Origin of the sequence: Halomonas sp. A3H3 (assembly GCF_000982975.1) — a bacterium.
Lineage (GTDB): Bacteria > Pseudomonadota > Gammaproteobacteria > Pseudomonadales > Halomonadaceae > Vreelandella > Vreelandella titanicae.
On the sequence record NZ_HG423343.1, the window covers coordinates 816135 to 873553 of the forward strand.

Below are 57419 nucleotides of genomic sequence, written 5' to 3' on the forward strand. Positions count from 1 at the left end.
GCGTTCCGTGCAAGTATCGGGCTTTGGTGAGTGTAGCCACCTTACCCCGCCATGACGCCTCGTATCCGCTTCCTGTTCGTCAGGCCAGCGTTTTGCCTCGGGCTGCCTTCAGATTCCCCCTCGCGAGGGACACCCTTGCCGTCGGCTAGCACTTCCCCTTGCAGGGCGTGCAGGGGACTTTCACCCCCAAGTCATCCTGAAGCACCACCCCCAGGAACAGCGCCGGTCAAGGCGCTGCGCGCCATGCCTGGCGCACTACAAAAAAGCCACTCTATTTTGAGTGGCTTATGTTCACCTAACAGCGTTCACGAACAAACTCACTCCCACTCAATAGTAGCAGGCGGCTTGCTGCTCACGTCATAAGTTACCCGAGAAACCCCTTCCAACTCATTGATAATCCGGTTGGAAACCTTCTCCAACAGCTCGTAAGGCAGGTGCGCCCAGCGAGCGGTCATGAAGTCGATGGTTTCTACCGCGCGTAGCGCGATGACCCATTCGTAGCGGCGTCCGTCGCCGACCACGCCTACCGATTTCACCGGTAGGAATACGGCGAAGGCTTGGCTGGTTTTTTCGTACCAGCCAGAGGCGCGTAGCTCTTCGATGAAGATGGCGTCGGCATCGCGGAGGATGTCGGCGTAGTCCTTCTTCACTTCGCCCAGAATACGCACGCCCAGGCCGGGGCCAGGGAACGGGTGGCGGTAGACCATATCGTAGGGCAGGCCGAGTTCAAGGCCGAGTTTGCGCACTTCGTCTTTAAATAGTTCGCGCAGCGGCTCGACCAGCTTGAGCTTCATGGTTTCCGGCAGGCCACCTACGTTGTGGTGGGATTTGATCACGTGCGCTTTGCCGGTTTTAGACGCGGCGGATTCGATCACGTCCGGGTAGATGGTGCCCTGGGCCAGGAACTCGACGCCTTCAATCTTGCTGGCCTCTTCATCGAACACGTCGATGAAGGTATTGCCGATGATCTTGCGCTTGGCTTCCGGGTCTTTCTCGCCCTTTAGCTTGCCGAGGAACAGGTCTTCGGCGTCTACGCGGATCACCTTAACGCCCATGTGCTTGGCGAAGGTTTCCATGACCTGGTCGCCTTCCGCTTTACGCAGCAGGCCGTTGTCGACGAAGACGCAGGTCAGCTGGGTACCAATCGCTTTGTGCAGCAGCGCGGCAACTACGGAAGAATCCACACCCCCGGAGAGGCCAAGCAGTACGTGGCGGTCGCCCACTTGCTCGCGCACGCGCTGAACCTGGTCTTCGATGATTTGCGCGGGTGTCCACAGCTTTTCGGCTTTACAGATATCCAGCACGAAGTGCTCAAGAATGCGCTGGCCCTGCAGGGTGTGGGTCACTTCCGGGTGGAACTGAACGCCGTAGAACTGCTTCTCTTCCCAGGACATGGCGGCAATCGGGCAGCTCGGTGTAGAGGCGGTCACGGTGAACTGGGCGGGCGCTTCGGCGACCTTGTCGCCGTGGCTCATCCATACGTCCAGCAGGGTTTTGCCGCTTTTAGCGTCTACGTGGTCTTTGATGTCTTTAAACAGCGCGTTATCTTCGTCGATCTGAATCTGCGCGTAGCCGAATTCACGCTGGTTAGAGCCTTCTACCTTACCGCCCAGCTGCTCGGCCATGGTCTGCATGCCGTAGCAGATACCAAACACCGGCAGGCCCATTTCAAACACGCACTGGGGCGCACGCGGGGAGTCCAGTTCCGTCACGGATTCCGGGCCACCGGCCATGATAATGCCGTTGGGGTTGTACTCGCGGATCTCCTCTTCGGTGATATCAAACGCGCGGACTTCGGAATAGACGCCGATCTCGCGAACCCGGCGAGCGATCAGTTGGGTGTACTGCGAGCCGAAGTCGAGAATCAAAATCTTATGGGCGTGAATGTCACTCATGGCGGGGTCTCGGTTAAGCGGTGTGGGTGCCGCTGGTAAGGCCAAAAAGCAAGCGGCGAGCTTTGCCCGCCGCCGTTTTAACGTAGAAGCCTCTGATTAACTATTGCGCTTGACCATACTGCGTTAAAAATCGCCTCAAAATGCTCATTTACAACTTGTAAACTCCGCTTTCTCGTTGATTTTTGCCTTGTCTGGTCTGCGCTCATTACGTTAATCAAAGGCTTCAAAATCTTCTACTGGTTAGCTCACCCGATAGTTGGGAGCTTCTTTGGTGATCTGCACGTTGTGAACGTGGGATTCGTTAAAGCCAGCGCCGGTAATTTGTACAAACTCCGGTTTGGTGCGCATTTCCTGAATATCGCGGCAGCCGGTGTAGCCCATGGAAGCGCGCAGGCCGCCCATCAGCTGGTGAACGATGGCGCTCATCATGCCTTTATAGGGAACGCGGCCTTCAATGCCTTCCGGCACCAGCTTCTCGGCGCCTTCGCTCTTATCCTGGAAGTAGCGGTCGGCGCTACCCTGGCTCTGCGACATGGCACCCATGGAGCCCATGCCACGGTAGGCTTTGTAGGTACGGCCCTGGTAGAGCTCGACTTCGCCGGGCGCTTCTTCGGTACCGGCCAGCAGGCCGCCGACCATCACGGCACTGGCGCCAGCGGCAATCGCCTTGGCCAAATCACCAGAGTAGCGCACGCCACCATCGGCAATCAGCGGAATGTCGTACTCTTTGAGCGCTTCGGCCACGTTGGAAACCGCGGTGATTTGCGGTACGCCAACGCCCGCTACGATGCGCGTGGTGCAGATCGAGCCAGGGCCGATACCGACTTTAACGGCATCCGCGCCTGCTTCGGCCAGCGCCCGGGCTGCACCGGCGGTGGCGATGTTGCCGCCAATCACCTGAATCTGCGGGAAGTGCTCTTTGATCCAGCGAACGCGGTCAAGAACGCCTTGGGAGTGGCCGTGGGCGGTATCGACAATGATCACGTCCACGCCTGCTTCGGCCAGGGCGGCTACGCGATCCGGGGTTTCCGGGCCGGTGCCGACTGCCGCGCCGACTAACAAACGGCCATCGCTGTCTTTGGCAGCCATTGGGTAGGTGCGGGCTTTTTCGATATCCTGGAAGGTGACTAGGCCGCGCAGGTGGAACTCGTCATCAACGATCAGCATTTTTTCGATGCGGTGTTCGCGCATTTTGGCTTTGCTGGTTTCGAGGTCGGTACCTTCTTTGACAGTAACCAGCCGGTCGCGCGGCGTCATGATCGCTTCAACGCTGTCGCCATGGTTGGGCTGGAAGCGCATGTCGCGTTCGGTCACGATACCCACCAGGGTTTCGCCTTCTACCACGGGGAAACCGGAGAAGCCGTATTCACGGGCCATGGCGAGCAGGTCTTCGAGCTTGGCTTTAGGGCTAACGGTGACCGGGTCTTTCACAATCACGCTTTCGTGCTTTTTGACCTTGCGCACCTCAGCGGCTTGCTGGGTCATGGCCATGCTCTTATGGATGATGCCGATGCCGCCTTCCTGGGCCATCGCAATCGCTAGACGCGCTTCGGTAACGGTGTCCATCGCGGCAGAGAGGAGCGGAATATTGAGCGAAAGATTGCGGGTCAGGCGGGTTTTGAGGCTGACATCCTTGGGGAGGACATCGGAGAAGCCGGGAACGAGGAGTACGTCATCGAACGTTAGTGCTTCTTGGGCCATACGTAGCATAGCGGCAACACCCTGATTGAGAGGAAGTGGGGCGTGAAAGGTTAATCCCCTATTATAGCGTTTTGAGGGCCTTTCCAGCAATGCCACTGCCCCTACTCTACGCCACTGCTTCTGCTTGGCGCGCTGCTAGCGCATACCCCGTGACAGTCAGCACCCTGCGGTTAATGTTAGCCTATACGTCATTTAGCTCTACAGAAGTGTCAGGTGGCGACAATGGATGAGACGTTAATTTCAGACTCACAGCTGGTTATGTTGGCGGGTGATGCGGCTTTTGCCCGCGGGGTTCAATATTACCAACAGGGCATGGTGATCAACTGGGATAAAAGCGGTGCCACCATTAGCGCTGACGTCGAGGGCAGTGAGCTTTACCATGTGGCATTAAAGTTAACCAAGCAAGGTTTGAGCGGCGGTTGTAATTGCCCCGCTTCCGAAGGCATTGATTTCTGCAAGCACTGCGTAGCCGTTGCCCTAGCGTACCGCGCCGAGCATACCAAACAAGCACAGCTGGCAGAGGGCGACACGTCAGATCGCATTCACGCTTACTTAGAGACGTTAGACAAACCCTCGCTGGTCGAAACGCTGCTATCGCTTATTGAAAATGACCCTGTACTGCACCAACAGTGGTCGTTGAAAGCGGATGCAGCATTTGGTGTTCTGGATCACAAGGCGCTGAAAAAACGTATCACTGCCGCGTTGCCCATTAATCGCGGGTTGTTCCGTTACTCTCAAGTGAGTCACTATTTCAGTAAGGCAGAAGCCGTTATTGAACAGTTGGCCGAGCAGGTGCCGCAACTCCCTCCAGAAAAAAGCTTGGCACTGGTGGATTACGCACTCGCGCGTATTGATAAAGCACTGGAAACCATTGATGACTCCGGCGGCTTTCGTTTCCACTGCGAACACCTCTTGCACACTTTGCATATTCAGACCGTAAAGCGGCTCGATTGGCCTGCCGACAAGCTAGCCAGCTATCTGTATGAAAAATCGTTTGGTGGGGAAGAGGATCGATACCCGCCGATCCCTGATGCCTATTTGGATGTGCTGAGCCAAGCAAGCCAAGACGCCTACCATGAGCGCCTGCAACAAGCCCTGGATGAGCTGCCGAACCAAGCAGCCACCATGGAATGGGAGGATCGCTACCGATTGATTCGCCTGCGCGATCCGTTACTCAAACGCGCTACAGCCGCCGGTGACCTGCCCGCTATACTGGCGCTGTATCAAAAAACCCTCAGCGATGAGAAGGATTGTTTAAAGGCCGCTGAGCTATGTATGGAGTATGAAGCCTGGGATCAGGTGGAAGCATGGCTAACTTATGCTGCTGAGTGCGAGGCAAAAAACGACTACCGCTGGCGGCTTGAACGCAACCGGCTTGAGATACGCCTAAAGCTGCATCGCAGTGAAACAGACGCGGCGGCAGAGCAACAGTGGGGTATCTATCAACACACTCAGCAGTTGGACGATTACCGGCAGCTAGTGGCGCTGATGGAAGCGCATAATTTAGCCATCGTTTATCGCCAGCGGGTCTGTGACTGGCTACTGGAACGCATCACCCACCCGCCGGAAAAGATGCCCTCTTTCTGGGCGCAGCAAGCAAAAGATAGCTTATTGGAAATTTATTTATTCGAAGGGCGCTTGGATGATGCCCATGCATTGTGCACTGAGCACCAGGTATCAGCGCACTTGCTGCACAACTTGGCCAAAGCCCTGCCCTCTCCCGATGCACGTATACCACTGTACCTGCGCTTGGTAAGGCTGTATGTAAAACAGACTAACAACCAAGGCTATCGACAGAGCATCGCGTTGCTTAAAGAGCTGAAAAAGAGCCTGGAAACGCCAGCTCAATACACCGCTTTTGCGCACATGCTGACGCAGTTACGTAGCGAATTTAAAGCCAAGCGGAACTTCATTAAGTGGTTGGACGAAGCCTTTTCAGACACGCTCAAATAAGAGGTAGCCGTCAACCAACTCAACCAGCGCGCCAAGCAACCCCTTAAGCGAATAGTATGGCTAAGAGGTGTATCATGCTGATTATTATTAATAAAAGGGGACAAGAATGGCAGACCAACCTAGGCAGCTCTACTACAGCAATCCAGATAACATCACGGGAGCACGTGTTTCGCGCGATATGATGGTGACGTTATGCAGTGCTTTGGGGGAAGCGCTTGACGATCCAGATACGCGTCATTTCATTCGCAATACGCGTATTCCCAATGAGAGGGAACTCTACGGTACCTTTATCAAGGCGCTGCTAAGTGATGGCTTTAATAGCCAGATTGGCCACATTGCCACTGAAGTACAGGTATCTCGTCAGACAGATGAAGCCAGCGGCAAAGGCCGAGTGGATATCATTTTCGACTATCGCAGCACCAGCTTTCTCGTCGAACTAAAAGTCATTCGTGCTTCTGTGAATGGTCGTCAACTTGGTGAAGAATACACAACAACGACACAGCGACTCGTTCGCCCGTGGCAGAAAGCCGTCAATCAGCTCATCGAGCTTGATGAAACAAGCCTGGGAAAAGCACTAAAGAAGAAGGTTATCAAGCTCCCTATCGCCCTCTACCTGCATGTGGATAACAGACAGAAGGGCAATACAGATCAATGGGAAGCGCTCAGCGCTGCAACACACGAAAGGATCGTATCTCAGTTAAATACCGACGTGAATAACGATGACCCAGCGAGCCACCACTTCAGCTATTTCCAGCCACTGACAGATCCGGTGACCACATCACGCCGAAGAGGCTGCCTCGTTGAAGGAACGCCAGACGTAAGGCTTTACGGCTTTTCTATTATTGCGGCATGCCAGTAACAATATCCGAATAATACAGGCTACTCTTTATGTGCCTCGCTCCAATACTGGATCGAGGCATTCGAGACGATGCCCTGCTCGGTACCAATACGTATCAACGCTTCCTGTAAAGCCAGCGCCTGATCGTACTGGTGACAAAGTGCCAGAGAACGAATCATCCGCGAAATACGCAGGTGATTATGCCCACCTGCTTTGAGCCAAATATGCTCGCGGATATTGAGGCTCGGCTGGGCAGTAATGGTGAGCCCATCACGAGTTAAACCCAAAAAACTCAACATGACATCCAGCGAGACTCGCTGTTGTTCACGTAACGCGCTATCGTCTTGAAATATGTCACGCTCGCCATCGGTCAGCCGCGGGGCAAAATGGTTAAAGCGGCCAACCTCAGGGATGGGAAAAAGCCATTGAATATAATCGTGGGTATGCTCTAACCAAAAGTGAGATAAGGCCCAGACGGCATCGATATAGCGCCCCTTATGATCCGGTGCCTCGCCACGGTAAAAAGCGATCAACGGTGTTGGGTGGTGGCCCATAGCATTTCCTCGTCATCTCCTGGGTAATACAATGATATTTCGTAACAACGACGCCATTTTACGCCACTAGCCGTAAAGATTCCCGGATTCCCTAAAGCAAGGGACAGCAATGAACGCACCAATGCCCCAGGCACTCTCCGTCAGCCAACTCAACCAGCGCGCCAAGCAAACCCTTGAGCGCGATGTGGGCGAGGTGTGGGTGGAGGGCGAGCTCTCTAATGTTTCCCGCCCGGCGTCGGGGCATGTCTATTTCACGCTGAAGGATGACCGGGCGCAGATTCGCTGCGCGCTGTTTCGTCAGCGGGCGCGTTTTGTCTCGGCGCCGATGCGCGACGGTGATCAGGTCAAGCTGCGTGGGCGGGTATCGCTGTTCGAGCCCCGCGGTGACTACCAGCTAATTGCCGACGCCGTTCAGGCGGCAGGCCTGGGCGAGCTGCTGGCGGCCTTTGAGCGTTTAAAAGCGCAGCTGGAAGGCGAAGGCGTGCTCGCCAACGCCCGGCCGCTGCCCTTTCCGCCACGCAAGCTGCTGATTTTAAGCTCCGCCACCGGGGCAGCGATTCGTGATGTGCTGGCGGTGCTGGAAGCGCGCTGGCCGCTGGCGGACGTCACGCTGATACCGGTGCCGGTGCAAGGCGCGGAAGCCGCCCCGGCGATGATCTCGGCGCTGGCATTGCTTAACCGTCAGGCGCGGCTAGACCCGGAGCGGGACGTAATTTTGATCACTCGCGGCGGCGGTAGCCTGGAAGACCTCTGGGCGTTTAATAACGAACACCTGGCACGGGCGATTTTTCACTCCCGGCTGCCGGTGATGTCGGCGGTGGGCCACGAAGTGGATATCACCCTGGCGGATTTCGCCGCCGATATGCGCGCTCCCACCCCTTCTGCCGCCGCCGAGCGCCTGGTGCCGGATCAAAACACCCTTAAGCGCCAGCTTGAGCATCAGCACAGCCGTTTGCAGCGGGCTATGCAGGCACGTCTGGAACGCGACAGTCAGCGGCTGGATACCCTGCGCGCCAAGCTGCGCCACCCCGGCGAACAACTCAACCGCCAGCGCCAGCACTTAACCGCCCTCAATCAGCGCTTGAATCGCGCCATGCAGCAAACCCTCACCCAGCAAAAAGCCCAGGTGACACAGCTGAGCAGGCGCTTAGCCAGCCAGGATATGGCGCGGTTGCACCGTGCAGAAAGCGAGCGTGTGAGCCAGTTACAGCGCCGTTTGGGGAGTGCGATGCAGCGCCAGTTGGAGAGCCGACAGGCACGCTTGAAAGCCGCCGCACGGGAGTTAAACGCGGTCAGTCCGCTAGCGGTGCTGGGGCGTGGCTATGCAATTGCCCAGGATGAGCAGGGCCAGGTCATTCGCCGCGCGAAAGATACCCAGCCCGGCCAGAAGCTGAAACTGAAGCTAGGTGAAGGCAGGCTAAGCGTGGAAGTTAAGCGGCGTTTAAAGTCCGGGGGTTAAAGACCTAAGTTAAATGGCCGATATCTTCTAACAATGAGGAGAGGATACCGCCATGAAGATTGGATTTTCGTCTTTTACACTAATTAATCAGCGCCAAGATAAGCCGCAGTTTTTAACGCCTACCCGCGTCGCCCCCCAAAAGAGCGAGCCTGCTGAAGACGACCCGTTCACAAAGCGTCTTAAAAAGCAGCAGGAAGCGCTGGAAAGCTTGGCGTCGCTGCCTACTCCAAAGGAAGCCTCCCAGCAGCAGGCCACCGATAAAGTGGGCTTCCTGCGTCAGCGGATTGAAATGCTGAAAGCCATGATGGCCTTCGCCTCTCCTGAACAGCTTAAAAACATGGCCAAGGAGCTCAAGAGCATCGCCCGTGAGCTTGCCGGTGCGGCTAAGCTACTGAACAATCAAGGCGGCGGTGGTGCTGGCATGACCGCAATCCCGTCCGTGGTTGCAACGCCAGCAGTTCCCACGACAGCCGTTCAAACGACAGCAGCTCAACCGGCCGAGGCCCAAGCCAACGGGGCCGACTCAGCCGCGGCCCAGGCGGGTGGCAATGAGAGCGCCCAGGTAACGGTTTCCAGTGACGCGCAGCAAGCCGAAGCCAGTGCGGAAACAGCCGAAGATGATGCTAAAAAGGCTGCTGAGCAAGAGGCCGAGAAGGCAGCGGGCGAGCCTGAAAGCGATGAATCCACCGAGCTCGGCGTATTACCAAGCCTACCTAACCTCATTCAGAATGAAGACAACCGCTCGAAATCCAATGGCCCCAGCGCTAGTGAACACGCACTACGCGGCGTACTGACTGACGCCCAAAAAGCGCTGCGCGAAGCAGTTAACGAACTTAAGGTTCGGCTGAATGAAGAAGATAAAGAAGCTCGTCGTGAGCTAAAGAAAGCTGAAGAAGTTATGGACAAGACTGATCGAGTGGTTGCCGCATCAACCTCTGAGGCCCTCTACTCCTCATTGGGGCAGTTGCTGCCTACCTCGCTAGGTGACGTTTCCGTATCAACGCCCTCTATCAACATAGAGGTTTAGCGCTAATAGAAAAGGCGCTACCGGAAGTAGCGCCTTTGTTGTTTTGCGTTGGCCTAAAAAATGTTGCATAGATTATTTCTTGGTATCCCTGCCTGACTTTTTATCGTCATCGGACTCCGGGTTTACATGGTGGGTATCCGGCATCGGATTGGCCTCATCATGGTGGTCATCCTTCTCTTTAGGGGCTTTCTGGTCTTTATCGGGAACTTGAGTCATCGCTTCTTCCTTACCGTAGTGGGTGAGCGAAAGAGTGGGAGGCGTTCGTGGTGCCTCCTATCCCTGGCTGACTTAACTGTAGCCCTTCCCCTTCAACTTGCAATTCACCCTCATAAGCACTCACGACATAACTGCAATTAAACAATATTTAAAACAAACACTTAAAACAAGTAAATAGCTTTATAGCAGCTACATTAGCAATATTGATAGCATCAATAACCTGCCACTATCATTTCTCTGCATGACCAACCGTTTTATTGCTCAGCGTTCGCTTCCTGGTTTGCCGTTGTTACTACCTTGGTCTACGTTTACAGCGTGTAAGGTACTCGAGGATACGAGGGCCTGAACAGTGGTTAGTAAGTGATGTTTTACGATAACTAACCGTATGTGCAAACCAAATTGTGCCAACAATGGAGTGACCGCACATGAGTGATCAACACCAACCACCACAGCATCAGGATAAACAGCCTGGTGATGAACACGCCATGCGCCCAGAGCCCGAATACATTCGTGAAAGCTACCGGGGCGCCGATAAGTTACTGGACAAGGTCGCGATTATTACCGGTGGCGATAGCGGCATAGGGCGTTCAGTCGCCGTTCACTATGCCCGCGAAGGTGCCGACAGCGTGATCGTGCACCTCAAAGAAACCAAAGATGCAGAAGAGACCAAGCGGCTGGTGGAGGCCGAAGGTCGCCGCTGTTTGGTTTTGAAAGGCGATGTGGCAGCGCCAGCGTTTTGCCGTGAGATCGTTAAGCGCACCCTCGACCACTTCGGCAAGATCAATATTGTGATCAATAACGCCGCCGAGCAGTACGACTGGGATGACATTACCGAGATCCCCGATGATCAACTGCTACGCACCTTCCAGACCAATATCTTCAGCCATTTCTATCTAAGCAAATCTGCCCTGCCGCATCTCAGCGAAGGCGACACCATTATTGCCACCTCATCAATCAATGCCTTTAAGGGCAACGATACACTGATCGATTACACCGCCACCAAGGGCGCTATTCAGGGGCTGGTGCGTTCGTTGGCGATGTCGCTGATGGATCGTGGCATTCGCGTGAATGCCGTAGCGCCAGGGCCGGTATGGACCCCGCTGATTCCCGCCAGCTTTGAGGATGAGAAGGTAGCGTCATTCGGCGGCCAGGTGCCCATGAAACGCGCCGGGCAGCCCAGCGAAATGGGCCCTGCCTATGTCTATCTGGCCAGCGAGGAGTCTTCCTACATGAGTGGCCAGACCATGCACCTGAATGGCGGCGTTATCTTAAATACCTAAGCGTTTCTTATATAAGATATAGCGCGCATTCCCGGGGTGGCTTTGAGCCACCCTTTTGTTAGAACACTGTTCATACAGTCACGGCAACGCCAAAATATTCCCGCTCGGGAATATTTAATCCTAATAACCCGACGAGACGACTGATAATTACCGCTCGGTAATTATCGAAGGATTTATCTGACAGTAATGTTGGGTCAATAAGCCTCGCTTCTCACTGCCGCCTGGGGATAGCCGTCGCATACGTATTGAGATGCGAGAGGTGTTCATCCGCTTGCTGCAAAGCGTCTAGCGTCTTAGGCCTATCGAATTCCGCCAATAAACTGCACAGCACTTCGGAGACGGCTAATGCCGGGGTTAGCGTGTGAAAAAAGCTATCGGTTTCCGTGGGGCATAGAATCGTCTGCGCTGACATCCCCACCAGCGGCGACACTTCACTATCGGTGATGGAAACAATCCCCACCCCCTTATCTTTTGCCAGTTGGGCCAGTTCCAGCGTCCCTGTTGCATAAGGTTTGATGGAGATAACGAGCAATACATCCTCAGATGTGGCACGAATTAGTCCATCTCCGCCGGTTCCCCCAGGCCCATCCAGGTGAACCGAGCGCTCGCCCAGCAGGGTCATCACGTAATGGAAATGCCAGGCAACGGCATGGCAGGAACGTAACCCCAGCACGTATACCTTTCTCGCTGATCTCAGCCTAGTGGCGGTGGCTTCCAGCTGCCGTAGTGAATCGGGCTCGCAGAGCTTAGCAAGCTGGGCACTCAGCCCTTGAAGCATATGCGAAGCGGTATCGCTGACTCCCCTTTCACTGCCTTCATCTACCCGCTGGCGAACCTTGGCCGCAAAGCCATCGCCCCCCTGACGTAACACCGCTGCATGCTGCGCCCGAAGTTCGTCGTACCCTGGCAATCCCAAGAACTTGGCAAGCCGTGTCATGGTGGCGGGTTGCACACCCGCTAGGCGCGCCACCTCGCGCATGGACACCAGCGCCACTTCCTCCGGATGCTCAAGCACGTAGCGAGCGGCCTGTTGCAGCTGCGCAGACATGGCATCGTACTGGGCAATAATCTGCTCTCTCAGCGAATCGCTCGGCTGCATAGTAGTTGGCTCTGTGAAGAAATAGTCGGTTGGCTCTGTGAATATATGATCTACATGTTTCACATTATATTTAAATGATTTATTTGTTGCAAACATCTTTGTGAGTGTGCCAATCTCATTGTCATATGAATTACTCACCGTTTGATAATGAGGGAAAGAGGCTATGACGCGTATTCTTCACCGCGGTATCGGCGGGAAACTGCCTCATGCTGCGTCGGCACAAGGCGTCTATATCACGGACACCACGGGGCGCCGCTATCTGGATGGCTCGGGAGGCGCTGCGGTCACCAGCGTAGGACACGCCCACCCGGAAGTGCTGGCCGCCATGCGCTCACAGATCGATAGCCTCTGTTACGCCCACACCTCATTTTTCACTACCGATGCCGCCGAAGCACTTGCCGAAAAGCTCGTGGATTTAGCCCCCGCAGGGCTGGATTACGTCTACTTGGTGTCGGGTGGGTCAGAAGCCGTCGAAGCGGCGCTGAAAATGGCCCGGCAGTACTTTGTAGAGATTAATCAGCCCCAGCGACGGCATATCATTGCCAGACGCCAGAGCTACCACGGCAATACCATCGGCGCGTTGGCAACCGGTGGCAATGCCATGCGGCGCCAGCAGTTTCAGCCCATCCTGCCAGAAACCCACCATGTATCGCCCTGCTATGCGTATCGCGACAAGGGCACCGACGAGACGCCCGAGGCCTACGCTGCACGGCTTGCCGAGGAGCTTGAGGCAAAGATTCTGGAACTTGGCCCTGAAGAAGTCATGGCCTTCGTTGCCGAACCCGTCGTCGGTGCCACCTTAGGGGCGGTCGCCTCTGAGGCGGATTACTTCAAACGCGTGCGTGCCATTTGCGATAAATACGGCGTACTGCTGATCCTCGACGAAGTGATGTGCGGCATGGGAAGAACCGGCTCCGTCTTCGCCTGCGAACAAGATGGGGTAACGCCTGATATCGTTACGATCGCCAAGGGTTTGGGCGGCGGCTATCAACCTATTGGCGCAGTGATGCTATCGGCCAACATCTACGCCAGTTTTGCCAATGGGTCTGGGCTGTTTCAGCATGGTCATACCTATCTTGGGCACCCTGTGGCCGCCGCGGCCGCTAACAAAGTGGTTGAGATCATTGCACGGCCGGAGACGCTGGCGAACGTCAATGACATGGGCACGAGGTTACAGAGCGGCCTTGAAGCGGCGCTCGGCGCATCCCCCCATGTGGGCGATATTCGCGGCAGGGGCTTGTTTCGCGGTATCGAGATTGTCGCGGACAGGGAAAACAAAACACCTTTCGATCCGGCTAGAAAGATTTACGCCAAGATCAAGCGACAGGCCATGGCGCGTGGCCTGATCAGCTACCCGATGGGCGGCACTATTGATGGCATTAACGGTGATCATATCTTGCTGGCTCCGCCCTATATCATTGCGCCTGACGAAGTAGACCTGATCATTGAGCGTATTGCCGAGGCCATAACCGCCGCCATCGCAGAGTGATGACACAATCAACAACATCTGAAAGGAGACCCACCCATGCCCTCTTCTCCCTGCCCGCCTATTTCCGATGCCGACTGGCCTGAGGAGATCCCTGATTTACGCGAGGGCTTTGCTGGCGCACTCAACGTTTATCGCACCATGGCCCATCACCCGGCCTTGCTTAGAGCGTGGGCGCCCTTGCGCCAACACGTTGTTAAGGAGAATGCGTTAGGCCCGGAACTGACCGAAGTGGTGATTTTACGCGCGGGTTTACGTATGGGCTCAGCCTACGAGTGGGCCCATCATGTTAGTCGTGCACTTGCCCTGGGATTCTCCGAACACCGGATCACTGCTATTCGCGGTACTCCCGAAGGCGTTGATGGTCTTATCGTCAACGCCGTGGATGCGTTATTCGATGAGCGCATGCTGACCAAGGAGCAGGAAGCAGAACTTGCCGAGGCGATCGGACGCAAAGCAGTGATCGACCTGATCGCCATGGTGGGTTTTTACTCGGTGCTCGGTTACCTGCTCAAAACCTACGACACACCGATTGACGACACTATTCAACAAGAAGCGCAAAAGCAGCCGGAGCTGTTTTCGCTAATGCCACGTTCAACCAGGGCTGCTAATTAGCCACCCAATTTTCAATAAGCGAATTACGCTAATTGCTTAACCAACACCTTCGATTTACGGGCGTGATTGTAGGTTTCGCGTTTCAGCGGGGGTAGGTCTTCCAGGCTGGCGGCGCGGAAGCCGTGTTCCACAAACCAGTGGGCGGTGTGGGTCGTCAGCACGAAGATTTCAGTTAAGCCGCGCTGGCGGGCGCGGCGCTCCATGGCTTCCACCAGGCGCTCGCCCCGCTCGCCACCGCGGTAGCTGTCGTGCACTGCTACACAGGCGAGTTCGGCAATGCTGGTGTCCGTAAATACATGCAGCGCGGCGCAGCCAATCACCATACCGTCGCGCTCGATCACCATGTAGTCATCGATTTCGTGCTCCAGGCGCTCTCTTGAACGCGCCACCAGCATACCTCGGCGCTCTAGCGGTTCCAGCAGTTCCAGCAAGCCCGCTACATCGTTGAGCGTGGCCGGGCGCAGCTGTTCGTAGCGGTGCTGGGTAATCATGGTGCCCACGCCGTCGCGGGTGAACAACTCACCCAGCAGGGCATCGTGGTTGCGCCAGGAAAGCAGGTGCGTGCGCGCCACGCCTTCCCGTGCGGCAGTGCAGGCGGCCTGTAAGTGGCGGGCTAGCTCGCTACCTGGCACTGCGGCGCTTAAACGCGGCTCGGCCTCCGCCGGGGAAAGCTGGCGCAGCAGCGCGCCCTGCTCATCTTCCAAGCCTTCGGATTCCCCCAGCAAAATCAGCTTGTCGGCTTTCAGCGCCACGGCGGCGTGTTGAGCGACTTCAGAGGCGTCTAAATCAAAAACTTCACCGGTACTGGAGAACCCTAGCGGCGGCAGCAGCACCAGCGAGCCTTTTTCCAGCAGGCCTTCAATGGCGCTGGCACGCACCCGACGCACTTCGCCGCTGTGGTCGAAATCCACCCCTTCGCGCACGCCTAATGGCTTGGCGGTCACCAGGTTGCCGGAGATCACGCTCAATTCCACACCGTGCAGCGGCGTGCTGGGCAGGCCAAGGGAGAGCCGCGCTTCCAGCCATAGCCGCTGGTGGGCAGCTACCTGCTCAACGTGAGCCATCACCGCGCGATCCGCGACCCAGCGGCCATCGATGCGCGTGGGCTCTACGCCAGCGGCGGTTAGCGACTCGTGCACCTGGGGGCGAATGCCGAACACGACGACCAGTCGCACACCCAGGGTATGCAGCAGCGCCAAATCCTGAATCAGTTGCTCCCCTCGGCCAGACGCCATGGCTTCGCCTTCAATTAAGATGACAAAGGTTCGCCCCCGGTGGGCATTGATGTAGGGGGAAGCGTTACGAAACCAATCAACAAAGGGGAAGCGTGTATCCAAGGGCCGCTCTCCGGCAGCAGGTGAAAGAAACAATCTCAAAAACGATCTCAAAAACAATCTCCAGTTACTTTACCAGAGCACGAAAAACAGCGGCACCTTCAAATGCAAATCTGCTCAATCTAATGCAGATAAACATGAAGATGCCGCTGTGATCTTATCGCTCAGATGCTTCTAAAGCCTTTCGAGCCTTGGCGTACTACGTTTACAAGTGCTGTTTATTATCCGTTAACCGAACATGCCCTTGAACATGAAGAAGAACAGAATCGCCAGGCCCGCGCCTGCTGGCAGTGTGATCAGCCACGACATGGCAATCGTGCCGATGACCCGCAGGTTCAATGCCGCCATGCCGCGTGCCAGCCCCACCCCAAGAATCGCGCCGACCAGGGTGTGGGTGGTGGAAATCGGCAGGCCAGTGCCCGAGGCCAGCACCACCGTCGTGGCTGCCGCCAGGGTAGCGGCAAAGCCACGGCTGGGGGTCAGTTCCGTAATCCCGGTACCCACGGTAGCGATGACCTTATGGCCGTAGGTGACCAAGCCCACTACGATACCAGCTCCACCCAATACGAGTACCCACCAGGGCACCAGTGCGGAACCACCAATTTCACCGCCGGTTTGCACCACACTGATCACCGCTGCCAGCGGGCCAACCGCATTCGCCACATCGTTGGAGCCGTGGGCAAAGGCCATGGCGCAGGCGGTGAAGATCATCAGCACGCCGAACACACGCTCAACGTTGGCATAGCCGAAGTGGTCGTTGGTATTGTGCTCGAACTTGATACGCCGCTGCATGATCAGGCCAATGCCCATAATCACCAGGCCCAGCAGGATCGACAGCAACAGGCTCTGATTGAAGGTTAGATCCAACCCCACATGAGATAACCCTTTGGTCAGCGTGACCATCGAAACGATGAAGCCCACCAGAAACACATAACCGGGTACGTAGCGTTTGGCGGCCGTGAACGGGTTGGCGTCCTCGAAAATCAGGTGGTGTACCGATTTAAACAGCACGAAACCGATGGTACCTGCCAACAAGGGGGAGACCACCCAACTGGCGGCAATCTTGCCTACCGCACCCCAGTCCACCGTGGCAGGGCCTAGCCCTGCGACCGCAAAGCCTACGATCGCGCCGACAATCGAGTGCGTCGTGGAAACCGGCCAGCCTTTCATGGAGGCCACCAGCAGCCATGTTCCCGCCGCCAGCAGTGCTGCCAGCATGCCGTAGACCAGCAATTGTGGGTCGTCCTGTAGCAGTTCGGGGTCGATAATACCTTTACGGATCGTATTGGTAACTTCGCCACCGGCTAGCCAGGCACCCAGGAATTCAAAAATGACCGCAATCAGGATGGCCTGCTTGATGGTGATCGCTTTCGACCCCACCGAGGTTCCCATGGCATTGGCCACGTCGTTGGCGCCAACGCCCCAGGCCATGAAAAAGCCAAACAAACAGGCCAGGATGATAAAGATTTCACCGTGCTGGGCAATAATCAGCATGAAAGTCCCCTTAGCGGGCAGTCAGGATCTGCAGACGGCTACCCACGCGCTCGGCGCGGTCGGATAGTTCGCCAACCCATTCAATGATCTTGTAGAGAAAGATCACGTCCACTGGTGGTAGCTGGCTCTCAAGCTTGAACAGCTGGCGGCGAATGGTGATCTGTTGGTCGTCGGCTTGGTGTTCGAGGGTGTGCAGCTCACGGATCATCTTCTGCATCACATCCGAGACATTTTTGCCAAAGCCGGACTCGAGCAGATCCTTGAGCTCTTCTAGCGCTTGACGCGCTTGCGCCACGCAGGCAACGCTGGTTCGAATGTAGTCGCGCATCGGCGCGGCCAGCTCATCCGGCACGCGCATTTTACGCCCCAGCATAATGCCGGTAATGTCACGCACCTTGTTGGCGATCTTGTCCTGCACGCTGATCAGATCAAGCAGATCGGAGCGCGACACCGGAAGAAACATGGTGTTGGGCAGGTTCAACCGCAGTTCTGTTTTCAGCGTATCGGCGTCATGCTCTAGGCGGGTGACGTTTTCGCGCAGCTCAGCCGCTTTGTCCCAGTCATCAGCCAGGGTTGCTTCAAAAAACGGCAACAGCTGATCGGCACACTCATTCGTCTTGACGATATGGGCCAATAACGGCTGGAATGGCGAGCGGCCAAACATCGAAGAAAAAGGATTGGAGGTAACCATAATGCCTTTTAGCCTGTTTTCGGGGAGCCTGGAAATGGCGGCGCCAGTATAAAGAGTGCGCCTGCCGCCGTCATGAAAAGTTCACAAATGTAATCAAATATTCATTTAAATGTCACGATAACGAGGTGGCTAGCGTCATGAAAAGCCCAAACCCCATGGAAGTGGAACTTAAACTGGCCCTTGCCCCGACAGGGCCTGCGGCGCTGACTCAACACCCGTATCTCGCTTCACACGCCGTGCGTAAACAAACGCTGACCAATACCTACTTTGATACCCCTCAGGGTGATCTGGCGAAAGCACATATTGCGCTGCGACTTCGCCAGGTAGACGGCCAGGTGCTGCAAACGGTGAAAACCGCTGGCCAAGGTGGCGGTGGGCTTTCCCAGCGCGAAGAGTGGGAGTGGCAGGTGGCTGGCCCGCAGTTGGATCTCGCTTCAATTGCCAAACTCCCCCCTTTTCAAGGCGAACTTAGCGGTGTACTTGATGCCCTCGCCCCCCAGCTCAGCACTGATTTCACACGGCGTAGCTGGCAGCTAAAAGAGGGCGCACAAGGTCAGCAGAGTCATATTGAATTGGTGTTGGATGAAGGTGAAATTATTAGCGGTGGCTATCGCACGCCAATTCGCGAGGCAGAGCTCGAATTAAAAGGCGGCGAGCCGGAAGCGTTGTGGGCGCTGGCGCTTAAGCTTGCCGAACAAGTACCGTTGCGGCCTTCGGATAGCAGCAAGGCGTCCCGTGGTAATGCCCTTAGCACCCAACACTGGCCGCTACCCGAAGCGCACTCTCCGGCGGAGTGGCTGCACCGCGCCACGCTGGCGCTGGACGCCTACCACGACAGCCAACAAGCCAGCTTTTTAAACGATGCCCAGCAGGCGCTGGCCACTCTCGCCGAACATCCCGAACTGGATGCCACCGCACGCGCTTATGCCCAGGCGCTGCCTGGCGCGCTCGATGCGGACGGCCAGCCCAATGCAGCCTACGGTAAAGCGGCGTTAGCGCTCGCCCATCGCTTGGCGTACCAAACCGCGCTACGCTAGCGTTTAACTAGAACGGCATTGAGGCTCACTTCAGGATGATGCGATGAATTTTCACCTAACCCCCGGTGCGGAAGGCCTCCGCACCCGCCTGTTCCATATCATATTTGAGTCTAACACGCCGGGAGCTAAAGCCTTTGACATCGCCCTGATCGTAGCGATTTTGATGAGCGTCGCGGTCATCATGCTGGACAGCATCGAGATTTATGCTGAACGCTACGGAGAACTCTTCTTTTATCTTGAGTGGGCCTTCACGCTATTGTTCAGCATTGAGCTGATCTTGCGCATTTACTGCCTGGAAAAGCCGACACTCTATTTAAGAAGCTTTTATGGCATCGTCGACTTAATCGCGATTTTGCCCATTTGGCTGGTACTACTGGTGCCCGGTGCACATGGTCTGGTGATTGTACGTTTGCTGCGAGTACTGCGCATTTTTCGTATTCTGCGCCTGATGGAGTTTGTCGGCGAGGCGCGTCTTTTAATGGATGCCCTTAAACGCAGCATGCGCCAGATATTGCTGTTTTTTAGCGCCATATTAATGGTGATTACCCTGTTCGCGGCGCTGATGTACACCATCGAATCCTCTGAGGCGGGCTTCACCAGTATTCCGATGTCGATGTACTGGGCCATTGTCAGCATGACCACCGTCGGCTATGGCGACATCGTCCCCGCTACTGCGCTGGGTAAATCGATTACGGTGGTACTCATGCTGCTCGGCTACTCGATCATTGCCGTGCCCACCGGGGTGTTTTCCGCTCAGGTGATTCGCTCGATCCGTGAAGAGCGTTACTCCGAAGAAGCCTGCCCCGGCTGCGGTCACGAACGCCATGAAAAACGCGCCCGCTACTGCCTACGCTGCGGCACCTGGCTGGATGAAGACAGCGAAGACCCGCGCAAGAAGGACGACGACAAAACAGATGACGCTCAAGAAAATAGCCACGAGAGTGACGAAGACAAGAACTAAGACAAAAACACGCCCCAAGACAGCTAAACTAAATCGTCAAACAAAATAGCCAAATCTGGGGCGCGCAGCGTTTATTTAATGCGGTATGGAGTGGTTATCTAACCGATCACTCCACTTCGTGCGGGGCTTCCCAGGCGTCTAACTCAGCCTCGCTCCAGGCACCGTAAGTAGCGTTGGGGAACACGATCCAATCGTTGCCAAAACGCTCGGCATTCTCTTCAACAAGCGCATGCTGCTGGTCAAGGTCGGCGCCCGCGAAGTCACCCGCGAAATCGTGAAGGGAATCACCCAGCTGCATCACCAGCGTGTGGTTATCCACCACTTCCGCGCGGCGTTCTGCCTTGGCAGGCCCCAGCAACATCACGCTCTGTTCAGAGACTTGGGGTAGCTCTAGCGCTTCCAAGGTGGCGATAGTGTCGGCCTCGTTCTCCTGGTAGCGATCAGAGACGTAAAAAATGGCCACGCCCTGCTCATCCGCGTAATCCAGGAACGCTTTGGCACCCGGCATCAAACGCGGTTCGCCTTCACGCTCCCAATGCTTCCATGTGTCCCAGGTGGTGTAGTCGTGGCACGCCTGCATGTCGCGAACCAACAGAGCGCTATTATCCAGCACCGTTTCATCCAGGTCGGTAATGATCGCCAAGTCGTCGCTGCCACCATGCGCCTCAATCTGATCCTCAAGCCGGTAGGTGGCGAGGGCAAAACCCTGACGCTGCAGAGCAGCGGCTTCAGCAGACTGCTGTTGATAGCGCAGGCCCATTGCATAGGCTTCCTGGGCACATATTTCTGCGTCATCACTATTTGCATGGCTGGTCAGCGGTAAAGCGGTGAGGCTGGCTAGAGCAGCAAGGGTGCAGAGGCGAGAAGGGAATGGCTTCGTCATTGAATGATCTCCTGGGCTAGGCGATCTCAAAAAGACGAGGCGATTCCTCGCCTTAAAGGATCACGATTTATTATCGAAAAGAACCGTTAGGATCATATTTTATTTTCATTGAACATTCAAATAATTAAAAATAGACAAATTCCCTGCTCATTAAAGCTAAAAGCAGGGATTTGCTCTGAAAAGTGTTTTTAGACGACGAAAGGAGAAATATCGCCGCGCCCTTCACGGATGATTTTCGGCGGCAGTTCGCGTAGGTCGATGACGCTGGTGGGGTCTAAATGGCAGGCGCCGCCGTCGATAATGGCATCCAGGTGGGCGCCAAAACGCTCGCGGATCTCTTCCGGGTCGTTCATGGGCAGGTCATCGCCCACCGGAATCAACGTTACGCTCATCAACGGCTCGCCTAATGCGGCCAGTAACGCGTGGGTAATGCGGTGATCCGGTACGCGCACGCCAATGGAGCGCCGCTTGGGATGCAGTAGCAGGCGCGGCACTTCTGAAGTGGCATCCAGAATATAAGTATAAGGCCCTGGAGTATGGGCTTTCAGCAACCGAAATACATCGTTATCTACCTTGGCGTAGGTGCCAATTTCCGAGAGATCGGAACACACCAGGGTGAAGTTGTGTTTATCGTCCAGTGAACGTAGCCATTTTATCTTCTCAATGGCTTTCTTCTCACCCAGATGGCAGCCAAGCGCATAGCCCGAATCAGTGGGGTAAGCAACCACACCGCCTTTACGAATGATCGCAATCGACTGATCGATGAGGCGTTTCTGAGGGTTTTCCGGGTGAATCTGAAAATATTGGCTCATTGGTAACTCCTGTCCGTAGGCACTGCCTATACAGCATAGCCGACTTGGCTTTTAACTGACCGGGCTTTGCAATGACCCGGCTGTGATTTAACCGACCGCCAGCAGGCCGGGTGACGCATCGCGCAGGTGCAGCAGCCGGGGATGCTGCCATATGGGGGGCGCCGCAGTGCGCGGCACTAGGCTCATGCTGCCGGGGGCCGCATGACTGCCAGGGAAGTGAAAATCGCTGCCCATAGAAGCGTAAAGGTCGCGCTCCACTAGCTGACGCGCCAGGTCGCGGGTGCTATCCGGGTTCTGCTGGCCGCTGACCAGTTCAACCGATTGGCCGCCCGCCGCTTGGAAGGTATCCATCAACAGGCCTCGCTTGCGCCGGGTTAAGCCGTGGCGCAGTGGATGGGCAATCACGGCCACACCACCGGAATCGACAATCCAGCTCACGGCTTCGCTGATTTCCGGCCAGTGGGCTTTAACATCGCCCTTTTTGCCGCTGCCCAGATAGCGCTTGAAGGCGCTGGCCCAGTCGGACACCACGCCTTCCGCTACCAGCGCTCGGGCAAAGTCCGGGCGGCCTAGCGGGCGGTCGCTGCCGGCGTGCAGGCGCGCTTTTTCCAGCGCGTTGGATAAACCGACTTTTTCCAGCCTTTCGGCGATCACTGCTGCACGCTGTATCCGCGCTTCACGCTGCTGAATCAGGCCTTCTACCATTGGCCCCTGTAAGCCACCGGGCATCAACGCCACCACATGGATATTGACGCCCTGCCAGCGTGTGGATAACTCACAGCCGGGGATAAGACACAGCCCTGCTTGCTCCGCCGCGCGGCCCGCTTCTTCAATGCCGTCCATGGTATCGTGATCGGTGAGCGACATGTGCGTCAGCCCGCGTTCGGCACACAGGGTTACCAGCTCGGTGGGCGTTAACGCGCCATCGGAAGCGGTTGAGTGCATGTGCAAATCAACTGGGTAGCGCTGATCGGCATCAAAGGTAGTGGGAAGTCGAGGCATAAGCATGACGCCGTGTGGCCAGTTTGTCAGAATGCGCTTTTCAGCTGTGAATGAACCCTTCGCAATGGGTAAGATATGGTGCGCGCTTATGCCAGTGCGGTCAATTAACGGTCACTTTGCATCCTCGTCTTATCAAGGAGTTATACCCAAATGCTGTATGCCATTATGAGTGAAGATGTACCCAATAGCTTAGAGCGCCGCTTAGCGGCCCGGCCAGACCACTTGGCACGCCTGGAAGCGCTGCGCGATGAAGGCCGCCTGGTACTGGCTGGCCCTCACCCTGCCATCGACGCTGAAAATCCTGGTGATGCAGGCTTTTCCGGCAGCTTGGTGGTAGCGGAATTCGACAGCCTGGAAGACGCCAAGGCATGGGCCGACGCCGACCCATACATTATTGCAGGGGTGTATGCCAAGGTAATTGTTAAGCCGTTCAAGAAAGTTATGCCTTGACGCCAATAGGCAAGTATGGAGGGTTCGTCGGCTTTTTCACAGAGCCTGTGGAAAACTCTGTGCAAACCCGGCGGACGCTTTGCGCTAAGCCAGAGATAACGCCAGCGCTAACAAATTGATCATTTTTTAACCACCTGTTCATCAATACGGATACCTGCGTGACCCAACGTTCAAACGCTTTGCCACCGCTTGCGGCATTAACGACGCCAACCCTTACCTGGAACGAGGGAGCCCCCCACGCAACAGCGTTTGATGACATCTATTTCACCCGTGGTGATGGGCGCGCAGAGACCGAGCATGTCTTTCTGGGTGCCAATCACCTCCCCGAACGCTTTGCCGCCTGGGAAGCCGCGCGGCCCTTTGTGATTGGCGAAACCGGCTTTGGCACCGGTCTCAATATGCTCTGCGCCTGGGCCTGTTTTGAACAACATGCACCTTCTTCTGCACGATTGCACCTGTTATCCACAGAGAAGTTTCCCCTTGAGCTAGTTGCCCTTGAACAAGCATTAGCTAGCTGGCCCTCGCTGGCGACTTATACACAGGCGCTCTGTGCCCAGTGGCCCGCCGCGGTTAGCGGTATTCACCGCCTGCACTTAACCGATCGCGTCACCCTTGATCTGCATTTCGGCGATACCACTGAGCGCCTGGAGCAGTTGGATGGTCAGGTCGACGCCTGGTTTTTAGACGGCTTTGCGCCGTCTAAAAACCCCGATATGTGGCAGCCTGAATTGTTTAACGCCATGGCCGCCCGTTCACGCCCCGGCGCGACTTTCGCCACTTTTACCTGCGCAGGCATCGTTAAGCGGGGCCTGAAAGCGGCGGGCTTTAACTGGAAGAAAGTGCCGGGCTATGGCCGCAAGCGGGAAATGCTAGCGGGCAGTATCGAAGCTCCACCAGCGGATCACCGCCGCCAGGCCACTCCCTGGTTTATCCCACCGCCTGCGACACCGGCCAAGCACGTTGTGATAGTCGGCGCCGGGTTGGCGGGAAGCAGCGTAGCGGCAGCGCTGGCACGGCGGGGCATTAAGGTGACAGTGGTGGAGCGCGAAGCACCCGGTGCGGGCGGTTCGGGTAATCGCCAGGGCGCTCTATATGTAAAGCTTGCCGCCGAGACCAATCACCAAAGCCGGGTTTATCTTGCTGGGCTGTTGTACAGCCAGCGCTGGTTAACGCAGCAAAACTCCCCCCAAAGCTTATGGCAGCCCTGCGGCGTGGTGCAGTTGGCAAGCAGTGATAAAGAGGCACGCCGCCAGCAGCGTTTTATCGAGCAACACCCGCTGCCACCTGAAGTCGTCACGGGCATGGAGAACCCGGCGTTAACCGAAACGGCAGCAATCACCGTCAGTGCACCTCACGGGCTTTATTATCCACAGGCGGGGTGGGTAAGGCCTAAGGCGCTGTGTGAGTACTTGCTTAGCCAACCAGGCATTAGCTTGCAGCAAGGCGACGTTAGCTCCCTTACCCAACTAGAAAACGGCTGGCAACTGAACTTGGCCGATGGCAGTACGTTGCGGGCGGATCAGGTGGTGATTGCCAGCGCGCATTTGGCTAACTGCTTTACGCAAACGGCGGAATTACCGCTACAGTCGGTGCGCGGCCAGATTAGCGAGCTAACGCTACCCAATGAGGTAGCGGGCCCTAAACGCGTCGTCTGTGCTGGCGGCTATGTGGCGCCCGCTTTAGAGGGTGTGCTGACCTTCGGGGCTAGCTTTATACCCAACAATGCGACAACTGATGTGACGGACGACGACCATCAGCGCAATATCGATGAGCTGCGCCAAACGCTGCCCGCTCTGGTAGAGAAGTTGGAACAGGCAGGCATTGAGCTGAGCCCTGAGAGCCTTAAGGGCCGTGCCGCCGTGCGTGCAGCAAGCCCCGACAAAACCCCTTACGCTGGGCCGGTGCCGGTGGCAGAAGCATGGCGAACGGACTATTCACTGCTGAGCAAGGATGCCACCCGCGTGGCGGAGATACCTGGCAGGCACCATCCAGGCCTGTGGATATCCACCGCCCACGGCTCAAGGGGGCTCGCCAGCGCGCCGCTTTGTGCCGAGGTAATCGCCTCACGAATCTGCGATGAACCTATGCCACTGGAGGCACCGCTGGTCGACCACTTACACCCAGGGCGGCGGATTATTAGTGCAATTATTCGTGGGCAGACTTAATAGACAAGCTTGAGATTGCTTCGTCGTTTCACTCTCGCCATGACACATTGGCTAGGCGCCTGGCTACAACATTCTTTTGTCATCGCGAGCGAAGCGCGGCGATCTCGGGTTTGCCTGCCAATGCCAGCAAAGATTGCTTCGTCGCTGCGCTCCTCGCAACGACATATTGGGTGGGCGCCTGACCACAACATTCTTTTGTCATCGCGAGCGAAGCGCGGCGATCTCGGGTTTGCCTGCCAATGCCAGCAAAGATTGCTTCGTCGCTTCACTCCTCGCAATGACACATAGGCGTCATTGTGAACGAAGTGAAGCAATCTGGGGTGGGTGCCCCGACAGGCTGAGATTGCCGCGTCGCTGCGCTCCTCGCGACGACATATTGGGAGGCTTTTCGCAAGATGAGGCTAAATATCGCCCTCTTCTTCATCGTCGGCGACATCGCGCCCAAACGAACGCCACTGAGCCAGGGTCATCACTTCGGTCATCTCTAATTCAAGGTCGTGGGCGATAATCAGCTCATTGCGCTCAAGCTGCTTTTTCAGTTCGGCTACCCAGCCGTGCATGCCCTCGCCCGTGGTATCAGTGGTGTCGTAGCCCTGGCGGGTCACAAACGCCTCCAGCAGGGCATTGAGGGTGTCCGGCGGCAGCATTCGGGCGGGTACTTCAATAAAACGGCTCATTAACGCTGCTCCCACTCAGCCAAACGTTCGATAAAGGTGGCTTCGTCCACTACTTCCACGCCCATCTGTTCAGCTTTGGTAAGTTTACTGCCCGCCGCTTCGCCTGCGACCAGGCAGGTAGTCTTCTTCGATACACTACCCGCCACCTTAGCACCCAACGCCTGCAAGCGTGCTTTGCCCTCATCGCGGGTCATACTCTCCAATGAGCCGGTGAGCACCCAGGTCTGGCCTTCCAGCGGCGTAGGGCCTTGGGTGACTTCCGCCTCCTGCCAGGTAATGCCCGCATCAATCAGCGCGGCAATGGTTTCCTGGTTGTGCGGTTGGCGGAAGAAAGTATGCACATGGGCGGCTACAATCGGGCCGACATCGTTGACCGCTTCCAGCGCTTCCAACTCAGCGGCTTGAATGGCCTCAAGGGTACCAAAGTGGTTGGCGAGATTGGCCGCCGTCGCCTCGCCTACTTCACGAATGCCTAAGGCGTAAATAAACCGCGCCAGCGTAGTCGATTTAGCAGTTTCAAGTGCGTTGACCAAGTTGGTGGCTGATTTCTCGCCCATACGCGGCAGGCTTTGAAGCTGTTCGACAGACAAGTGAAACAGCGCCGCCGGCGTTTCTACCCAGCCCAAATCAACTAACTGCACGATCAACTTTTCGCCCAAGCCGTCAATATCCAGCGCTTTGCGACTGGCGAAATGCTTGAGCGCTTCTTTACGCTGCGCCGCACAGTAAAGGCCCCCCGAACAGCGAGCTACCGCTTCACCTTCAATACGCTCGATATCCGAACCGCACACCGGGCAATGTTCGGGAAAAATGATCTCCCTGGCATCCGATGGTCGCAGCTCGGTATGCACGCTCACCACTTGAGGAATCACATCACCGGCCCGGCGAATCGACACCGTATCGCCGATCATGACATCCAAGCGTTTGATCTCATCGGCGTTGTGCAGCGTCGCATTAGACACCGTTACCCCGGCCACGGTGACTGGTTCCAGGCGGGCCACGGGCGTAATCGCTCCGGTGCGGCCGACCTGGAACTCCACATCGTTAAGCGTGGTGACCTCTTCCTGAGCCGGATACTTGAACGCCACCGCCCAGCGCGGCGCGCGGGCAACAAAGCCAAGTTCGCGCTGGTGGCGCAGGTCGTTCACCTTGATCACCACACCGTCGATATCGAAACCTAAATCATCTCGCCTTTCGCCTAACTGGTCACAGTAATCGGCAACGGCCTGCGGGCCTTTGACCACCTTCAATTCTGAACTGGCGCGAAAGCCTAACGTGGACAAACGCTGCATTAGTTCGCTGTGCGCAGTATCCCCTAAGTCTGGCTCCAAGCGCGCAGCCTGATAAGCGTGAAACTCTAGCGGGCGTTTTGCCGTGATGCGTGGATCCAACTGGCGCAGGCTGCCTGCCGCCGCGTTGCGGGGGTTGGCAAAGACCTTGCTGCCCTCTTCCCGGGCGCGCTCGTTCAGCGCCTCAAAGCCCGCATGGCGCATAATGACCTCACCCCGTACTTCTAACAGCGCAGGCACGTTTTTACCCATCAGCTTGAGCGGTACCGAGCGCAGCGTGCGCAGATTAGAGGTAATGCCTTCGCCGGTGCGGCCATCGCCGCGGGTCGCACCGCTCACCAACATGCCCTGCTCATAGACTAGCGAGACGGCCGCGCCATCCAACTTTGGCTCGCAGGTAAATTCAAGGTCGTCTGCCGTGCATTCGAGGCGTTCGGCCACCCGTTCAGCAAAGGCGAGGATATCGTCACGGCTAAAGGCGTTATCCAGCGACAGCATGGGGATAGCGTGGGCCACCGATGGAAAGCCATCCGCAGGGGCAGCGCCCACACGCTGAGTGGGTGAATCGGGAGTGACCAACTCCGGATGCTCAGCCTCCAACTGCTGTAAACGCTGAAATTTACGATCATAGTCGGCATCCGTCAGCGTCGGTTCATCCAGCACGTAGTAACGGTAGTTGGCCTCGTCCAGGGCGGCCCGCAGTTGGTTAATCTCTTCCAGAGATTGAGAATCAGACTGACTCATTGGGGTGGGTTCCAGTACTAGCTAAAATCGGCAGCGAAAACGCAAAAGCTAAATTTCAAAAGCTAAATTTCAAAAACATAAAAAATGACAAAACAACAGCGTATTGAACAGAAACACCCGCCTTCTGGCAAGAAGGCGGGTGTTCCACAGCAAGTGCTGCTTCGTCGGTTAGTAGGCGACGATTAGCGGGCTTGCAGTTGACGATGCAGGCGATGGCGGCGCTCAAACTCACGCACCCGCTGGCGGGCAAATTCGATCGTTTGTGCGGTCATCACGCTGCGGTTTTCGTCTTTTAGCTCGCCGCCCATATGGCGAACCACCACCATGGCGGTTTCTACCATCGCCTCAAAGGCAGCGGCGCTATCGATGGCGCCAGGTAGCGGCATCAACAGCGTGATACCGGGCGTCATAAACTCACCCATCTCTTCAATGGGGAAAGTACCCGGTTTAACCACATTCACCATCGAGAACTGAAGCTCACTAGCATCGCTCTCGGTTTCAAAGCGGTGGAAAACACCCATTTCACTGCTGTAGCGCAAACCGCACACCATCATCAGCTCAAGTAGTTTGGTCCCATCGAAGCCTTCTGGATCACGGGACAGAACGCTAATCACCACGACTTCTTCGGCATTGGACAGCGTCTCTTTAGCGTGTTCACCGTTCACATCATGGCGCAGAGCTTTTTCTAGCGTTGGGTGTACGCGGACTCGCTCGTTCATCCCACGCTCACCGACAGTTTGGCCGTCGTAAGCGTCTGCCTCGAAGCTTTCTTCAAAACCTTCTTCGTGGGCTGCATACTCATGGCTTGCGTAGCGACGCGCCTCTTCATCGGCAGCATGCTGCTGGGCGGCTAGCCTTTCGGCGGCAGCCGCTTCTTCACGAGCTTGGGCCTGCTCTTGAGCAAGGCGGGCACGCTCTGCGTCAGCGGCTTCTTTGGCTTCACGCTTCTGCTCTGCTTCCAGCGCTTTGCGCTCGGCCTTCTGTTGGGCCAAGGCTTGATCACGCACCGCTTTCTCAGCTTTTTTGCGCTGCTTCTCTTTACGCCGCGCAATCAAACGACGCTTCAGCGAGCGCCCCATGCCTTCAAAGTCGACCAGGCGATACTCATCGACTTCGTCATCATCCAACTCGTCGTATTCACCCGCGGTATCAGAACGCAACTGACGCCGTTTCGGCGAATGCTCATTGGCGTGTTTAGCAAATACGGCATCTTCTGGCTCAGCCCGCAGTACCGGCTCTTGGCTGTGCTCTGGCTCCTGCTGAGTGCGAGGCTGTGCCGCCATTTCGCTGTCTGTTTCAGTGGCAGCTGTGTCACTGGCGGTGAACGAGATAGCATCTGAAGCAGCAGGTTGAGACGCTTCAACGTTCTCTTCTGCCACCGGAGAGCTAGGCGTTGCAGCAGAAGACGCAGGCTGCTCAATTTGTGGTTCCGGCTGCGAAGGTGCTGTCGCCTTGACCTGCGGCCTCTCGGTTTGAGGAGAGCCAGCTTGAGGAGAACCAGTTTGTGCAGAGTCAGTCATTGAGATACTGGGCTCGCGGCGCTCATGTTCAGTGGGCGCATTGTGGGCAGCATAACTAGCAGAAGACGTCGCCGCAGAAGTGACTGGCGGCTCTGTCTTAACGGCTACGCTTGGTGCTGGCTTAGCAACTGATGCTGCTTTATCGAGTTTATCTGCCTTATCAGCTTTGCGCTTGGCGGCTTTAGCAGAGGCGGAACGTCTAAACTCTGAAAGCACTCTAGAAGGCCCAGGATGCTCTTGACGTTCTAACTTTGGTTTATTACCTAAGCCACTATAGTCTGCGGGTTTAACAACTCGAGCACCGCCATTTGGAAGTTCCCAATTGATCTCCGCAGCTTTAGCAGCCTCCTCGGGATCATCTAGCGAACTCCCGGATAGGTCTTTCTCCGCCTGATCCAGACGGGGTACACGACGCTGCCGTTGAAGTCTTCGCACACCGTCAATAACGATGAGCGATACCAACGCCAGCCCTAAAATGATTAGCCACTCTCTTAGTTCCATGTCGAACGTTCCATGGTCGTCTTGCCGGTTGCTAAGGCACGGTGTCTAAAATGTCATGCCTGAATATAGGTAACGGCTATTGAATAATTACCTGCTATCAATAAAGCCAAGCATAGCGCGATTACTACCAAAAGGGCCAATTTTTGCTGCATTTAACGCGATTTTCACGCCATGGCAGAATTCTGCCTCTCTTTAGGCCAGAGAAATCTGACCTTAACTTCAAACAAAAGTGCCGCAATCATTAGATCTAACATCTATAAATAGCTTTATAAAGGAATCCGAGAAGCAAGAAAAGCCGTTTTGACAACCGACACACCCGCCATTGCGTATTGCCTCTATAAGCCGTTTAACCATCTCAAGCGCGCTATTAGTAGGGTTAATATAGTTAAGAAGAACGCTTTAGGACATTTTTTTACGCATTTTTCCAACAAAAAGTTTATCTACTTGGCGTTTGCCGCTTCAGCTTTGCTCACTCTACTATCGCCAATAGTGCTTTCGCTAACTCTGCTTTCGACAATAGCCTCCTTGGAAAAACGCTCTCAACAGAAGTGCTCTTCCAAGAACTCTGCTGCTTAGTCTTCGTTCTCCCAGGTCTCAATCAGAATGCTTTCACTGCTGCTTGGTAGGATAGGGAGTTAGTTTAATCGACCAGCGCCGCCGCTTCTTCAATACCCACCGAGACTAACCGCGATACGCCGGGCTCTTGCATGGTGACACCCATCAAGCGCTCGGCGGCTTCCATGGCAATCTTGTTGTGGGTGATGTAGATAAACTGAACGTTTTCAGACATCTCTTTCACCAGCCTGGCGTAACGGCCCACGTTGGCGTCATCCAAGGGGGCATCGACTTCATCCAGCATACAGAACGGCGCGGGGTTAAGCTGAAAGATCGCAAATACCAGCGACAGCGCAGTCAGCGCCTTCTCGCCGCCCGAGAGCAGATGAATGGTGCTGTTCTTCTTACCCGGCGGGCGGGCCATAATCGCCACGCCGGTTTCCAACAGATCATCGCCGGTTAGCGTTAGCCATGCAGCACCGCCGCCGAATACGCGAGGGAAAAGGGTTTGTAGCCCAGTGTTCACCTGATCAAAGGTTTCGCGGAAACGCACACGGGTTTCTTGATCGATACGCTTAATCGCCCTTTCGAGGGTTTCCAGCGCTTCGGTCAGCTCAGCATGCTGCGCTTCCAGATAATTTCGCCGCTCGGCCTGCTGGTCGTACTCCTCAATGGCAGCGAGGTTGATCGCCCCCAAGCGGCGAATTTTATCCGTGGTGCTTTCCAGGCGTTCCTGCCAACGGGTTTCCGTCGCTTCCTGGGGTAACTGTTCGGCAAGAGTCTCGACGTTATGACCAAGCTCAGCTAACTGCTCATCCTGGGTGGTGGCTTTAAGCGCCAGCGCCTGCACGTCCATGCGCCGCTGCTGGAGCTGCTCGCGGCTCTGTTCCAGGTTGCGCTCGTGCTGCTGGCGGGCAAGTTCATCGTTACGCAGCTGTTCTGCCAGTGCCTGAGCCTGCTGGCGAGTGGCGTTTAAGCGCCCTTCCTGCTGCTCGCGCTGATGAAGCAGCTCTTCAAGCTCTTCACCGGCCAGCTCGTCGGGTTCGATCAGCATTTCCCGTGACTCTTCCAGCTCGGCAATCCGCAGCGAGAGCCGCTCTTCAGAGTCACTTGAACGCGCCTGCTGTGAGCGCAGACTATCGCGCTCGGCACTCAAGCGTTCACGCTCCAGCGCCAGCGCCTGCTGCTGCGCTTTGAGCGGGGCGTGCTGCTGGGTCAACTGGTCACGCGCTTCACGCTGGCGGTTGCGCTGCTCGGCACTGGTTTCCCGCGCTTGCGCCGCGCTTTCCAACTGTTCCATCGCCACATGCCAACGGGCGCGCTGCTCATCGATGGTAAGCGCTAACTCCGCCTCATCCTCTTGCAGTTGGGCAAGCTCTTCATCGAGCTCAGTGGCGCGACTCTCCAGATGTTCCAGACGCTGGGCCAGGCTGCGCTCTTTTACCGCCAGCTGTTGCAGGGTGGCGGCGTGGGCGCGCTCCTGTTCGGCCTGCTGCTCACGGGCCTGCTCCAGTGTTTCAATGGTCTCACTGGCCGCTTCACACTGCGCTTCTGCCAGCGCCAGCGCCTCTTCTTCACTTTCGCGCTGGGCGGTCAGTTCGGCGTAGCGGCGGCGCGTTAATAGCAGCCCGTCGATACCTTCACCGTTGGCCTGCTGGTTCAGCCAGCCGCGGCCCAGCCAAACGCCATCCTGGCTCACCACGCTTTCGCCGGGGGCGAGTTGCGCTACCTGCGCCTCCGCTTGTTCTGCCGTTTGCGTATAGTGAATGCTTGCTAACCATTCACCCAACGCACCGGCGCCTTTGACCAAACTGTCTAATCGCTGGCCAGAGGTTGAGGCGGCGGGCGGTGTTTGATCAATCAGCCGCCACTCCGTGGCTAAGGCGTCAGGTAAAGCGGCCAGTTGGTGGCGGTTCACCAGGCGGGCATTGAGCCAGGGCGCGAGCAGCCAGGACACCAGCGTTTCCCAGCCGGGCTCAACCTGCAGTGCTTCACCCAGTTGAGGGGCATCCGCTAAACCATACGCTTCCAAGGTCGTGCCAATAGCAGGATCGTGATCCACCAGGGCGGCATCAATCAACGCTTGAAGTGAGGCTAACTCCCCCTGGCGCTGACTGAGTTCAGCGCGCTGATTGTCCCGCGTCTGAGTGGCCTGCTGATAGGCTGCTTTAGCATCGCCGTAGCGCTGCTGCCATTGATCGCGCTGGGTTTGAAAGCCTTCCGACTGCTCCTCGGCCTCGGTCAACTGCGCCTGGCACACAGCGTGCTCTTCACGCAGCGTGGTGAGATCGGCGACCTCGCTGCGCTGCTGACGGCGGCGCTGATTTTCCGCTTGTAAACGCTGAATACGCTGTTCAAGGTCGCGCAACTGATCCTGGCTGCGATCCGCATCGCGGCTGGCATCCCGCCAGCGGGTTTCGGCATCGGCCCACTGCTGCTCGGCGGCTTCCAGCGCGGGTGATGCGTCGGCCAACGCCTGCTCCAGGCTTTCGAGCTGCTCCTCCAGCGCTTCGTGTTCGGGGAGCAGATCCTCAAAGCGCTCGTCAATGGCGGCTAAACGCTCCTGATCGCCTTCGCTAACGCGGCGCTGCTCGTCCAATTCGCGCCGAGCCGTGGCGATGTCGCTGGCCAACTGGGTTTCACGGCTGCGCCGGTGGGCCTGATCCTGTTCCAAACGGGCGATGCGCGTAGTGGTTTCAAAGAACTGCTGCTGATGGCGATCAAGCACCTCCGAAAGTTCGTCGTGCTGCTCCCGGGCCTGCTCCAGGCGGGTTTCGCATTGGCGCACGCCGAAGACATCTTTTTCTACCGCTATTTCCAATTCGCGGACGCGGCTCTCTTGATGCGATTGCTCGGCACGCAGGGCACGCCCGCGCAGCAGCGCCAGCTCGCCCTTGAGCCGATACTCCTGTTCCTTAAGATCCTGATAGCGCTTGGCGGCTTCGGCCTGACGTTTGAGGCGCTCTAGCTGTTTATCCAGCTCTTCGCGAATATCGTCCAGACGCTCCAGATTCTCCTGGGTGCGCCGCATGCGGTTCTCGGTTTCCCGGCGGCGCTCTTTATACTTGGAGATACCCGCGGCCTCTTCCAGGGTCGAGCGCAGGTCGTCGGGGCGGGCTTCAATCAGCCGCGAGATCATCCCCTGGCCGATAATCGCGTAGGAGCGCGGCCCCAGACCGGTACCCATAAACAGGTCGGCGATATCGCGCCGACGGCATTTCTGGCCGTTAAAGAAGTAGTTGGATTGTCCGTCGCGGGTGACCAAGCGCTTAACGGCAATTTCCGCGTATTGGGCGTAAACGCCGCCCATGCCGCCGTCGCGATTGTCGAACTTGAGTTCTATGGATGCCTGGCTGATCGGTTTACGACCGGTGGAGCCGTTAAAGATAACGTCGGCCATGGACTCGCCGCGCAGGGTTTTGGCGGATGACTCCCCCATTACCCAGCGCACGGCGTCAATAATATTGGATTTACCGCAGCCATTGGGGCCCACGATGGCGGTCATATTGCCATCGAAGGGCACCGTGACAGGATCCACAAAGGATTTAAAACCGACTAAACGAATCGACGTTAAGCGCATACCGAAGCGGCATTCCCGTTGCGATTATTCAAAGACACGGTTAATCACCACTTCGGCCGCTTCGTCGTCTGCAATCGGCCCGATGCTGACGTTCTCAAGGTCACCAAACAGATCTCCCGGCTGGGGCGTTGCTTGGCCTGAGGGCGAAACACGCACCACTAAACGAGCTTCCTGTACCTGGGAGATTTGCGCCTGGGGGGACATCGCGGCACTGTTATCTAGCGTCACGGTCATGGGCAGCTCAGATACTTGCGCCCGCACCACGGCCAGGGGCGGTAACTCACCTTCAATATCGCGGGCGGTGATAAAGACGCTGGCATCGCCATCTACACGCCCGACAAGCTCCTCATCCAGCGAGACACGTACACGAATGCCGGTGCCTTCGGCGACGCTTTCTTCAGGCTCAACGCCCAATCGCTCCTGAGCCACGCGAATGCCATCGCGCAGCGAGGACACGGTGTTGGGATCCTCGATATTGGCAATTGCCCGGCGCCAGTGGTCAATAGCCTGCTCGTAATCGCCGTTATCGAAGGCATTAATGCCCAGCAAGCCCAGCACGGTGGGCTGGCGGGGATCCTGCGCCAACGTCTCGTCGACCAACGCTTGTACTTCGTCGGTAAGCTCGCGCTCAGCCATAAAGAAGCGAATTTGCGCCAACTGCGCCAGCAGCGGTGGGATGCGCCCTTCAATCCCGATCAGGTGCTCCAGGGCGTCCACGGCCTTGGGCATTTGTCCGGTTTCACGGTAGAGCGGAAACAGCTCGCTCCACACATTGGGGTTATCCGGCTGGCGTTCGGCCTGCTCCTCCATGCGCTCGATGTACATGGCAAGCGATCCCTCGGGGTCGTTCTGTACTTCCTGCTGCACGGCCAGAAGCACCAGATCGCCCTCTGCGCCCTTTTGCTGGTACCAAATAACGCTAACAGCAACTACAGCCAGCATTATCACTGGCACGACAATACGGCCGGTGCTGGCACCCTTTAGCGGCCGACGCTCACGAAAAGCAGTGTCTTCCAGCAGGCTGCGCTCAAGTTCCAGCCGGTCTTCCTCAAAGCGTGCGGCATCTATGTCGCCGCGTTCTCGCGCCGCTTCCAGTGACGCCAAGCGGCGCTTGAAAATCGCCACGTTCTGCTCGGCGGAGGTGTCGTTGGCTTCAAAATCGCGCTGCTGGTCATGCAGGGCACGCGCGTTTCTTAGCGGTGAAACCAGCAGCCACAGCGCGGGGAGCAGTAAAATGGCAATGGCTATCCAGAGCAGCGTCATGAAGACCTCTTACGGTTAGTCAGCGCGTCTATGCGCTGGCGCTCTTCGGCGCTCAACGCTTTAGCAGAGGCGTTGCGGCGGGCGCGAATCATCAGCACGACCACAATAACGCCTAGCAACACCAGGGCAATGGGCAAGCCCCAGAGCAGGTAAGTACGGCTCTCTAAACGCGGGTTGTAGAGAATATATTCACCAAACCGCTGCACCATATGGTTGATAATTTCGATATCCGACTGCCCGTCTTGCAACAGTTGATAAACCCGCTCACGCATATCTGCCGAAATGGGTGCATCGGAATCGTTTATGGCTTGGTTTTCACACAGTGGGCAGCGCATGGAGGCGGTTAAATCGTGATAGCGCTTCTCCATGACCGGGTCGTCAAATTCGCGCAGTTCGATACCACCTGCCGCTGCACCAAACGCTATGACCAGCAGTAGTAGCGCTGCCATGGTTCGCATTAGCGCCATTTTTCCACCTCCGGAAGAATTCGCTCGCGCACGTCTTGCGGTGATACGTAGCCTTTATGGTGATAGCGAATGACCCCGTCGGCATCGACCAGGAATGTCTCCGGGGCGCCGTAGACGCCAAGATCAAACCCTAGCTCGCCTTCCGGATCAAAAATATTAACTTCAAACGGATCGCCAAATTCGCTGAGAAACTGCATGCCTTTCTCGCGGGTATCGCGGTAGTTGACCCCGACCATGCGAATGTCGTTATCAGCCAGTTCCAGCAGTTGCGGCATCTCCTGCTTACAGGCCGGACACCACTCGCCCCACACATTCACCAGCGTCACTTCACCCTCTAACAGCGTTTGGTCAACGCGGCGATTCTCATCACGCAGCGTGCTGGCTTCAAAGGTCGGGAACTCCCGCGCCATCAGCGCTGAATCCCGCTGGGAGGGGTCCAGCGAGAGGCCTTGGTAAAAGAACAGCGCCAGGGCTAAAAAACACACCGGCAACAGTAATAGCAGTAGCCGTCGCTTCATGCCGTGGCCTCCCGTGCGCCATTTTGAGTACTGTTCTGAGTACTATCATCCTGGCTAGCCACTTTGGGCGCTTCACGGGTGGATGCGGTACGGCGGTAGCGCTTGTCGAGCACCGCCAATACACCGCCAAACGCCATTAGCAGTGCGCCCAGCCAGAGCCAACGGACGAACGGCTTATACTGCACCCGCATTGCCCAACTGCCATCGCCCAGGTTCTCACCCATGGCGACATAGAGGTCGCGGAACAGCCCTGGGCGCAGGGCCACTTGCGTCATCGGCATACCGGTGGCCAGGTAGAGACGCTTTTCGGGCCGCATGGTAAAGCTGCTGCCTGAGTCGCCGCGCTGCACTTGTAGAATCGAGGTATCCGCCAGGAAGTTAGCGCCACGACGCTCGGTTAACTCGGTCATGGTGAACTGATAGCCCGCGACTTCGACCGTGGTGCCCGGCGACATGCGCACGTTGCGCTCAATGTTGTAGTTGGACACTACCGTCACGCCGACGATAGTGACCGCAACACCTACGTGCCCCAGCACCATGCCCCAATAAGCCAGGGAGAGCTTACGAACACCGGCCAAAAACGAACTGGCGTGGCGGGTTTTATCGAATACATCGCGCACCATCGGCAGCACAATCCAGAGTGCAGAGACAATGCCCAGGGAGACAAACAGGTTCCACTCGCCACGGTACAGCAGCGGCATTAATATGCCGATCACCAATGCGGCCACACCGGCTAACCACAGTTTACGAATCAGATCCCGTGCCGCCATGCTCTTCCAGCGCGTTACCGAGCCAAGCCCCATAAAGATACACATCAACACGGTAAGCGGCACAAACAGGGTATTAAAGTAAGGCGGGCCCACGCTGATTTTCCCCAGCCCCAGAGAATCCAGAATCAGCGGATAGACGGTACCCAGTAGCACGGTGACGGTCATAATCACCAGAAAGATATTATTAACCAGCAGCAGCGCATCCCGGGAGAGCCAGTTAAACCCCACCTTATGACTTACCCGCGGAGCGCGCAGGGCAAACACCAGCAGCGACAGCGTTACCGTAATGGCCAGCAGCATCAGGATAAAGAAACCGCGGGCCGGGTCGTTAGCGAACGCATGCACCGAGGTCAGCACCCCAGAGCGAACCAGGAAAGTGCCCATTAGCGACAGCGAGAAGGTCGAGATCGCCAGCAGCACGGTCCAGCTTTTAAACGAGCCGCGCTTCTCGGTGACCGCGAGTGAGTGAACCAGTGCGGTTCCCGTCAGCCAGGGCAGCAGTGAAGCGTTTTCGACCGGATCCCAGAACCACCAGCCACCCCAGCCAAGCTCGTAATAGGCCCACCAACTGCCTAACGCGATACCCACGGTCAGGAATGCCCAGGCCAGATTCGTCCAGGGCCTTGCCCAGCGCGTCCAGGCCGCGTCTAAACGACCGCCCATCAGTGCTGCAATGGCAAATGCAAAGACCACGGAAAAGCCCACATAGCCCATGTAGAGCATCGGCGGATGCACTACTAGCCCGAAGTCTTGCAACAGCGGGTTAAGGTCGGCGCCATCCTGGGGCATACCGGGCAGTAGCCGCTCGAAGGGGTTCGATGTCATCAGAATAAACAGTAAGAAGCCGACGCAAACCATACCCATCACGCCCATTACTCGCGCGACCATATCCCGCGGCAGGTTGCCGGTAAACAGGCTGGCCGCACACCCCCAGCCCGCGAGCATAAAGCTCCACAGCAGCACCGACCCTTCATGGTTGCCCCACACCGCGCTGAACTTGTAGTACCAGGGCAGCAGCGAGTTGGAGTTGTTGGCCACGTTCGCCACGCTAAAATCGTCCAGCATATAGCTGGCGGTCAAACAGGCGTAGGCAATGGCAATAAACACAAACTGCCCCACCGCCATGGGCTGACCATAGGCCATCCACAGCGGGCGCCGGGTGGCGGCACCGGCCAGCGGCATCACGGCCTGCACCGCCGCCATCAGCAGCGCGATAATGAGGGCAAAGTGGCCAATTTCAGGAATCATTTTGATAAACATGTGCGCTCCGAACCAGCACTGGCGGTAAGGCAAGGCGGTTAAACGGTGGGTCTTAGTATTCGCTTGCTTGGGGTACGCCTTCTTCGTCCAGGCGTTTACCCACTTCCGCGGCTTTGGCCTGGTAGTCGGCTGGCGAATAGCCCGCCTCTTCAAGTGCCTGGGCGACTTCAGGGGGCATATAGTTCTCATCGTGGCGCGCAAGCACTTTATCGGCGTACAAACGACCATCGGCCTGAAGCTCTCCGATCACCACCACGCCTTGGCCTTCGCGGAACAAGTCGGGCAGGATGCCGCTGTAGTAGACCTCCAGGTCATCAACGTAATCGGTGACGACAAACTCGACGTCCAGGCTCTCAGGGTCACGGGATACAGAACCCTCTTTTACCATGCCACCGGCGCGAATCTGCCGCTCCATGGGCGCGTCGCCCTGGGCGATCTGTACCGGGCTGAAAAACAGATTGATGTTAGCGCGCAGCGCGTACAGGGTCAGCCCCACGGCAATCGCGGCCAGCGACACAAGGCCCAGGATAATAAAGAGTTTCTGTTTACGTTTAGGCGTCATTGGGCGTTTCCCCTTGCGCTGTTTGCGCGTCTTGCACGGCGTTTCAAGCCTTTAATCAATTGGCGCTGTTCAGCACGCGCATGCCATACGGTGGCGAGCAGCAGTAGCGCTGTCACGCCCCAGGCAGACCACACATAAGGCGCGTGACCACCCATGGCGAGAAATTCGGAAAATGAGTCAAACGCCATTAGCGAGCCTCCTCTGCCGGTACTTTCACCACTTGGCCGGTCACCAATTCCTGTACCCAGCGTTTGTTAGCTTCGCGGCGCAAAATTTCACTGCGTGTGCGCATCAGCGTTAAGGCAATGAAAAAGCAGTAAAAACCCAGCACCATAATGACCAGAGGCAGCCACATTTCAGTAGGCATGGCCGGGCGCGAGGTCAGCGTAAATGAAGCGGGCTGGTGCAGGGTGTACCACCAGTCCACCGAGTATTTGATGATGGGAATATTGATCACCCCCACCATGGCCAGCACCGAGGCTGCCCGTGAGGCGCTATCGCGGCTGGTAAAAGCCCCACGCAGAGCAATTACGCCCAAGTACAAAAACAGCAAGATCAGCATTGACGTTAGCCGTGCATCCCACATCCACCAGGTGCCCCAAGTGGGCACACCCCATACGGCACCGGAAAACAGCGCGACAAAGGTCATAGCTGCGCCAAGAGGCGCCATCACCGCCGCCGCCATATCGGCGACTTTAATTTTCCAGACCATAAACACCAGGCCGGAAACCGCCATGGCAATGAAGATAGACTGAGCCAAAAAGGCCGCCGGCACATGGACGTAAATAATTCGGAAGCTATTACCCTGCTGGTAATCCGCTGGCGCAAACGCCAATCCCCACAGCGAGCCAGTGACGATCAACAGCGCCGCCGCGGCCCAAAACCAGGGCTGTAATTTGGCACTAATGCCGTAGAACCACTTGGGTGATCCCAGCTTGTGTATAAAGGCCCACATAGCGTGTCCCGTCCTTAACCGTTAATACTGATACGCAGCGATGCGGCAATCGCCCACGGCGCCAACATGAGTGAGGCAGCGAGCAGCGCGCCCAGGATAGCCAGGTGTGCGGAGACACCCTCTCCAAAAATGGCCGCCTGCACCGCGCCTGCGCCAAAAATGAGCACCGGGATATACAACGGCAGCACCAGTAGCGAGAGCAGCACTCCACCCCGTGCCAAGCCAACGGTTAACGCCGCACCGATGGCGCCAATCAAACTCAAGCTTGCCGTACCCAGGGCAAGCGACAGCGCCAGCACGGCGTAGCTGCCCGCCGGCAGCGCCAGCATAATACCCAATATCGGCGCCATCAGCGCCAACGGTAGGCCTGTCAGCAGCCAATGCACGGCCACTTTGGCCAAACTTAGCGCGACTAACGGCTGCGGCGCCAATAGCAGTTGCTCCAGACTACCGTCGTCATAATCGCTGCGAAACAGGCTGTCTAATGAAAGCAGCGCGGCTAACAAAGCCGCGACCCACAGCAAACCCGGTGCAATCACCGCTAACAGCTCAGGATCGGGCGAAATAGCGATCGGGAACAGCGTGATCACCAGGGCAAAAAACACCAGTGGATTGAGCACTTCGCCACGACGTCTCAGCAATAGCGTTAAGTCACGCACGAGCGTGGCCTTCACTGCGGTCATTAACCCACCATTATGCTCACGCAGTGGCACTGCTGAAACCTGTTGGGTGGTCTCCGAGCTTTGTGAAGAGCTATTTGAAGCGCCATGTAAAGAGCTGTGCAACCCTTTCTCCTCTACCATACAAGCATCGGTGCCCAGTGGAGGTTTCCGCGAGGGCGCTGTAAACCCCTCCCTGGGCGCTACTTTTGTCATCCATGACAAAAGACCCTCGCTTCAACCTCCCCTGGCACCACGCTGTCGAGCGTTATTTAAGCCGCTATTTCCAATTGAGACAGTCCTGCTTTCTACCCTAGGGATATCCGTCTGAGCAACGGTGAAGCGGTTAACTCGTGGTGTGTCGTTACTAACACGCAGCCCCCCGCCTGAGCGTGGGCAACCAGCTGTCTTTCTAGATCAGCGACGCCGTGGCGATCAATCGCGGTAAAAGGCTCATCCAGTACCCATAGGGCGCGCGGCGTTAACGTTAAGCGCGCCAGGGCAACACGGCGCTGTTGGCCTGCCGAGAGTTGCCCTGCGGGCACATCTTCAAAGCCTGCCAACCCAACCCGTTCAAGGGCTTCCAAGCGCTGATCTTCATTACCACTTTCCCCGCTTAAGGCCTGGTACCAGGCTAAATTTTCTAACGGTGAAAGCCCTGCTTTAATGCCTGGTGCGTGTCCTAAATAGAGCAGATTCGCGAGAAAATGTTCGCGTGTCTCGTTCATCGCAGCGCCATTCCAGAACAGTTCGCCCTGGTAGTCACTGAGCTGGCCGGAGAGAATTTTCAGAAGGCTGGTTTTACCACTACCATTGGGCCCTTCAATTCGCACTATTTCACCGCTGCGAACCTCCAGATCCAACCCTTGAAACAGCCAGCGGTCATCGCGTTCACAGGCAAGCTGGCGGGCTTGTAGACACAGGCTCAAGCGTCTCTCCTGGCATATTGATTTCGCGTCGAACTCTACACGTAAAGCCCCTTTCTCGCCACTCACACAATGCGGCGCTGGGTCGCAGCGTGATCTTCATCAATATGTCGTGAGAGCAATTATCTCTGGCACTGTATGCAAAAACAGGTCTACAATGAAAACCACTGTATGAAAGAACATGCAATGGAGATTCTTTGATGACCCTATCGATGGCAGCACCTACCGTTACGTTTGGCCGTAGACAACCGACACCGCGCCCTTACGCAATGGCGCCTAGCATTACCCGACGCAATACCTATGCACTCAAAGTGCGTGGCAATGCACTGTGTGATTGCAACTTGTTCGATGGCGATGTCATTATTATCCGGCGCTATCAACACGATACCCAGACAGAAACTGCCGTTGCCGAAATAAACCAGCAAACGATCGCCTTGAGGCAGCTCTCTATCAGCCGCTTTGGCGTAGAGCTATGGCCAGAAGATACTTTGCAGCCAGCGCTATTTTTGCACAACCGGGATATTCAGGTACTCGGCATGGTAATGGGTGTGAAAAGTGAGACTACCTTTACGGAGCATTAATGCGCTATCGGGTTCCCGAGTTACCCACAGGGTCATGGCATACGGCTGACATTGAAGTAGAAAAGAGCCAATTTATCACCTGGATCTGCCACGCTCCCGATATCAACGCATTCACTACTCTGCTGAATGCGGCGAAAACCGCGCATCCTAATGCCAGCCACCACTGCACTGCCTACATTGCCGGGCCACCCGGCGAGCAAAATCTGATTGGCTTTTCCGATGATGGCGAGCCTGGCGGCACCGCTGGCCGCCCCATGTATCAGGTTCTCCAGGGGAGCCAACTGGGCCAGATTGGCTGTGTGGTCATTCGTTATTTTGGCGGTACAAAGCTCGGCACCGGTGGCTTAGCCCGCGCCTACGCTCAGGCGGTTAGCCATGCCCTTGAGACACTCGCTACCCGGGAAGTGGTTGAGCGCGACACCTACACCCTGCGCCTTACTTTTGCCAATGAAGCGATTGCCCGCGCCTGGTGCGAAGAGCACGACATCCCTATTGAGCAAGCCGACTACGATGGTGATGGCGTTCGCCTGACCATTGGCTGGCCACGGGACTGCCCGCTTGACCTTGCCCCGCTAGAAAACCGCTTGAAGAGTGCTATTGAGGTTCTCTCTGCACCAAAGGCATAACGCAGCAGATGAAAGGGCCCCATATGTCATTGCGAGGAGCTTGCGACGCGGCAATCTCGTTCTGCGGTGGCAAACGCCGCGCTTCGCTCGCGATGACACTCACCGGCCATTGCGAGGAGCCTGCGACGAAGCAATCTCAAGCCTACCCTGAGAACCAACCCCAGATTGCTTCACTGCGTTCGCAATGACACCCCTATGTCGTTGATGGCAGAGGACTAGTTAACCCAGGTATTTAATCATTACCCCGGCCGCGACTGCCGACCCAATAACACCCGCCACGTTGGGGCCCATGGCATGCATCAGCAGGAAGTTATGTGGGTTGGACTCCAGCCCCACCTTATTCGCCACCCGCGCTGCCATAGGCACGGCGGAAACGCCCGCGGCACCGATCAATGGGTTGATGGGCATTTTGCTCACCAGGTTCATCAGCTTGGCCATCAATACCCCAGCGGCCGTGCCGATACCAAAGGCGACAATACCCAGACCTAATATCCCCAGCGTCTCAAATGCCAGGAAACTCTCGGCCATCAGTTTGGAGCCTACCGACAGTCCCAGGATAATCGTGACGATATTGATCAAGGCGTTTTGCGCGGTATCCGACAAGCGCTCGACTACGCCACACTCACGCATCAGATTACCGAAGCAGAACATACCGAGTAGCGGTGCCGCATCGGGCAGAAACAGCGCGACCAGAATCAGCAGCATCAGCGGGAAGATGATTTTTTCCAGCTTGGAGACCGGCCGCAACTGGGTCATCTTGATTTGACGCTCTTTATCGGTGGTCAGCAGACGCATGATGGGCGGCTGTATCAGCGGCACCAACGCCATATAGGCGTAGGCAGCCACCGCGATAGCACCCAGCAGCTCCGGCGCCAGCACGCTGGAGACGTAGATGGAGGTCGGCCCATCGGCCCCGCCAATAATACCAATGGCGGCGGCCTGATTGAGCGAGAAATCCATGATGCCCATCGAGGTGAGCGCCACGGCACCAAACAAAGTGGCAAAAATACCAAACTGAGCGGCCGCACCTAAAAACAGCGTGCGCGGATTGGCCAGCAGCGGACCGAAGTCGGTCATGGCGCCCACACCCATAAAGATAATCAGCGGCGCGATACCTGAACCAATTGCTACTTTATAGAAGTTGTAAAGCATGCCATCGCTATAGCCGACGCCCACGGCGATATCACGTGCGGCACGCACCTGATCCGGTGCGACGCCATCGTGGGCTATCACTTTTAACGATTCACGCCAGGCTTCCGCATTCGCTAACGGATCCAGCGTCGCGCCCAGCGCTGCCGCTATCTGCTGTAGCACTGCGGGTTTCGCCACCTCGATCGCTTGGTCTAGCGCTGAAATCGCCAACCCTGCTTCGGGAATATTGGCCAGAATGCCGCCAAAGCCAATCGGCACCAGCAGCAGCGGCTCAAACTTCTTATAAATGGCCAGGTAAAGCAGCAGTAGCCCCACCATGATCATGACGGCTTGGCCAAGCTCAAGGTTATATAGCCCAGAGCCTTCCCATAACGTTACTAATTTATCCATTACTGGGCCCTTAGAGCTCGATCAGCGCATCGCCTACGGCTACGCTGTCGCCCTCGCTGACGTTAACCTTAGACACAGTGCCTGCGATACTGGCACGCACTTCGGTTTCCATTTTCATCGCTTCAAGAATGATCACCACATCCCCTTCAGCGACTTTATCGCCAGGGCGGACATTAACCTTGAAGATATTGCCGGCCAGCGGCGCATCAATGCTCTCACCAGTGGGTGCAGACACTTCCTCTTTGGGGGCGCCAGTGCTGGCCGCCGTTTGCTCCTGCACTTCGCCCAGTTCACCACCTTCAGACACTTCCACCACGAAGGCTTTACCGTTGAGCTTAACGGTATAGGTTTCCGGGCCACTGCTAGCCACCGGCGCTTTGCTTTCCACCTTGGCGGGTGTCTTTTCAGCACTTGCGTCAGTTGCCTGGGGGGCAGGTTCAAAGGCGTCGGGATTGTCGCGGTTTTTAAGGAACTTCAAGCCGATCTGCGGGAACAGCGCGTAGGTCAGAACATCATCTACTTCGCGCTTGCCTTCGGCCAAGCGAATGCCTTCAGCGCTAGCCTTCTCTTTCAGTTCGGCAGCCAGCCTATCCATTTCCGGTGAGAGGTTATCCGCCGGGCGACAGGTAATCGGCTCGCCGCCTTCCAAGACGCGCTTTTGCAATTCGGCGTTGAAGGGTGCTGGGGCAGCACCATATTCACCTTTGAGCAGCGCCTGAACTTCCTTGGAGATCGACTTGTAGCGCTCGCCCATCATCACGTTCATGACCGCCTGGGTGCCGACGATTTGCGAGGTGGGCGTCACCAGCGGAATAAAGCCAAGATCTTCGCGCACGCGGGGAATCTCGCTGAGCACGTCGTCCAGCTTATCGCCCGCGCCCTGCTCTTTCAGTTGGCCTTCCATGTTGGTCAGCATGCCGCCGGGTACCTGAGCAATCAGGATGCGCGAATCAATACCACGCAGCGAACCTTCAAAGGCGGCGTACTTCTTACGTACTTCGCGGAAGTAACCGGCAATATCTTCCAGCAGTTCAAGATCCAGACCGGTATCGCGGCCGGTGTCTTTCAGCATTGCCACCACTGACTCGGTGGGGCTGTGACCGTAGGTCATCGACATGGACGAAATCGAGGTATCGACGTTATCAATGCCTGCTTCCACTGCCTTCAAAATGGTTGAGGTAGAGAGGCCGGTGGTGGCGTGGCAGTGCAGGTGCACCGGAATCGATAGCTCTTTCTTGAGCCGGGTGACCAGATCGAAGGCCGTATAGGGCGTCAGTAGCCCCGCCATATCCTTGATAGCCAATGAATCTGCGCCTAAGCCAGCAATGGTTTTGGCGAGATCAACCCAGCTATCCAGGGTATGTACCGGGCTCACGGTGTAAGAGATGGTGCCCTGGGCGTGACCTTCGACGTTACGCACCGCCTGAATGGCGCGCTCTAAATTGCGCGGGTCATTCATGGCATCGAAAACACGGAAGACATCAACGCCGTTGGTTTTCGCCCGCTCGACAAACTTATCGACAACGTCATCGGCGTAGTGGCGGTAGCCCAGCAGGTTCTGACCACGTAGCAACATGGCCTGAGGTGTATTGGGCATAGCCTCTTTTAATGCACGAATGCGCTCCCACGGATCTTCGCCCAAATAGCGGATACAGGCGTCATAAGTGGCCCCACCCCAGGTTTCCAGCGACCAATAGCCAACGCGATCCAGTTTTTCGGCGATCGGCAGCATATCGTCCAGCCGCATACGTGTAGCGAATAGCGATTGATGGGCATCGCGCAGCACGACATCAGTAATGCCTAGAGGGCGTTTTATTTCGTTCATTGTCATGGCTCACAGTAGAGAGTTGTAAGTTTGTAGTAAAAATAACAAAAAAATAGCCACAAGAGGGCCAAAATGAAAAAAATCGAGAAAGTTAACGACGCCGGCTTGAGCGATAACGATGCACTGCAGCACTGATCACCGCCATGACCTCGTCATTTTGCGCAGAGGAACCCGAAGATGGCGACGATTTATTGCCCGTATTAACAGCCACAGGGGCGGGCTGAAAACGCCCAACAAGCTTCGACATCAGCGTAACGCTAATGACCAAAACAGTAAGAAAAACAAACACTACGCCCATACCGAGCGCCATCAACGCCAGCCCTTCTTGCAATAGTTCTAGATCCTGCATAAAGCGATCTCCTTGAAGCCCGGTGTCTTGAAGCACAGCTCAAGTACCATTTTTACGCACATCATGACGCCAATACGGTGAAAGGCGCTTGGCGCAGTAAGGGGAATGCACTAACCTGCCACACTCAGAATAGAATGCAATGGCGCGATAGTGGAAGTCATGGTTGTTAATTTACTACAAAACGGCAGAATCGGCCTAGCCCCGATGGAAGGGGTAATCGACGCCCTGACTCGTGATCTGCTGACCCGGCATGCCGGGTTCGACTGGACGGTCACCGAGTTTGTACGTGTGGTCGATGCACGCCTGCCGCCAAGAGTGTTTTATAAACACTGCCCCGAGCTTGTGCAACCGCCTGTGGCCACACCAAGCGGCATTCCCGTGCATTTACAGTTACTGGGCTCTGACCCAGTCGCCCTGGCGGCTAACGCGCGCCTGGCGCTTAGCCTGGGCGCGGTGAGCGTCGATCTTAATTTCGGCTGCCCTGCCAAACTGGTTAACCGGCACGATGGCGGCGCCTCGCTGTTACGCCAGCCTGATCGCGTCTATAAGGCGGTTAAAGCCGTTCACGACGCTTTAGAGGGGGAAATCCCGGTGACCGCCAAGATTCGTCTGGGCTTCGCTAATCGCCGTTTAGCGGTGGCCTGCGCCCAAGCCACCGAAGCGGGCGGAGCAGCACAGTTGGTCGTTCATGCACGCACCCGAGACGAGGGCTACCGCCCACCGGCACACTGGGAGTGGATCGGCAAAATTCGCCGCCAAATGAGCATCCCCGTGGTCGCCAACGGCGATATCTGGACACTGGAAGATTACTGGAAAGCCCGCACCCTGTCAGGGTGTCGCGACGTGATGCTGGGACGGAGCGCCCTGGCCGATCCTTGGCTGGCGCCACGCATTCGCCACTGGCTGCAAACCGGCGAGCGGCTACCTGAGAGTAGCTGGGCGATGCGCGCCAACGTGCTCAAAGAATACGCCGCTCTACAGCGTCAAAAGCTACCCGACCGCGTCGTGGTCTCTCTGGTAAAGCAGTGGCTTGCCCAAATGCGTCAAGGCAGCAGTGAAGCTGAACAGAATTTTCAGCGCGTAAAGCGCATCACCGAGTTAGACCAACTGCTCGACAGCCTTGTTGTCGACGAACAGCAAGCTGCAATGGCTTAGCCCTTCTTTCGCCCCCCCTTTAACAAGCAAAAAAAAAGCGCCCTACCGCAAAGCGGGGGCGCTACAAACGATCGCAAGACCGGGGCGCGAGCGACTTCCGGTCAGGCTAGAAACTGGCGGTCAGACTGGAAACAGAAAACCCGCTCTCAATAAGAGAGCGGGTTTTGGAATCTGGCGCGCCCGGGAGGATTCGAACCTCCGACCCCCTGATTCGTAGTCAGGTACTCTATCCAGCTGAGCTACGGGCGCATACCTTGTGACCATGCACTTTTTAACAAAGTAAAAGTACTTACTGGCCATGCGATTGGCGGAGAGAGAGGGATTCGAACCCTCGATAGGGCTATAAACCCTATACTCCCTTAGCAGGGGAGCGCCTTCAGCCACTCGGCCACCTCTCCTCAACGGCATGGCGCGAATATTACCGATTTAGTCTTCTTGTGTCTAGTCTTCTACGGATTTTTTTCGCACCGGCCATATCTTACATATAAGCTTACGCTTTAAGCATCGTTTCATCATGCGAGCTCGCAAGGCTTATTCCACTTCATTTTCACTGTTTCGTTCACGCTGAATACGCTGGTAAATCTCTTCACGATGAACTGCCACATCTTTAGGCGCATTTACGCCAATACGTACTTGATTGCCTTTCACACCTAGCACGGTGACGGTGATTTCATCACCGATCATCAGCGTTTCGCCAACACGGCGAGTTAGGATGAGCATGGCTGATCTCCTTTTCAGACGTTTTATGCAACGGGATATGTCAGCCGGAGGCAACACCATGCCATTATGCGACATAGTGTTCCCTGTCACCAATGACTCCGGCTCCATGACACCTTATACCTCCCGTTGAAAGAAAGCTCACCACCACACGGCAGTAAGTACCCCTTCAGCGTAGAAGGTTTAAGGTATTAATGTTATTCAGATTCGATATCTGCCTTATCTAAACCAAAAGCTTTGTGTAATGCATTAACAGCAAGCTCCATATGCTTCTCATCAATCACGACCGAGATTTTAATCTCAGAGGTGGAGACCATACGAATATTGACGTTTTCGTCAGCTAGCACACGGAACATTTTCGACGCCACACCGGCGTGAGAACGCATACCGACACCCACTAAAGAGACCTTAGCAATATTGTCGTCGCCACGCAGCTCACCGCCGCCCAAATCAGGAATCACCGTCTCTTCAAGCAGCTTTTTAGTGGCTTTGTAATCGCCCTTAGCAACCGTAAAGGTAAAGTCGGTATAGTCTCCGGCCGGCGCCACGTTCTGCACGATCATGTCCACTTCGATATTGGCATCGGCAATGGGCCCAAGAATGCGTGATGCCACACCCGGCACGTCCGGCGTATTCAGCAGGGTTAATTTTGCTTCATTTTTGGTGAAAGCGATACCGGAGATCAGTGGTTCTTCCATAGCGTCCTCGTCTTGGTCGGCTTCTGCAACAATTAGGGTACCGGGGCCGTCTTCAAAGCTCGACAGCACCCGCAGGGGTACGTTGTACTTTCCGGCAAACTCTACCGCGCGGATCTGCAGCACTTTAGAGCCGAGACTGGCCAGTTCCAGCATCTCTTCCACGGTAATGCTCGTTAAGCGCTGGGCTTTGGAGCAGACGCGAGGGTCGGTGGTGTATACCCCGTCAACATCGGTGTAAATCTGGCACTCATCGGCACCTAGCGCAGCGGCTAGCGCCACCCCTGTGGTGTCAGAACCACCACGGCCCAGGGTGGTGATATTGCCGTCTTCATCGACCCCTTGGAACCCGGCCACAACCACTACCTGACCTGCGTCCAGATCGGCCTTGAGGTCTTCGGTTTCAATGCGCTGGATACGCGCCTTGGTATAGGCACTATCGGTATGAATGCCTACCTGGGCGCCTGTGTGCGAAGTGGCTGGCACACCGATTTGCTGAAGCGCCATGGCGAGCAGTGAAATAGTTACCTGCTCGCCGGTCGATAGCAGCATATCCATCTCGCGCGGTGCGGGATCGTCGTTAAGCGCCTGTGCCATGTCCGTCAGGCGGTTGGTTTCGCCGCTCATGGCGGAGACCACGACCACTACCTGATGGCCTTGATCGCGGAAGCCCTTAACCTTTTCCGCTACGGCCTTGATACGCTCGACAGAGCCCACCGAAGTGCCGCCGAACTTCTGTACGTATAGTGCCATATGCCGTTTTTTCCTATGCGTTCGGGAATGGAGGGTGAAAGTGTCACAAGTTTTAAATAAATAATAAGGCCGGTGACAATAATGCCACCGGCCCAGAGGTTTAGCTAAGAACGTTTTCCAACCATGCTGGTACGCTCTTCAACGCATCCGGCAGGGCGTCGGGTTGACTACCTCCCGCTTGGGCCATGTCGGGGCGGCCACCGCCCTTCCCTCCTACCTGGGAGGCAACATGGTTCACCAGCTCACCGGCTTTCACTCGGCCGCTCAGATCCTGGGTGACCCCAGCAATCAGACTCACTTTGCCCGCCGCCTGGTCGGCAACGCCGAGGATAATCACTCCAGAGCTTAGCTTGTTCTTAAGCTGGTCAAGGATGCCGCGTAAATCTTTGCCTGACACACCATCCAGCTGCGTCGCCAGCAGCTTCACGCCATTGACCTCCTGCACCTGGCTGAGCATATCGCTACCCGCTGCACTGGCTAGTTTGGCCTTGAGCTGCTCAAGCTCTTTTTCCAGGCTACGGTTGCGCTCAACCAGTGATTCTACCCGCGCTTCGACCTGTTCAGGCTTGGTCTTCAAGCGCTCACCCAATCGCTCGAGGCGGGCTTCCTGCTCGCGGAAGTGAGCCAGCGCATTTTCGCCGGTGATCGCTTCGATGCGGCGCACACCAGAAGCAATGCCCACTTCGCTCATCACATGGCAGCAGCCAATATCACCGCTGCGTGCCACGTGGGTACCACCGCATAACTCGATCGAGAAGTCGTCGGCACCAATGGTCAGCACGCGCACGTTCTCGGCGTATTTGGCCTCAAACAGCGCTGCTGCGCCCTTGGCCTTGGCTTGGTCCAGGCTCATCTGCTCGATCTTGGTCGGCGCATTAGCCAGAATCTGCTCATTGACCAGCCGTTCGACTTCCGCCAGTTGCTCAGCGGTCATCGGCTCGAAATGGCTAAAGTCGAAGCGCAGGCGCTCGGCGTTCACCAGCGAGCCTTTCTGCTGTACGTGATCACCCAGCACCATGCGCAGCGCTTTGTGCAGCAGGTGGGTGGCTGAGTGATTGCGAATGGTGGCTGTGCGTAGACTGGCATCCACTTCGCCGCGCACGCTTGCACCAACGCTTAGCGAGCCTTCTACCATCATGCCCTGGTGCAGGTGATGACCGCTCTGCTTTTGGGTATCAGTGACCTGGAAACGGCCGCCGTCGACGTATAGGTAGCCGGTATCGCCCACCTGGCCGCCTGACTCGCCGTAAAACGGCGTGCGGTCTAGTACCACGACACCCTTCTGCCCCGCTTCCAGCGCTGCCAGTGGATTGCCCTCGCTGTCGACCAGCGCGGTTACCTTGGCCTGATCTTCCAAGCGGTCGTAGCCGGTAAAGGCAGTTTCGCCCTCCAACTCAATGGAGGCACTGTAGTCGGCGCCAAATTGGCTGGCCGCCCGTGCGCGTTCACGCTGGGCCTCTAACGCCTGCTGAAAGCCATCGTCGTCCAGGCTAACGCCACGCTCACGACAGACGTCGGCGGTAAGGTCGAAGGGAAAGCCGTAGGTGTCATAAAGCTTAAATACCGTCTCACCCGGCAGCACCTTGCCATCCAGCTCGGCCAGTGCTGCATTCAAGAGCCCCATACCGTGATCCAGGGTGCGTGCGAACTGCTCTTCTTCTTTCAGCAGTACACGGGCAATTTGATCGCTCGCTTCACGCAGTTCCGGATAAGCATCGCCCATCTCCGCATCCAGCGCCTCCACCAGCTTGTGGAAGAACGGCTCTACCGCGCCCAGCTTATGGCCATGACGAATTGCGCGGCGAATGATCCGACGCAGGACATAGCCGCGCCCCTCGTTGGAAGGCAGTACGCCATCGACAATCAGAAAGGCGCAGGAGCGGATATGGTCGGCAATTACGCGCAGTGAGGGTGTAGCGGTATCGGGGTGTCCGGTCGCTTTAGCTGCAGCCTGCAGCAGGTTCTGGAACAGGTCGATCTCATAGTTGGAGTGCACGCCCTGCATCACGGCGGCGACCCGTTCGAGTCCCATACCGGTATCGATAGAGGGCTTCGGCAGTGGATTGAGCGTACCTGCAGCATCGCGATCGAACTGCATGAACACCAGGTTCCAGATTTCGATGTAGCGGTCGCCGTCCTCTTCCGGGCTGCCCGGTGGGCCACCCCAAACCTCAGGGCCGTGATCAAAGAAGATTTCCGAACTGGGACCACAGGGGCCGGTGTCGCCCATCTGCCAGAAGTTATCTTCATCCAGCTTGGAGAAGCGTTCAGGGTCGATGCCGATCTCATCTTTCCAGATGCGCTCAGCTTCATCATCGCTGATGTGTACCGTTACCCACAGCTTGTCTTTGGGGAGTCCCAGCGTTTCGGTTAAAAACACCCAGGCAAAGCGAATGGCGTCGCGCTTGAAGTAGTCGCCAAAGCTGAAGTTACCCAGCATCTCAAAGAAGGTGTGGTGACGCGCGGTATAGCCGACGTTGTCTAAATCATTATGCTTACCGCCCGCGCGAACGCAGCGCTGCGCAGAGGTGGCGCGCACGTAAGGGCGCGGATCGCGGCCTAGAAACACATCTTTAAACGGCACCATGCCGGCATTGGTAAACAGCAGCGTCGGGTCGTTGCCCGGCACTAATGAGCTGGTGGGTACAATCGTATGCCCCTGCTCTTCGAAGAAGGTGAGAAAGGCCTGTCTAATCTCTGCGCTTTTCATAGGGTATCCGTAACAAGAAAGCGTGATGTCCCAGGGCGCTGTTGCCGCTACCCTCAGGGGTCGCAAAGCAGCCATTATAGCGCAGTTGTCAAACGACTAAAGCCGCACTTAGTGGCAGAAAGGCAAACAGCCACGTAAACAACTGGATGAACAAGCGTATTAGAGCGCTACTAGAAATGTAAGAGGGGGTATTGTATAGGCTGGGGAAAACGTATTACAGACAGGAGAGCGCATAGCGAATTTGTTCAAAATCGAAGCCGCGACTGGCGAGAAAACGTTCACGCCTAGCGCGCTCTTTGGGGGTCTCACCGGGGCTATCAAAACGCCGCGCCAGGGTTTCCCGGGCTAGCTCAAACCAGTCGACCTGCTCGCCCCCCTCCACTTCTTCAAAAGCGGTGGCAAGGGTTTCCTGGTCTATGCCGCGCTGGCGCAACTCGCCTTTAATACGAATCACGCCTTGGCCACGCAGTATGCGCGAGCGCACGAAACTGGCCGCAAAGCGCGCGTCAGACTGCAGCCCTTGTTCAACCAAGGCGTCCAGGCACTCATCAATAGCGGCATCGTCGAAAGACTTTTTCTTCAGACGCTGAGCAAGCTCGGCGCGGGAGTATTCGCGCCGAGCCAGTAAACCAATGGCGATATCACGGGGCGTAGCATCACGCTGGGAGGTGAATGCCATCAGCTTATCTTAGCTAGCATTAGCTTAGTGCGTATCGTCTTACAGCAGATCGTCATCACCCGCATCCAATTCTGCCGCTGCTTCGGCAGGCGCATCTTCCTTCTCCTTTTTAGGATCGGGCTTGGCCAAGAGCTGCTCACGAATCTGCGTTTCGATTTCGAGCATAATTTCCGGGTGCTCTTCCAGATACAGCGCTGAATTGGCTTTACCTTGACCGATTTTCTTACCTTTATAGCTGTACCAGGCACCGGCTTTGTCGACTAGGTTGCACTGCACGCCCAGGTCGATGACCTCACCGGCGTGGTAGATACCCTTGCCGTAAAGAATCTGGAATTCAGCCTGACGGAATGGCGGTGCTACCTTGTTTTTGACTACTTTCACGCGGGTTTCGTTACCGGTGACTTCATCACCCACTTTCACCGAGCCGGTACGACGAATATCCAGACGCACGCTGGCATAGAACTTCAGCGCGTTACCACCAGTGGTGGTTTCGGGGCTACCAAACATGACGCCGATCTTCATGCGGATCTGGTTGATGAAGATCACCAAGCAATTGGCGTTTTTGATATTACCGGTGATTTTACGCAGTGCCTGAGACATCAAACGCGCCTGTAGGCCAACGTGGGAATCACCCATTTCGCCTTCGATTTCAGCGCGCGGGGTCAACGCAGCGACCGAGTCGATAACAATCACGTCAACACCGCCAGAGCGTACCAGCATGTCGGTAATTTCCAGCGCCTGCTCACCGGTGTCCGGCTGGGAAATCAGTAGATCATCCAGGTTGACGCCTAGCTTTTCTGCGTAGCTGGGGTCAAGCGCATGCTCGGCATCGACGAAGGCACACACTTTGCCCTGTTTTTGCGCCTGAGCAATCACCGAAAGGGTCAGGGTCGTTTTACCCGACGATTCCGGGCCAAAGATTTCGCACACACGGCCAAACGGCAGCCCGCCGATGCCGAGGGCGATATCCAGACCCAATGAACCGGTGGAAACCGACGGCATGACGACACGCGGTGCGTCGCCTAGACGCATGACGGTGCCCTTGCCGAACTGACGGTCGATTTGGGTGAGTGCAGCGTTTAGCGCTTTAGTGCGGTTGTCATCCTGAGCCATTCAGAGATTCCTCATAACAAGCTGTATAATTAGCCAGTAGTATGCCAAAGATTGCGCCGTAAACAAATCCTTGATCGCGCTTTCTCTCATCTATTTTATCAACAGCCTTTTTGCATATGCGCCTTTTTCTTACGGCTGGTTCGTCTTGCTCGCCTTCTCGCGCTCATTCAGGCGCGCCACCAGCCCAACCAAGGCCTGACGCACGGCCTGCTCTCGCACCGACTGACGGTCACCTGGAAAGTGAAAGCATTCAGCTTCCTGGGCAGCAGCATCTCCCCAGGCCAACCAAACCGTACCCACCGGCTTTTCAGCGCTCCCCCCCTCTGGGCCTGCAACACCGCTAACGGCAACAGCTAAGCCCGCGCCACTTTCATTACAGGCGCCCAGCACCATGGCTTTGACGACCTCCTTGCTGACAGCACCGTGCTCGGCCAGCGTGGTCTCAGGCACCCCCAATAAGCGCGTTTTAGCAGCATTCGCATAGGTCACATAGCCCGTCGTAAAGTAAGCAGAGCTACCCGCCACCTCGGTAATGGCGCTGGCAATGCCTCCCCCCGTACATGACTCAGCGGCGGTCACTTCCACATTCAACTGCTTACACAGCCGCCCCAGCCGCTGAGCTAACAGGGTTAAATCAAGATTTTTCAGGCTAGTTTCGCTGGGCACTATGGTCGCTCCTTCAAGTGAGTCGTCTGTTCAGCGTAGAATACTGCGTTTAGCTTTCTCAAAGAAATTGCTCAATCAGGACGCCCATGTCACAGGCTATTCCCGCCAACACGCCAATGATCACCCAGTATTTAAAGATCAAGCGCGAGCACCCCGAGGTACTGCTGTTCTACCGCATGGGGGATTTTTATGAACTGTTTTTCGACGACGCCAAGCGCGCCGCCGCACTGCTGGATATTACCCTTACCCAGCGTGGGCAGTCAGGCGGCAAGCCTATCCCGATGGCGGGCGTCCCCTATCACAGCGCTGAGGGCTATCTGGCCCGCCTCGTCGCTGGCGGCGAGTCGGTCGCTATTTGTGAGCAAATTGGCGACCCCGCGACCAGCAAAGGGCCCGTTGAGCGCCAAGTGGTGCGTATCGTCACCCCTGGCACACTCCACGATGAAGCGCTGCTCGATGCCCGCCGCGACAACGTCCTGGTGTCCGTTTCTCCCGGAAAAGAGAGCTGGGGCCTTGCCTGGCTGGAGCTCTCCAGTGGTCGCTTCAACGTACTGGAAGTAGACAGCGAAGCCGAAATGCTCGCCGAGCTGACGCGTCTCTCCCCGGCCGAGCTGCTGGTACCCGAAAGCTTAACGCTACCCGAGGCCTGGTCGCAGAAACGCAGCCTGCGCCGCCAGGGCGAGTGGCTGTTTGATTTGGAAAGCGCTACCCGTAGCCTCTGCGACCAGTTCGAAGTGCAGGATTTACGTGGCTTTGGCTGTGCGCACTTAACCTCTGCGCTAATTGCTGCCGGGGTATTGATCGATTATGCCCGGGACACTCAGCGCTCGCGCCTGCCCCACGTGACCGCCATCAGCGTTGAGAACCGCGACGACGCGGTGGTGATCGACGCTGCCAGCCGCCGTAATCTGGAAATTGATATCAACCTGGGCGGCAGCAGCGACAACACCCTGGCCAGCGTGCTGGATACCTGTACCACCGCCATGGGTTCACGGCTACTCAAACGCTGGCTTAATCGGCCACTGCGTCAACGCGAGATTGTCCAGGCCCGTCATGCGGGTGTGGCGCTGCTAAGCCTGGATGCCGCCTATATGCCGCTGCGCGAGACGTTGAACGCGGTGGGCGACGTGGAGCGCATTCTGGCCCGGGTGGCGCTGTATAGCGCCCGCCCGCGCGATTTGGCACGGCTGCGGGATGCACTGGTAACGCTTCCGGAACTGGAGCAACAGCTTAGCGAGGTTGAGAGCGGCAGTGCGCTGGATAACCTGCGCCCGCATATTCGCCCCTACCCAGAAATGGCCGATATGCTCAGCCGGGCGCTGGTAGAAAATCCGCCGGTGGTGATCCGCGATGGCGGGGTGATTGCCGATGGCTTTGATTCAGAGCTGGATGAGCACCGTGGCATGGCCGAAAACGCGGGCGACTATCTTATTCAGCTCGAGCTTCGCGAGCGCGAGCGCACGGGGCTAGCCAATCTCAAAGTGGGCTACAACCGGGTGCACGGCTACTTTATTGAGCTACCGCGTTCACAAGCCCAGCAGGCGCCCGCCGACTATATTCGCCGCCAGACACTTAAAAATGCCGAGCGGTTCATTATCCCCGAGCTCAAAGAGTTTGAAGATAAGGCACTCTCCGCTAAATCTCGCGCGTTGACGCGTGAAAAATGGCTCTACGATCGCCTGCTTGGCGATCTCAACGCAAGCCTTCACGCGCTGCAGAGCACCTCGCAAGCCTTGGCGGAACTGGACGTACTGTGCGCCTTTGCCGAGCGCGCCGAGGCGCTGAACTGGGTGCGTCCAACACTCAGCGAAACCACCGGGATTCAAATTGACGCGGGACGACATCCGGTGGTCGAGCAGGTGAGCGAGACACCCTTTGTGCCCAACGACGTGACGCTCAATCCTGACCAGCACATGCTGATTATTACCGGCCCCAACATGGGCGGTAAATCGACCTATATGCGTCAGACGGCGCTCATCGCCCTTCTCGCTCACTGCGGCAGTTTTGTGCCCGCCGATGCCGCCGAGATCGGCCCGCTGGATCGAATATTCACCCGCATTGGCTCATCGGATGACTTGGCCGGCGGGCGCTCTACCTTTATGGTCGAGATGACTGAAACTGCCAACATTCTCCACAATGCCACCCAGCAAAGCTTGATCCTGATGGATGAAATTGGCCGCGGCACCAGTACCTTTGACGGTCTGTCGCTCGCCTGGGCAAGCGCTGAACATCTGGCAAAAGGACGCGCGCTAACGCTGTTTGCGACCCACTACTTTGAAATGACGGCGCTGCCTGAGCATATGGAAGGGGTGGCCAATATCCACCTAACGGCGACCGAGCATGGCGACAGCATTGTGTTTATGCACCGCATCGAAGCGGGCCCGGCCAGCCAGAGCTATGGTTTGCAGGTGGCGCAATTAGCGGGCGTGCCCAACCATGTGATTAAACGTGCCCGCGAGAAGCTGATAAGTTTGGAGCAGCGCGATGTGGATAACACAGCGCAGGCGCCGCGAACCGCACCGCAGCAAAACGATCTGTTCGCCGCTGCACCGCATCCGGTGGTCGAGGCGTTGGAAAACGTCGATATGGATGGTTTAACACCGCGGGAAGCGCTATCACTATTGTATCAGTGGCGAGACCTGATCTAATGGTGCTTACAGGAGGGAAAGCCATATGGCGCTTGCCGCCAGGTATGCGCACCTCTAGAATGTCGTTCAAACTTTTAGCTTATAAAAAACGGCTGATTTATAACCATTCACGATTGACCATGGCTGGGAGTTACCCGGCCCTGCAAGAGGGATAGCAAGATG

49 protein-coding genes and 2 tRNA genes (1 of these 51 only partly in view) are annotated in these 57419 nt (G+C 56.6%); 16 read left to right on the forward strand and 35 right to left on the reverse strand.

Annotated features, from left to right (window positions below):
• Positions 1-317: 317 nt before the first annotated feature.
• Positions 318-1895, reverse strand: coding sequence for a glutamine-hydrolyzing GMP synthase (gene guaA, locus HALA3H3_RS03520; protein ID WP_022519925.1), 1578 nt, complete (start codon positions 1893-1895; stop codon positions 318-320).
• Positions 1896-2135: 240 nt separating this feature from the next.
• Complete coding sequence (guaB, locus tag HALA3H3_RS03525) at positions 2136-3605, reverse strand: IMP dehydrogenase (protein ID WP_022519926.1); 1470 nt, start codon at positions 3603-3605, stop codon at positions 2136-2138.
• A 213-nt stretch (positions 3606-3818) separates the two neighbouring features.
• Between guaB and HALA3H3_RS03530 the strand changes: the two genes are divergently transcribed.
• A complete protein-coding gene (locus HALA3H3_RS03530; RefSeq protein WP_022519927.1) occupies positions 3819-5549 on the forward strand; it encodes an SWIM zinc finger family protein in 1731 nt (576 codons plus the stop codon).
• 106 nt (positions 5550-5655) lie between these two features.
• Positions 5656-6408, forward strand: a complete 753-nt coding sequence (locus tag HALA3H3_RS03535; RefSeq protein ID WP_022519928.1) for a hypothetical protein — start codon at positions 5656-5658, stop codon at positions 6406-6408.
• 20 nt (positions 6409-6428) lie between these two features.
• Here HALA3H3_RS03535 and HALA3H3_RS03540 read toward each other — a convergent pair whose 3' ends face one another.
• Positions 6429-6941, reverse strand: a complete 513-nt coding sequence (locus HALA3H3_RS03540; protein ID WP_022519929.1) for an opioid growth factor receptor-related protein — start codon at positions 6939-6941, stop codon at positions 6429-6431.
• A gap of 109 nt (positions 6942-7050) precedes the next feature.
• On the opposite strand from HALA3H3_RS03540, the gene xseA reads away from it, so the two are divergent.
• Both xseA and HALA3H3_RS03550 read left to right on the forward strand, forming a co-directional pair.
• On the forward strand, positions 7051-8400 hold the full coding sequence (gene xseA / locus HALA3H3_RS03545) for an exodeoxyribonuclease VII large subunit (protein ID WP_022519930.1): 1350 nt from the start codon (positions 7051-7053) through the stop codon (positions 8398-8400).
• Between the two features lie 52 nt (positions 8401-8452).
• On the forward strand, positions 8453-9427 hold the full coding sequence (locus HALA3H3_RS03550; RefSeq protein ID WP_022519931.1) for a hypothetical protein: 975 nt from the start codon (positions 8453-8455) through the stop codon (positions 9425-9427).
• A 72-nt stretch (positions 9428-9499) separates the two neighbouring features.
• Here the strand turns inward: HALA3H3_RS03550 and HALA3H3_RS27050 are convergent, their stop codons facing one another.
• A complete protein-coding gene (locus HALA3H3_RS27050) occupies positions 9500-9643 on the reverse strand; it encodes a hypothetical protein (protein WP_022519932.1) in 144 nt (47 codons plus the stop codon).
• A gap of 425 nt (positions 9644-10068) precedes the next feature.
• Here HALA3H3_RS27050 and HALA3H3_RS03555 point away from each other — a divergent pair, with 425 nt between their 5' ends.
• Positions 10069-10923: an SDR family oxidoreductase gene (locus HALA3H3_RS03555; protein WP_022519933.1), complete on the forward strand. Its 855-nt coding sequence runs from the start codon at positions 10069-10071 to the stop codon at positions 10921-10923.
• A 211-nt stretch (positions 10924-11134) separates the two neighbouring features.
• Here HALA3H3_RS03555 and HALA3H3_RS03560 read toward each other — a convergent pair whose 3' ends face one another.
• Positions 11135-12022: a MurR/RpiR family transcriptional regulator gene (locus HALA3H3_RS03560; RefSeq protein WP_022519934.1), complete on the reverse strand. Its 888-nt coding sequence runs from the start codon at positions 12020-12022 to the stop codon at positions 11135-11137.
• A gap of 163 nt (positions 12023-12185) precedes the next feature.
• Here HALA3H3_RS03560 and HALA3H3_RS03565 point away from each other — a divergent pair, with 163 nt between their 5' ends.
• Together HALA3H3_RS03565 and HALA3H3_RS03570 are read left to right on the forward strand one after the other, a co-directional pair.
• The gene (locus HALA3H3_RS03565; protein ID WP_022519935.1) at positions 12186-13511 is read left to right on the forward strand and encodes an aspartate aminotransferase family protein; all 1326 of its coding nucleotides are present in this window, start codon (positions 12186-12188) and stop codon (positions 13509-13511) included.
• A gap of 36 nt (positions 13512-13547) precedes the next feature.
• Positions 13548-14123 (forward strand): carboxymuconolactone decarboxylase family protein, encoded by a 576-nt coding sequence (locus HALA3H3_RS03570; RefSeq protein WP_022519936.1) that lies wholly within the window; start codon positions 13548-13550, stop codon positions 14121-14123.
• 23 nt (positions 14124-14146) lie between these two features.
• Here HALA3H3_RS03570 and argA read toward each other — a convergent pair whose 3' ends face one another.
• The 3 genes from argA to HALA3H3_RS03585 all read right to left on the reverse strand — a co-directional run bounded on the left by argA (position 14147) and on the right by HALA3H3_RS03585 (position 17642).
• Complete coding sequence (gene argA, locus HALA3H3_RS03575; RefSeq protein ID WP_022519937.1) at positions 14147-15460, reverse strand: amino-acid N-acetyltransferase; 1314 nt, start codon at positions 15458-15460, stop codon at positions 14147-14149.
• Positions 15461-15685: 225 nt separating this feature from the next.
• Positions 15686-16951, reverse strand: coding sequence for an inorganic phosphate transporter (locus tag HALA3H3_RS03580; RefSeq protein ID WP_022519938.1), 1266 nt, complete (start codon positions 16949-16951; stop codon positions 15686-15688).
• A gap of 10 nt (positions 16952-16961) precedes the next feature.
• Positions 16962-17642, reverse strand: coding sequence for a TIGR00153 family protein (locus HALA3H3_RS03585; RefSeq protein WP_022519939.1), 681 nt, complete (start codon positions 17640-17642; stop codon positions 16962-16964).
• Between the two features lie 137 nt (positions 17643-17779).
• Here HALA3H3_RS03585 and HALA3H3_RS03590 point away from each other — a divergent pair, with 137 nt between their 5' ends.
• Both HALA3H3_RS03590 and HALA3H3_RS03595 read left to right on the forward strand, forming a co-directional pair.
• Positions 17780-18679 (forward strand): CYTH domain-containing protein, encoded by a 900-nt coding sequence (locus HALA3H3_RS03590; RefSeq protein WP_022519940.1) that lies wholly within the window; start codon positions 17780-17782, stop codon positions 18677-18679.
• A gap of 43 nt (positions 18680-18722) precedes the next feature.
• Complete coding sequence (locus HALA3H3_RS03595) at positions 18723-19640, forward strand: ion transporter (protein WP_022519941.1); 918 nt, start codon at positions 18723-18725, stop codon at positions 19638-19640.
• A 106-nt stretch (positions 19641-19746) separates the two neighbouring features.
• Here the strand turns inward: HALA3H3_RS03595 and HALA3H3_RS03600 are convergent, their stop codons facing one another.
• The 3 genes from HALA3H3_RS03600 to HALA3H3_RS03610 form a co-directional block, all read right to left on the reverse strand.
• Positions 19747-20523, reverse strand: a complete 777-nt coding sequence (locus HALA3H3_RS03600) for a 5'-nucleotidase, lipoprotein e(P4) family (protein ID WP_022519942.1) — start codon at positions 20521-20523, stop codon at positions 19747-19749.
• 188 nt (positions 20524-20711) lie between these two features.
• Positions 20712-21335, reverse strand: a complete 624-nt coding sequence (locus HALA3H3_RS03605) for an L-threonylcarbamoyladenylate synthase (protein ID WP_022519943.1) — start codon at positions 21333-21335, stop codon at positions 20712-20714.
• An 87-nt stretch (positions 21336-21422) separates the two neighbouring features.
• Complete coding sequence (locus HALA3H3_RS03610; protein ID WP_022519944.1) at positions 21423-22343, reverse strand: PHP domain-containing protein; 921 nt, start codon at positions 22341-22343, stop codon at positions 21423-21425.
• A 144-nt stretch (positions 22344-22487) separates the two neighbouring features.
• Here HALA3H3_RS03610 and HALA3H3_RS03615 point away from each other — a divergent pair, with 144 nt between their 5' ends.
• Positions 22488-22787: a YciI family protein gene (locus HALA3H3_RS03615; protein ID WP_022519945.1), complete on the forward strand. Its 300-nt coding sequence runs from the start codon at positions 22488-22490 to the stop codon at positions 22785-22787.
• 158 nt (positions 22788-22945) lie between these two features.
• Positions 22946-24952, forward strand: coding sequence for a bifunctional tRNA (5-methylaminomethyl-2-thiouridine)(34)-methyltransferase MnmD/FAD-dependent 5-carboxymethylaminomethyl-2-thiouridine(34) oxidoreductase MnmC (gene mnmC / locus HALA3H3_RS03620; RefSeq protein WP_022519946.1), 2007 nt, complete (start codon positions 22946-22948; stop codon positions 24950-24952).
• A gap of 401 nt (positions 24953-25353) precedes the next feature.
• Here the strand turns inward: mnmC and HALA3H3_RS03625 are convergent, their stop codons facing one another.
• The 13 genes from HALA3H3_RS03625 to ccmA all read right to left on the reverse strand — a co-directional run bounded on the left by HALA3H3_RS03625 (position 25354) and on the right by ccmA (position 41201).
• Positions 25354-25629, reverse strand: a complete 276-nt coding sequence (locus tag HALA3H3_RS03625; RefSeq protein ID WP_022519947.1) for a YheU family protein — start codon at positions 25627-25629, stop codon at positions 25354-25356.
• Positions 25629-27662, reverse strand: a complete 2034-nt coding sequence (gene ligA, locus HALA3H3_RS03630; protein WP_022519948.1) for an NAD-dependent DNA ligase LigA — start codon at positions 27660-27662, stop codon at positions 25629-25631. The genes HALA3H3_RS03625 and ligA overlap by 1 nt, the downstream gene beginning before the upstream one ends.
• Before the next feature lie 182 nt (positions 27663-27844).
• Entirely contained in the window at positions 27845-29683 is a 1839-nt protein-coding gene (gene zipA, locus HALA3H3_RS03635; RefSeq protein ID WP_022519949.1) for a cell division protein ZipA, read from the reverse strand.
• Between the two features lie 640 nt (positions 29684-30323).
• Complete coding sequence (gene smc, locus HALA3H3_RS03640) at positions 30324-33818, reverse strand: chromosome segregation protein SMC (protein ID WP_022519950.1); 3495 nt, start codon at positions 33816-33818, stop codon at positions 30324-30326.
• Between the two features lie 24 nt (positions 33819-33842).
• The gene (ccmI, locus tag HALA3H3_RS03645) at positions 33843-35081 is read right to left on the reverse strand and encodes a c-type cytochrome biogenesis protein CcmI (protein WP_022519951.1); all 1239 of its coding nucleotides are present in this window, start codon (positions 35079-35081) and stop codon (positions 33843-33845) included.
• Entirely contained in the window at positions 35078-35548 is a 471-nt protein-coding gene (locus HALA3H3_RS03650) for a cytochrome c-type biogenesis protein (protein WP_022519952.1), read from the reverse strand. The genes ccmI and HALA3H3_RS03650 overlap by 4 nt, the downstream gene beginning before the upstream one ends.
• Positions 35539-36066 carry a DsbE family thiol:disulfide interchange protein gene (locus HALA3H3_RS03655; protein ID WP_022519953.1) on the reverse strand — a complete coding sequence of 176 codons (528 nt, stop codon included), beginning with the start codon at positions 36064-36066 and terminating at the stop codon, positions 35539-35541. Before HALA3H3_RS03655 ends, HALA3H3_RS03650 begins: the two co-directional genes overlap by 10 nt.
• Positions 36063-38096, reverse strand: a complete 2034-nt coding sequence (locus HALA3H3_RS03660; protein WP_022519954.1) for a heme lyase CcmF/NrfE family subunit — start codon at positions 38094-38096, stop codon at positions 36063-36065. The genes HALA3H3_RS03655 and HALA3H3_RS03660 overlap by 4 nt, the downstream gene beginning before the upstream one ends.
• A 52-nt stretch (positions 38097-38148) precedes the next feature.
• Positions 38149-38658 (reverse strand): cytochrome c maturation protein CcmE, encoded by a 510-nt coding sequence (ccmE, locus tag HALA3H3_RS03665; RefSeq protein ID WP_022519955.1) that lies wholly within the window; start codon positions 38656-38658, stop codon positions 38149-38151.
• Positions 38655-38846 (reverse strand): heme exporter protein CcmD, encoded by a 192-nt coding sequence (gene ccmD / locus HALA3H3_RS03670; protein WP_022519956.1) that lies wholly within the window; start codon positions 38844-38846, stop codon positions 38655-38657. The genes ccmE and ccmD overlap by 4 nt, the downstream gene beginning before the upstream one ends.
• Positions 38846-39613 carry a heme ABC transporter permease gene (locus HALA3H3_RS03675; protein WP_009286787.1) on the reverse strand — a complete coding sequence of 256 codons (768 nt, stop codon included), beginning with the start codon at positions 39611-39613 and terminating at the stop codon, positions 38846-38848. The genes ccmD and HALA3H3_RS03675 overlap by 1 nt, the downstream gene beginning before the upstream one ends.
• A 14-nt stretch (positions 39614-39627) precedes the next feature.
• Entirely contained in the window at positions 39628-40296 is a 669-nt protein-coding gene (gene ccmB / locus HALA3H3_RS03680; RefSeq protein ID WP_223828158.1) for a heme exporter protein CcmB, read from the reverse strand.
• A 284-nt stretch (positions 40297-40580) separates the two neighbouring features.
• Positions 40581-41201, reverse strand: a complete 621-nt coding sequence (gene ccmA, locus HALA3H3_RS03685; RefSeq protein WP_022519958.1) for a cytochrome c biogenesis heme-transporting ATPase CcmA — start codon at positions 41199-41201, stop codon at positions 40581-40583.
• Between the two features lie 197 nt (positions 41202-41398).
• Here ccmA and HALA3H3_RS03690 point away from each other — a divergent pair, with 197 nt between their 5' ends.
• Positions 41399-41779 carry a LexA family protein gene (locus HALA3H3_RS03690; protein ID WP_022519959.1) on the forward strand — a complete coding sequence of 127 codons (381 nt, stop codon included), beginning with the start codon at positions 41399-41401 and terminating at the stop codon, positions 41777-41779.
• Positions 41779-42405, forward strand: coding sequence for an IMPACT family protein (locus tag HALA3H3_RS03695; RefSeq protein WP_022519960.1), 627 nt, complete (start codon positions 41779-41781; stop codon positions 42403-42405). Before HALA3H3_RS03690 ends, HALA3H3_RS03695 begins: the two co-directional genes overlap by 1 nt.
• A 219-nt stretch (positions 42406-42624) precedes the next feature.
• On the opposite strand, the gene HALA3H3_RS03700 is transcribed toward HALA3H3_RS03695, so the two are convergent.
• The 3 genes from HALA3H3_RS03700 to HALA3H3_RS03710 form a co-directional block, all read right to left on the reverse strand.
• Entirely contained in the window at positions 42625-43947 is a 1323-nt protein-coding gene (locus HALA3H3_RS03700; RefSeq protein WP_022519961.1) for a sodium ion-translocating decarboxylase subunit beta, read from the reverse strand.
• 10 nt (positions 43948-43957) lie between these two features.
• Positions 43958-45772 carry a sodium-extruding oxaloacetate decarboxylase subunit alpha gene (oadA, locus tag HALA3H3_RS03705; RefSeq protein ID WP_022519962.1) on the reverse strand — a complete coding sequence of 605 codons (1815 nt, stop codon included), beginning with the start codon at positions 45770-45772 and terminating at the stop codon, positions 43958-43960.
• 91 nt (positions 45773-45863) lie between these two features.
• Entirely contained in the window at positions 45864-46121 is a 258-nt protein-coding gene (locus tag HALA3H3_RS03710) for an OadG family protein (RefSeq protein ID WP_022519963.1), read from the reverse strand.
• Positions 46122-46280: 159 nt separating this feature from the next.
• Between HALA3H3_RS03710 and HALA3H3_RS03715 the strand changes: the two genes are divergently transcribed.
• Entirely contained in the window at positions 46281-47276 is a 996-nt protein-coding gene (locus HALA3H3_RS03715; protein ID WP_022519964.1) for a tRNA dihydrouridine synthase, read from the forward strand.
• A 172-nt stretch (positions 47277-47448) separates the two neighbouring features.
• On the opposite strand, the gene HALA3H3_RS03720 is transcribed toward HALA3H3_RS03715, so the two are convergent.
• The 8 genes from HALA3H3_RS03720 to HALA3H3_RS03755 all read right to left on the reverse strand — a co-directional run bounded on the left by HALA3H3_RS03720 (position 47449) and on the right by HALA3H3_RS03755 (position 54612).
• Positions 47449-47525, reverse strand: a tRNA-Arg gene (locus HALA3H3_RS03720).
• Positions 47526-47581: 56 nt separating this feature from the next.
• Positions 47582-47674 (reverse strand) — tRNA-Ser (locus HALA3H3_RS03725).
• Between the two features lie 133 nt (positions 47675-47807).
• Positions 47808-47996 carry a carbon storage regulator CsrA gene (gene csrA, locus HALA3H3_RS03730; RefSeq protein ID WP_007111501.1) on the reverse strand — a complete coding sequence of 63 codons (189 nt, stop codon included), beginning with the start codon at positions 47994-47996 and terminating at the stop codon, positions 47808-47810.
• Positions 47997-48190: 194 nt separating this feature from the next.
• Positions 48191-49441 carry an aspartate kinase gene (locus tag HALA3H3_RS03735; RefSeq protein ID WP_009286781.1) on the reverse strand — a complete coding sequence of 417 codons (1251 nt, stop codon included), beginning with the start codon at positions 49439-49441 and terminating at the stop codon, positions 48191-48193.
• A 100-nt stretch (positions 49442-49541) separates the two neighbouring features.
• On the reverse strand, positions 49542-52151 hold the full coding sequence (gene alaS / locus HALA3H3_RS03740; protein ID WP_022519965.1) for an alanine--tRNA ligase: 2610 nt from the start codon (positions 52149-52151) through the stop codon (positions 49542-49544).
• Between the two features lie 214 nt (positions 52152-52365).
• On the reverse strand, positions 52366-52830 hold the full coding sequence (locus tag HALA3H3_RS03745) for a regulatory protein RecX (protein ID WP_022519966.1): 465 nt from the start codon (positions 52828-52830) through the stop codon (positions 52366-52368).
• A gap of 39 nt (positions 52831-52869) precedes the next feature.
• On the reverse strand, positions 52870-53943 hold the full coding sequence (recA, locus tag HALA3H3_RS03750; protein WP_009286780.1) for a recombinase RecA: 1074 nt from the start codon (positions 53941-53943) through the stop codon (positions 52870-52872).
• A gap of 129 nt (positions 53944-54072) precedes the next feature.
• Complete coding sequence (locus tag HALA3H3_RS03755) at positions 54073-54612, reverse strand: CinA family protein (RefSeq protein WP_035538996.1); 540 nt, start codon at positions 54610-54612, stop codon at positions 54073-54075.
• 83 nt (positions 54613-54695) lie between these two features.
• On the opposite strand from HALA3H3_RS03755, the gene mutS reads away from it, so the two are divergent.
• Both mutS and fdxA read left to right on the forward strand, forming a co-directional pair.
• A complete protein-coding gene (mutS, locus tag HALA3H3_RS03760) occupies positions 54696-57257 on the forward strand; it encodes a DNA mismatch repair protein MutS (protein ID WP_022519968.1) in 2562 nt (853 codons plus the stop codon).
• Positions 57258-57416: 159 nt separating this feature from the next.
• On the forward strand, positions 57417-57419 hold the 5' portion of the coding sequence (gene fdxA, locus HALA3H3_RS03765) for a ferredoxin FdxA (RefSeq protein WP_007111508.1). Its footprint extends 321 nt past the window's final position; the window shows 3 of its 324 coding nt (coding positions 1-3); the start codon lies at positions 57417-57419; the stop codon falls past the right edge of the window.

Excerpts from the sequence above, each read along its gene's own strand:
- HALA3H3_RS03610 (WP_022519944.1), bottom strand. The coding sequence starts at position 22,343 with ATGCTTATGCCTCGACTTCCCACTACCTTTGATGCCGATCAGCGCTAC.
- csrA (WP_007111501.1), bottom strand. The coding sequence starts at position 47,996 with ATGCTCATCCTAACTCGCCGTGTTGGCGAAACGCTGATGATCGGTGAT.
- HALA3H3_RS03540 (WP_022519929.1), bottom strand. The coding sequence starts at position 6,941 with ATGGGCCACCACCCAACACCGTTGATCGCTTTTTACCGTGGCGAGGCA.
- HALA3H3_RS03745 (WP_022519966.1), bottom strand. The coding sequence starts at position 52,830 with ATGGCATTCACCTCCCAGCGTGATGCTACGCCCCGTGATATCGCCATT.
- oadA (WP_022519962.1), bottom strand. The coding sequence starts at position 45,772 with ATGAACGAAATAAAACGCCCTCTAGGCATTACTGATGTCGTGCTGCGC.
- HALA3H3_RS03715 (WP_022519964.1), top strand. The coding sequence starts at position 46,281 with ATGGTTGTTAATTTACTACAAAACGGCAGAATCGGCCTAGCCCCGATG.
- HALA3H3_RS03700 (WP_022519961.1), bottom strand. The coding sequence starts at position 43,947 with ATGGATAAATTAGTAACGTTATGGGAAGGCTCTGGGCTATATAACCTT.
- HALA3H3_RS03650 (WP_022519952.1), bottom strand. The coding sequence starts at position 35,548 with ATGGCGCTAATGCGAACCATGGCAGCGCTACTACTGCTGGTCATAGCG.
- HALA3H3_RS03655 (WP_022519953.1), bottom strand. The coding sequence starts at position 36,066 with ATGAAGCGACGGCTACTGCTATTACTGTTGCCGGTGTGTTTTTTAGCC.
- HALA3H3_RS03530 (WP_022519927.1), top strand. The coding sequence starts at position 3,819 with ATGGATGAGACGTTAATTTCAGACTCACAGCTGGTTATGTTGGCGGGT.
- HALA3H3_RS03595 (WP_022519941.1), top strand. The coding sequence starts at position 18,723 with ATGAATTTTCACCTAACCCCCGGTGCGGAAGGCCTCCGCACCCGCCTG.
- xseA (WP_022519930.1), top strand. The coding sequence starts at position 7,051 with ATGAACGCACCAATGCCCCAGGCACTCTCCGTCAGCCAACTCAACCAG.
- HALA3H3_RS03690 (WP_022519959.1), top strand. The coding sequence starts at position 41,399 with ATGACCCTATCGATGGCAGCACCTACCGTTACGTTTGGCCGTAGACAA.
- HALA3H3_RS03735 (WP_009286781.1), bottom strand. The coding sequence starts at position 49,441 with ATGGCACTATACGTACAGAAGTTCGGCGGCACTTCGGTGGGCTCTGTC.
- smc (WP_022519950.1), bottom strand. The coding sequence starts at position 33,818 with ATGCGCTTAACGTCGATTCGTTTAGTCGGTTTTAAATCCTTTGTGGAT.
- HALA3H3_RS03560 (WP_022519934.1), bottom strand. The coding sequence starts at position 12,022 with ATGCAGCCGAGCGATTCGCTGAGAGAGCAGATTATTGCCCAGTACGAT.
- mutS (WP_022519968.1), top strand. The coding sequence starts at position 54,696 with ATGTCACAGGCTATTCCCGCCAACACGCCAATGATCACCCAGTATTTA.
- guaA (WP_022519925.1), bottom strand. The coding sequence starts at position 1,895 with ATGAGTGACATTCACGCCCATAAGATTTTGATTCTCGACTTCGGCTCG.
- ccmI (WP_022519951.1), bottom strand. The coding sequence starts at position 35,081 with ATGACGCTGCTCTGGATAGCCATTGCCATTTTACTGCTCCCCGCGCTG.
- HALA3H3_RS03625 (WP_022519947.1), bottom strand. The coding sequence starts at position 25,629 with ATGAGCCGTTTTATTGAAGTACCCGCCCGAATGCTGCCGCCGGACACC.
- HALA3H3_RS03615 (WP_022519945.1), top strand. The coding sequence starts at position 22,488 with ATGCTGTATGCCATTATGAGTGAAGATGTACCCAATAGCTTAGAGCGC.
- HALA3H3_RS27050 (WP_022519932.1), bottom strand. The coding sequence starts at position 9,643 with ATGACTCAAGTTCCCGATAAAGACCAGAAAGCCCCTAAAGAGAAGGAT.
- HALA3H3_RS03585 (WP_022519939.1), bottom strand. The coding sequence starts at position 17,642 with ATGGTTACCTCCAATCCTTTTTCTTCGATGTTTGGCCGCTCGCCATTC.
- ligA (WP_022519948.1), bottom strand. The coding sequence starts at position 27,662 with ATGAGTCAGTCTGATTCTCAATCTCTGGAAGAGATTAACCAACTGCGG.
- HALA3H3_RS03535 (WP_022519928.1), top strand. The coding sequence starts at position 5,656 with ATGGCAGACCAACCTAGGCAGCTCTACTACAGCAATCCAGATAACATC.
- HALA3H3_RS03570 (WP_022519936.1), top strand. The coding sequence starts at position 13,548 with ATGCCCTCTTCTCCCTGCCCGCCTATTTCCGATGCCGACTGGCCTGAG.
- ccmB (WP_223828158.1), bottom strand. The coding sequence starts at position 40,296 with ATGACCGCAGTGAAGGCCACGCTCGTGCGTGACTTAACGCTATTGCTG.
- recA (WP_009286780.1), bottom strand. The coding sequence starts at position 53,943 with ATGGCTCAGGATGACAACCGCACTAAAGCGCTAAACGCTGCACTCACC.
- HALA3H3_RS03710 (WP_022519963.1), bottom strand. The coding sequence starts at position 46,121 with ATGCAGGATCTAGAACTATTGCAAGAAGGGCTGGCGTTGATGGCGCTC.
- HALA3H3_RS03580 (WP_022519938.1), bottom strand. The coding sequence starts at position 16,951 with ATGCTGATTATTGCCCAGCACGGTGAAATCTTTATCATCCTGGCCTGT.
- ccmD (WP_022519956.1), bottom strand. The coding sequence starts at position 38,846 with ATGGCGTTTGACTCATTTTCCGAATTTCTCGCCATGGGTGGTCACGCG.
- HALA3H3_RS03600 (WP_022519942.1), bottom strand. The coding sequence starts at position 20,523 with ATGACGAAGCCATTCCCTTCTCGCCTCTGCACCCTTGCTGCTCTAGCC.
- HALA3H3_RS03695 (WP_022519960.1), top strand. The coding sequence starts at position 41,779 with ATGCGCTATCGGGTTCCCGAGTTACCCACAGGGTCATGGCATACGGCT.
- alaS (WP_022519965.1), bottom strand. The coding sequence starts at position 52,151 with ATGAAAAGCGCAGAGATTAGACAGGCCTTTCTCACCTTCTTCGAAGAG.
- HALA3H3_RS03550 (WP_022519931.1), top strand. The coding sequence starts at position 8,453 with ATGAAGATTGGATTTTCGTCTTTTACACTAATTAATCAGCGCCAAGAT.
- HALA3H3_RS03675 (WP_009286787.1), bottom strand. The coding sequence starts at position 39,613 with ATGTGGGCCTTTATACACAAGCTGGGATCACCCAAGTGGTTCTACGGC.
- HALA3H3_RS03590 (WP_022519940.1), top strand. The coding sequence starts at position 17,780 with ATGAAAAGCCCAAACCCCATGGAAGTGGAACTTAAACTGGCCCTTGCC.
- HALA3H3_RS03555 (WP_022519933.1), top strand. The coding sequence starts at position 10,069 with ATGAGTGATCAACACCAACCACCACAGCATCAGGATAAACAGCCTGGT.
- guaB (WP_022519926.1), bottom strand. The coding sequence starts at position 3,605 with ATGCTACGTATGGCCCAAGAAGCACTAACGTTCGATGACGTACTCCTC.
- HALA3H3_RS03565 (WP_022519935.1), top strand. The coding sequence starts at position 12,186 with ATGACGCGTATTCTTCACCGCGGTATCGGCGGGAAACTGCCTCATGCT.
- ccmE (WP_022519955.1), bottom strand. The coding sequence starts at position 38,658 with ATGACGCCTAAACGTAAACAGAAACTCTTTATTATCCTGGGCCTTGTG.
- HALA3H3_RS03605 (WP_022519943.1), bottom strand. The coding sequence starts at position 21,335 with ATGAGCCAATATTTTCAGATTCACCCGGAAAACCCTCAGAAACGCCTC.
- zipA (WP_022519949.1), bottom strand. The coding sequence starts at position 29,683 with ATGGAACTAAGAGAGTGGCTAATCATTTTAGGGCTGGCGTTGGTATCG.
- HALA3H3_RS03660 (WP_022519954.1), bottom strand. The coding sequence starts at position 38,096 with ATGTTTATCAAAATGATTCCTGAAATTGGCCACTTTGCCCTCATTATC.